Origin of the sequence: Candidatus Spongiihabitans sp. (assembly GCF_965237845.1) — a bacterium.
Lineage (GTDB): Bacteria > Pseudomonadota > Gammaproteobacteria > Arenicellales > Poriferihabitantaceae > Spongiihabitans.
Genome location: NZ_OZ250154.1, coordinates 1094127 through 1151797, shown reverse-complemented (window position 1 = coordinate 1151797; position 57671 = coordinate 1094127). Strand labels below are relative to the sequence as shown.

50 protein-coding genes and 2 pseudogenes (2 of these 52 cut by a window edge) are annotated in these 57671 nt (G+C 48.4%); 23 read left to right on the top strand and 29 right to left on the bottom strand.

The features are described from left to right. From ACPXXB_RS05605 to ACPXXB_RS05590, 4 genes are all read left to right on the top strand, one after another. Positions 1 to 2164: the 3' portion of an efflux RND transporter permease subunit gene (locus ACPXXB_RS05605; RefSeq protein WP_423910353.1), read on the top strand. It extends 179 nt beyond the left edge of the window; only the last 2164 of its 2343 coding nucleotides appear in the window; its start codon lies beyond the left edge, outside the window; the stop codon is at positions 2162 to 2164. Between the two features lie 29 nt (positions 2165 to 2193). Beyond that, positions 2194 to 3012: an outer membrane lipoprotein-sorting protein gene (locus ACPXXB_RS05600; RefSeq protein ID WP_423910351.1), complete on the top strand. Its 819-nt coding sequence runs from the start codon at positions 2194 to 2196 to the stop codon at positions 3010 to 3012. A gap of 14 nt (positions 3013 to 3026) precedes the next feature. Then, positions 3027 to 4232: a hypothetical protein gene (locus tag ACPXXB_RS05595; protein ID WP_423910348.1), complete on the top strand. Its 1206-nt coding sequence runs from the start codon at positions 3027 to 3029 to the stop codon at positions 4230 to 4232. Positions 4233 to 4452: 220 nt separating this feature from the next. Next, positions 4453 to 5244 carry a phytanoyl-CoA dioxygenase family protein gene (locus ACPXXB_RS05590; protein ID WP_423910345.1) on the top strand — a complete coding sequence of 264 codons (792 nt, stop codon included), beginning with the start codon at positions 4453 to 4455 and terminating at the stop codon, positions 5242 to 5244. A gap of 471 nt (positions 5245 to 5715) precedes the next feature. Here the strand turns inward: ACPXXB_RS05590 and recO are convergent, their stop codons facing one another. The 5 genes from recO to lepA are packed head-to-tail and all read right to left on the bottom strand — an operon-like array spanning position 5716 to position 10750. Further along, positions 5716 to 6444, bottom strand: a complete 729-nt coding sequence (gene recO, locus ACPXXB_RS05585; RefSeq protein WP_423910342.1) for a DNA repair protein RecO — start codon at positions 6442 to 6444, stop codon at positions 5716 to 5718. Positions 6445 to 6479: 35 nt separating this feature from the next. After that, positions 6480 to 7388 carry a GTPase Era gene (gene era, locus ACPXXB_RS05580; protein WP_423910339.1) on the bottom strand — a complete coding sequence of 303 codons (909 nt, stop codon included), beginning with the start codon at positions 7386 to 7388 and terminating at the stop codon, positions 6480 to 6482. 13 nt (positions 7389 to 7401) lie between these two features. Beyond that, positions 7402 to 8088 carry a ribonuclease III gene (gene rnc / locus ACPXXB_RS05575; RefSeq protein WP_423910336.1) on the bottom strand — a complete coding sequence of 229 codons (687 nt, stop codon included), beginning with the start codon at positions 8086 to 8088 and terminating at the stop codon, positions 7402 to 7404. A gap of 1 nt (position 8089) precedes the next feature. Beyond that, positions 8090 to 8899: a signal peptidase I gene (lepB, locus tag ACPXXB_RS05570; protein WP_423911001.1), complete on the bottom strand. Its 810-nt coding sequence runs from the start codon at positions 8897 to 8899 to the stop codon at positions 8090 to 8092. Between the two features lie 45 nt (positions 8900 to 8944). Beyond that, positions 8945 to 10750 carry a translation elongation factor 4 gene (gene lepA / locus ACPXXB_RS05565; RefSeq protein WP_423910998.1) on the bottom strand — a complete coding sequence of 602 codons (1806 nt, stop codon included), beginning with the start codon at positions 10748 to 10750 and terminating at the stop codon, positions 8945 to 8947. 250 nt (positions 10751 to 11000) lie between these two features. Between lepA and ACPXXB_RS05560 the strand changes: the two genes are divergently transcribed. The 3 genes from ACPXXB_RS05560 to ACPXXB_RS05550 all read left to right on the top strand — a co-directional run bounded on the left by ACPXXB_RS05560 (position 11001) and on the right by ACPXXB_RS05550 (position 14414). Then, on the top strand, positions 11001 to 11960 hold the full coding sequence (locus ACPXXB_RS05560; protein ID WP_423910333.1) for an NAD(P)-dependent oxidoreductase: 960 nt from the start codon (positions 11001 to 11003) through the stop codon (positions 11958 to 11960). A gap of 86 nt (positions 11961 to 12046) precedes the next feature. Further along, complete coding sequence (serC, locus tag ACPXXB_RS05555) at positions 12047 to 13147, top strand: 3-phosphoserine/phosphohydroxythreonine transaminase (RefSeq protein ID WP_423910331.1); 1101 nt, start codon at positions 12047 to 12049, stop codon at positions 13145 to 13147. Positions 13148 to 13160: 13 nt separating this feature from the next. Next, positions 13161 to 14414, top strand: coding sequence for a DUF1015 domain-containing protein (locus tag ACPXXB_RS05550; RefSeq protein ID WP_423910328.1), 1254 nt, complete (start codon positions 13161 to 13163; stop codon positions 14412 to 14414). A gap of 85 nt (positions 14415 to 14499) precedes the next feature. Here ACPXXB_RS05550 and prmC read toward each other — a convergent pair whose 3' ends face one another. The 3 genes from prmC to hemA form a co-directional block, all read right to left on the bottom strand. Beyond that, the gene (gene prmC, locus ACPXXB_RS05545; protein ID WP_423910326.1) at positions 14500 to 15333 is read right to left on the bottom strand and encodes a peptide chain release factor N(5)-glutamine methyltransferase; all 834 of its coding nucleotides are present in this window, start codon (positions 15331 to 15333) and stop codon (positions 14500 to 14502) included. Positions 15334 to 15424: 91 nt separating this feature from the next. Further along, positions 15425 to 16510 carry a peptide chain release factor 1 gene (gene prfA / locus ACPXXB_RS05540; RefSeq protein ID WP_423910323.1) on the bottom strand — a complete coding sequence of 362 codons (1086 nt, stop codon included), beginning with the start codon at positions 16508 to 16510 and terminating at the stop codon, positions 15425 to 15427. Positions 16511 to 16651: 141 nt separating this feature from the next. Next, on the bottom strand, positions 16652 to 17911 hold the full coding sequence (gene hemA, locus ACPXXB_RS05535) for a glutamyl-tRNA reductase (RefSeq protein ID WP_423910995.1): 1260 nt from the start codon (positions 17909 to 17911) through the stop codon (positions 16652 to 16654). A 213-nt stretch (positions 17912 to 18124) separates the two neighbouring features. Between hemA and ACPXXB_RS05530 the strand changes: the two genes are divergently transcribed. From ACPXXB_RS05530 to ispE, 3 genes are all read left to right on the top strand, one after another. After that, positions 18125 to 19975 carry a tetratricopeptide repeat protein gene (locus ACPXXB_RS05530; RefSeq protein WP_423910320.1) on the top strand — a complete coding sequence of 617 codons (1851 nt, stop codon included), beginning with the start codon at positions 18125 to 18127 and terminating at the stop codon, positions 19973 to 19975. A 70-nt stretch (positions 19976 to 20045) separates the two neighbouring features. Next, positions 20046 to 20720: a lipoprotein insertase outer membrane protein LolB gene (lolB, locus tag ACPXXB_RS05525; RefSeq protein ID WP_423910317.1), complete on the top strand. Its 675-nt coding sequence runs from the start codon at positions 20046 to 20048 to the stop codon at positions 20718 to 20720. A 14-nt stretch (positions 20721 to 20734) separates the two neighbouring features. After that, complete coding sequence (gene ispE, locus ACPXXB_RS05520) at positions 20735 to 21598, top strand: 4-(cytidine 5'-diphospho)-2-C-methyl-D-erythritol kinase (RefSeq protein WP_423910314.1); 864 nt, start codon at positions 20735 to 20737, stop codon at positions 21596 to 21598. A gap of 60 nt (positions 21599 to 21658) precedes the next feature. Here ispE and speB read toward each other — a convergent pair whose 3' ends face one another. Together speB and ACPXXB_RS05510 are read right to left on the bottom strand one after the other, a co-directional pair. Next, positions 21659 to 22621 (bottom strand): agmatinase, encoded by a 963-nt coding sequence (speB, locus tag ACPXXB_RS05515; RefSeq protein WP_423910311.1) that lies wholly within the window; start codon positions 22619 to 22621, stop codon positions 21659 to 21661. A gap of 71 nt (positions 22622 to 22692) precedes the next feature. Continuing rightward, entirely contained in the window at positions 22693 to 23853 is a 1161-nt protein-coding gene (locus tag ACPXXB_RS05510) for a dimethylsulfoniopropionate demethylase (RefSeq protein WP_423910309.1), read from the bottom strand. Positions 23854 to 24041: 188 nt separating this feature from the next. On the opposite strand from ACPXXB_RS05510, the gene ACPXXB_RS05505 reads away from it, so the two are divergent. Together ACPXXB_RS05505 and ACPXXB_RS05500 are read left to right on the top strand one after the other, a co-directional pair. Next, positions 24042 to 25679, top strand: coding sequence for an AMP-binding protein (locus tag ACPXXB_RS05505; protein WP_423910306.1), 1638 nt, complete (start codon positions 24042 to 24044; stop codon positions 25677 to 25679). A 53-nt stretch (positions 25680 to 25732) separates the two neighbouring features. Next, positions 25733 to 27088, top strand: coding sequence for a 3-hydroxyacyl-CoA dehydrogenase NAD-binding domain-containing protein (locus ACPXXB_RS05500; protein ID WP_423910304.1), 1356 nt, complete (start codon positions 25733 to 25735; stop codon positions 27086 to 27088). A gap of 142 nt (positions 27089 to 27230) precedes the next feature. Here ACPXXB_RS05500 and ACPXXB_RS05495 read toward each other — a convergent pair whose 3' ends face one another. Continuing rightward, positions 27231 to 27473 carry a hypothetical protein gene (locus tag ACPXXB_RS05495; RefSeq protein WP_423911234.1) on the bottom strand — a complete coding sequence of 81 codons (243 nt, stop codon included), beginning with the start codon at positions 27471 to 27473 and terminating at the stop codon, positions 27231 to 27233. Here ACPXXB_RS05495 and cysQ point away from each other — a divergent pair. The 3 genes from cysQ (at position 27387) to ACPXXB_RS05480 (ending at position 29540) form a co-directional block, all read left to right on the top strand. Next, positions 27387 to 28130 (top strand): 3'(2'),5'-bisphosphate nucleotidase CysQ, encoded by a 744-nt coding sequence (cysQ, locus tag ACPXXB_RS05490; RefSeq protein WP_423910992.1) that lies wholly within the window; start codon positions 27387 to 27389, stop codon positions 28128 to 28130. The two genes, ACPXXB_RS05495 and cysQ, sit on opposite strands and share 87 nt — an antisense overlap. Before the next feature lie 259 nt (positions 28131 to 28389). Further along, entirely contained in the window at positions 28390 to 28806 is a 417-nt protein-coding gene (locus ACPXXB_RS05485; RefSeq protein ID WP_423910302.1) for a DoxX family protein, read from the top strand. Positions 28807 to 29081: 275 nt separating this feature from the next. Continuing rightward, complete coding sequence (locus ACPXXB_RS05480; protein ID WP_423910299.1) at positions 29082 to 29540, top strand: CBS domain-containing protein; 459 nt, start codon at positions 29082 to 29084, stop codon at positions 29538 to 29540. 227 nt (positions 29541 to 29767) lie between these two features. Here ACPXXB_RS05480 and ACPXXB_RS05475 read toward each other — a convergent pair whose 3' ends face one another. The 3 genes from ACPXXB_RS05475 to ACPXXB_RS05465 all read right to left on the bottom strand — a co-directional run bounded on the left by ACPXXB_RS05475 (position 29768) and on the right by ACPXXB_RS05465 (position 31741). Then, positions 29768 to 30640, bottom strand: coding sequence for an HNH endonuclease (locus ACPXXB_RS05475; RefSeq protein ID WP_423910296.1), 873 nt, complete (start codon positions 30638 to 30640; stop codon positions 29768 to 29770). 44 nt (positions 30641 to 30684) lie between these two features. After that, positions 30685 to 30948, bottom strand: a complete 264-nt coding sequence (locus ACPXXB_RS05470) for a hypothetical protein (protein WP_423910293.1) — start codon at positions 30946 to 30948, stop codon at positions 30685 to 30687. 94 nt (positions 30949 to 31042) lie between these two features. Beyond that, positions 31043 to 31741 carry an OmpA family protein gene (locus tag ACPXXB_RS05465; RefSeq protein ID WP_423910290.1) on the bottom strand — a complete coding sequence of 233 codons (699 nt, stop codon included), beginning with the start codon at positions 31739 to 31741 and terminating at the stop codon, positions 31043 to 31045. Between the two features lie 269 nt (positions 31742 to 32010). On the opposite strand from ACPXXB_RS05465, the gene pncB reads away from it, so the two are divergent. After that, complete coding sequence (gene pncB, locus ACPXXB_RS05460) at positions 32011 to 33315, top strand: nicotinate phosphoribosyltransferase (RefSeq protein WP_423910288.1); 1305 nt, start codon at positions 32011 to 32013, stop codon at positions 33313 to 33315. 100 nt (positions 33316 to 33415) lie between these two features. On the opposite strand, the gene ACPXXB_RS05455 is transcribed toward pncB, so the two are convergent. The 8 genes from ACPXXB_RS05455 to ACPXXB_RS05420 form a co-directional block, all read right to left on the bottom strand. Beyond that, on the bottom strand, positions 33416 to 33991 hold the full coding sequence (locus ACPXXB_RS05455; protein ID WP_423910285.1) for an NADPH-dependent FMN reductase: 576 nt from the start codon (positions 33989 to 33991) through the stop codon (positions 33416 to 33418). A 216-nt stretch (positions 33992 to 34207) separates the two neighbouring features. Further along, positions 34208 to 34591 (bottom strand): DUF3461 family protein, encoded by a 384-nt coding sequence (locus ACPXXB_RS05450; protein ID WP_423910283.1) that lies wholly within the window; start codon positions 34589 to 34591, stop codon positions 34208 to 34210. Between the two features lie 27 nt (positions 34592 to 34618). Continuing rightward, positions 34619 to 36511: an ABC transporter ATP-binding protein gene (locus tag ACPXXB_RS05445; RefSeq protein WP_423910280.1), complete on the bottom strand. Its 1893-nt coding sequence runs from the start codon at positions 36509 to 36511 to the stop codon at positions 34619 to 34621. Between the two features lie 4 nt (positions 36512 to 36515). Further along, positions 36516 to 37436 (bottom strand): ABC transporter permease, encoded by a 921-nt coding sequence (locus ACPXXB_RS05440; RefSeq protein ID WP_423910275.1) that lies wholly within the window; start codon positions 37434 to 37436, stop codon positions 36516 to 36518. A gap of 21 nt (positions 37437 to 37457) precedes the next feature. Next, positions 37458 to 38417: an ABC transporter permease gene (locus ACPXXB_RS05435; protein ID WP_423910990.1), complete on the bottom strand. Its 960-nt coding sequence runs from the start codon at positions 38415 to 38417 to the stop codon at positions 37458 to 37460. 103 nt (positions 38418 to 38520) lie between these two features. Then, complete coding sequence (locus ACPXXB_RS05430; protein WP_423910272.1) at positions 38521 to 40155, bottom strand: ABC transporter substrate-binding protein; 1635 nt, start codon at positions 40153 to 40155, stop codon at positions 38521 to 38523. A 318-nt stretch (positions 40156 to 40473) separates the two neighbouring features. Then, positions 40474 to 41523, bottom strand: coding sequence for an alcohol dehydrogenase family protein (locus ACPXXB_RS05425; protein ID WP_423910269.1), 1050 nt, complete (start codon positions 41521 to 41523; stop codon positions 40474 to 40476). Continuing rightward, the gene (locus tag ACPXXB_RS05420) at positions 41520 to 41882 is read right to left on the bottom strand and encodes a hypothetical protein (RefSeq protein WP_423910266.1); all 363 of its coding nucleotides are present in this window, start codon (positions 41880 to 41882) and stop codon (positions 41520 to 41522) included. Before ACPXXB_RS05420 ends, ACPXXB_RS05425 begins: the two co-directional genes overlap by 4 nt. A 266-nt stretch (positions 41883 to 42148) precedes the next feature. Here ACPXXB_RS05420 and ACPXXB_RS05415 point away from each other — a divergent pair, with 266 nt between their 5' ends. From ACPXXB_RS05415 to ACPXXB_RS05400, 4 genes are all read left to right on the top strand, one after another. Then, on the top strand, positions 42149 to 42628 hold the full coding sequence (locus ACPXXB_RS05415; protein ID WP_423910264.1) for a hypothetical protein: 480 nt from the start codon (positions 42149 to 42151) through the stop codon (positions 42626 to 42628). Next, positions 42628 to 43170, top strand: coding sequence for a hypothetical protein (locus ACPXXB_RS05410; protein ID WP_423910261.1), 543 nt, complete (start codon positions 42628 to 42630; stop codon positions 43168 to 43170). The genes ACPXXB_RS05415 and ACPXXB_RS05410 overlap by 1 nt, the downstream gene beginning before the upstream one ends. Beyond that, a complete protein-coding gene (locus tag ACPXXB_RS05405; protein WP_423910259.1) occupies positions 43118 to 43909 on the top strand; it encodes an SCO family protein in 792 nt (263 codons plus the stop codon). Before ACPXXB_RS05410 ends, ACPXXB_RS05405 begins: the two co-directional genes overlap by 53 nt. A gap of 288 nt (positions 43910 to 44197) precedes the next feature. Further along, the gene (locus ACPXXB_RS05400) at positions 44198 to 44518 is read left to right on the top strand and encodes a c-type cytochrome (protein ID WP_423910256.1); all 321 of its coding nucleotides are present in this window, start codon (positions 44198 to 44200) and stop codon (positions 44516 to 44518) included. 17 nt (positions 44519 to 44535) lie between these two features. Here the strand turns inward: ACPXXB_RS05400 and ACPXXB_RS05395 are convergent, their stop codons facing one another. The 5 genes from ACPXXB_RS05395 to ACPXXB_RS05375 all read right to left on the bottom strand — a co-directional run bounded on the left by ACPXXB_RS05395 (position 44536) and on the right by ACPXXB_RS05375 (position 52739). Then, the gene (locus ACPXXB_RS05395; RefSeq protein WP_423910254.1) at positions 44536 to 45396 is read right to left on the bottom strand and encodes a substrate-binding domain-containing protein; all 861 of its coding nucleotides are present in this window, start codon (positions 45394 to 45396) and stop codon (positions 44536 to 44538) included. Between the two features lie 141 nt (positions 45397 to 45537). Continuing rightward, the gene (locus ACPXXB_RS05390; protein WP_423910251.1) at positions 45538 to 49212 is read right to left on the bottom strand and encodes a hydantoinase B/oxoprolinase family protein; all 3675 of its coding nucleotides are present in this window, start codon (positions 49210 to 49212) and stop codon (positions 45538 to 45540) included. A 27-nt stretch (positions 49213 to 49239) separates the two neighbouring features. After that, on the bottom strand, positions 49240 to 49833 hold the full coding sequence (locus ACPXXB_RS05385) for an SIS domain-containing protein (RefSeq protein WP_423910248.1): 594 nt from the start codon (positions 49831 to 49833) through the stop codon (positions 49240 to 49242). A gap of 13 nt (positions 49834 to 49846) precedes the next feature. Next, the gene (gene gshB / locus ACPXXB_RS05380) at positions 49847 to 50764 is read right to left on the bottom strand and encodes a glutathione synthase (protein WP_423910245.1); all 918 of its coding nucleotides are present in this window, start codon (positions 50762 to 50764) and stop codon (positions 49847 to 49849) included. An 82-nt stretch (positions 50765 to 50846) separates the two neighbouring features. Then, a complete protein-coding gene (locus ACPXXB_RS05375) occupies positions 50847 to 52739 on the bottom strand; it encodes a propionyl-CoA synthetase (protein ID WP_423910242.1) in 1893 nt (630 codons plus the stop codon). 156 nt (positions 52740 to 52895) lie between these two features. Between ACPXXB_RS05375 and ACPXXB_RS05370 the strand changes: the two genes are divergently transcribed. Both ACPXXB_RS05370 and ACPXXB_RS05365 read left to right on the top strand, forming a co-directional pair. Next, positions 52896 to 53672 carry an enoyl-CoA hydratase gene (locus ACPXXB_RS05370; RefSeq protein ID WP_423910987.1) on the top strand — a complete coding sequence of 259 codons (777 nt, stop codon included), beginning with the start codon at positions 52896 to 52898 and terminating at the stop codon, positions 53670 to 53672. 87 nt (positions 53673 to 53759) lie between these two features. Then, complete coding sequence (locus tag ACPXXB_RS05365; RefSeq protein WP_423910240.1) at positions 53760 to 55016, top strand: MFS transporter; 1257 nt, start codon at positions 53760 to 53762, stop codon at positions 55014 to 55016. A 47-nt stretch (positions 55017 to 55063) separates the two neighbouring features. On the opposite strand, the pseudogene phnE reads toward ACPXXB_RS05365, so the two are convergent. Together phnE and ACPXXB_RS05355 are read right to left on the bottom strand one after the other, a co-directional pair. Next, positions 55064 to 55808 (bottom strand): annotated as a pseudogene (gene phnE / locus ACPXXB_RS05360) (phosphonate ABC transporter, permease protein PhnE). A gap of 310 nt (positions 55809 to 56118) precedes the next feature. After that, positions 56119 to 56497, bottom strand: a pseudogene (locus tag ACPXXB_RS05355) (ATP-binding cassette domain-containing protein); the annotation flags it as partial. A 491-nt stretch (positions 56498 to 56988) separates the two neighbouring features. Here ACPXXB_RS05355 and ACPXXB_RS05350 point away from each other — a divergent pair. Continuing rightward, a protein-coding gene (locus tag ACPXXB_RS05350; RefSeq protein WP_423910985.1) for an ABC transporter substrate-binding protein crosses the window boundary here: on the top strand, positions 56989 to 57671 show its 5' portion. 511 nt of this gene lie beyond the right edge of the window; only the first 683 of its 1194 coding nucleotides appear in the window; its start codon is at positions 56989 to 56991; the stop codon falls past the right edge of the window.

Below are 57671 nucleotides of genomic sequence, written 5' to 3'. Positions count from 1 at the left end.
GCAAAGCACCTATACAAAAAACGATAATGTTTTATTTGTTATCGCGCCCGAGGACGGCAAGGTGTTCACCCAGGACACTCTGGCGGCGATTTCGGATCTGACCGATCGCGCTTGGGAAACGCCGTTTTCGATCAGGGTGGATTCGCTGTCAAACTATCAGCACACAGAGGCTCAAGGCGATAACCTGATAGTGGCCGATTTGTATGAGGATGCGGATTCCCTAAGCGATGCCGACTTGGCCAGAATTCAGGATATCGCGGTCAATGAGCCTTTCTTGGTGCACCGGTTAATCTCTGCGGATGCCCGGGTTGCCGCCATTAACATTACGGTCGAGACCCCAGGAATTGATGAAGCCACCGAAGGCCCCCAGGTTGCTGAGCATGTTCGGGAGATGCGAAGTTATGTCGAACAAACTTACCCAAACCTGAAGGTTTACCTGACTGGCATCATGATGATGAACCAGGCATTTCCAGAAGCATCGTTGTTCGATATGACCCATCTGCTGCCGGCCGCTTTCGCAATCATACTGTTTCTTGTATTCCTGCAGTTAAGGGGATTGAGCGGTACGGTGACGACCTTCATCGCCATCGCGCTTTCTATAGTCTCGGCAATGGGTATGGCCGGATGGATGGGCATTAAATTGACCCCTCCGTCGATGTCCGCACCCACAATTATTCTGACCTTGGCAGTTGCGGACTGTGTACATGTCCTCGCCAACTGGCTGCAGAAATACCGCAGTGGGATGGATAAGACAGCGTCTATGACAGAAAGCCTGAGAATCAATTTCAGCCCGGTCTTACTGACTTCATTGACAACCGCAATCGGGTTTCTTTCCCTCAATTTTAGTGATGCGCCGCCGTTTGGTGATCTTGGCAACATCGCCGCAATGGGGGTTTTGTTTGCCTGGTTCTACGCTATGACGCTATTGCCCGCTCTGGTTACGTTACTGCCTGCAAGTAATAAGAAGGGCCGGGCTTACGGCGGTGAAATAATGAACACGTTTTCAGGCTGGGTGATTCGCCGACGCGGTATGCTGATGCCAGTGGTCAGTTTAATGATCGTTGGCCTGGTATTGAGTATTCCAAAAAACCAGTTAAATGATGTTTTCGTCAACTACTTCGATGAGCGCATCGAGTTTCGTACCGACACCGATTTCGTTGTGGACAACCTGACTGGCATGTATTTCATCGATTATTCACTGAATGCCGGGGAGTCCGGCGCAATTTCTGAACCGCGCTACCTAGGACAAGTGCAACAATTTACCGACTGGCTTCGGCAACAGCCAGAGGTCATCCATGTCAACACTGTGACCGATGTATTCAAACGCATAAACAAAAGTATGCATGGCGGTGATCCCTCCTGGTACGCATTGCCGGAACAACGTGAAATGGCGGCTCAATACCTGTTGCTCTACGAAATGTCCCTGCCATATGGCCTTGACTTGAACAATCAAATCGATATCGATAAACAACGAACACGGCTCAGCGCGACGCTTAAAACCTTGTCCACAACGAATACCCTGGCATTCGAGGATCGGGCCTCCACTTGGCTGCAACAGAATACACCGGAAATTCACACCACCGGCGCCAGTCCGACCATCATGTTTTCCCATATCGGCATGCGCAACATTATCAGTATGCTGGGCGGCACCGCTTTTGCGCTGGTGGCAATATCGTTGTTGCTGATTCTGGCTTTCAGTTCAGTACGTTATGGTCTGCTGACATTGATCCCCAATATTGCCCCGGCGGCGATGGCATTCGGACTGTGGGGAATCGTGGATGCTGAAATAGGTCTGGGTTTGTCGGTGGTCACGGCAATGACGCTGGGCATCGTGGTCGACGATACCATCCACTTTATGAGCAAATACTTGCGCGCGCGCCGCGCTCAGGGTCTGGAGGCAATCAAAGCGGTTGGTTACGCATTTTCGACCGTGGGCATTGCGTTATGGATTACATCGGTGGCGTTGGCCGCCGGCTTCCTGGTGTTGTCAACTTCGTCGTTTGCGTTGAATGCGGAGATGGGCTTGTTGGTCGCTATCGTAATCATGTTTGCCCTCATCGTTGATTTCCTCTTGCTGCCGGTCTTGCTGATTCGATTCGATCAATGGTTGATTGGTGCCGCGCGGAAAAATTCAGAAATCGAGACCACTACACAGTCGGTATAAATTAATTCAGCATTTCCAAAGGAGGAAAAATGCCTTTCGTAAAAGTTATCGTAAAAACTATCATTGTTGCTCAGCTGTGTTTTCTAACGCTGTTTGGCCTGGCGTTTAATCTGGCGTTTGCCCAGACTGCCGAGCAACGCGGGACCGAAATTGCCATTGCTGCAGACCAACGCGATAGCGGTTGGAAACATATAACCGCCGATATGGAAATGATTCTGCGAAATCGCGCCGGCCGGGAGAGCCGCCGCGAGATTACCAATCGCCAGCTTGAAGTTGACGGTGATGGCGATAAATCGCTGTCTCTGTTCAAACAGCCAAAGGACGTGGCTGGAACCGCTATGCTGACCTTCTCCCACGGTCTGGTCGCTGATGATCAGTGGTTGTTCCTGCCCTCGATTAAGCGGGTTAAACGCATTTCGTCGAAAAACAAATCCGGACCCTTCATGGGCAGCGAATTCGCTTTTGAGGACCTCGCTTCCCAGGAAATAGAAAAATACACCTATAAACTGTTGCGCGAAGAAGCGTGTGGCGAAGGGTACCAGTGTTATGTTATCGAGCGAATTCCCCAATATGAAAATTCCGCGTACAAGCGCCAAATTACCTGGATCGATAAGGTGCAGTATCGAAACATTAAGGTCGAGTTTTATGACCGCAAGGATTCGCTGTTAAAAACACTCGAAATCACCGGATTCAAGGAATACACCGGCGGTTACTGGCGTGCCGACCAGTTCGAGATGACCAACCACCAGACCGGGAAGAGTACCCGCTTGAACTGGACAAATTATGATTTTGAGAGTCCGATGGATGACCAGGATTTCAGTCAAAATGCACTAAAACGATTGCTGTAAGCGATAACCACTTTATGAAAATATTAATCGGGCTGGCATTGCCAGTTGCAGGGTTTGTGTTATTTTTGGGTGCGCCAATCGTACACGGTATTGAATTCGGTTATATCCTGGAGGTCGAGGCGCGTGGCTATACAGAGAACGCTCACAACCCGGCGCGGTTCGACAGCAATTTTGCAGTCAGTATCGAGCCAGAATTCAAGCACAGTTTCAACGGCGGAGATACCCTGTTCACGTTCACGTCTTTTGGTCGATGGGACAATAAAGATCATGCACGGCGGCATATCGATATCCGCGAACTCAATGTGGTTCATGTGGCCGGTAATTGGGAAACCCTGGCGGGATTGGGCAAGGTATTCTGGGGAGTCGCGGAATCCAGTCATCTGGTGGATGTGATTAACCAAACCGATTTTCTTGAGGGCATCGATGGCGAGGACAAGTTGGGCCAGCCAATGTTGCGACTCAGCCGCTCCTTCGACCAAAGTGCATTGACATTATTTGCCCTGCCGGGTTTCAGGGAAAGGAAATTCCTGTCAATTGAAAATCCCATTGCCCTGCCCTGTGAAGTGAATAACAAGCCTGAATACGAATCCGATGACGGCGATGATCATGTTGACTATGCGCTCCGTTTTAGTGGCTATCGGGGTATTGTTGACTATGGACTTTCCTGGTTTCACGGCACTTCCCGCGACCCGATCTTCAATTGCGGTAGTCGGCGGATTCCCTTTTATGCGCTGATTGATCAATATGGACTCGATGTCCAGGCTACAAGCGGTGCCTGGTTGTGGAAACTCGAAGCCATTAGGCGGGAATTTGGCAACAGTATTGCCGCGAATGATTTTACCGCTGTGGTCGGCGGGCTCGAGTACAGTTTCTACGGCATGTCGGATGGGCTGTTCGACCTTGGGGTGCTGGCCGAATACCACCATGACAGTCGGGGTGATCGCGCTACGGTTGTTTTTCAGAATGACCTGTTCATGGGACTGCGTTTAGGGTTTAATGATGCGGAGAGTTCCGAGGTTCTGGCTGGCGCATTTATTGACCGTGACGATCAAACATCCAGCTTCAGGATTGAGGCCAATCGTCGTGCCGGTAAATTTTTTTGGGCGGATTCTCGTATTAGTTTAGAAGCCCAGGCATTTTCAAATGTCGATCCCGACAACATCAGTTTCAGCCTGCGTGATAGCGATTTTGTCCTTTTGTCCTTGGCGCTGTTTTTTTAATGTCGCGCCTTTCTCGCAAACCGGCCGGTCCACGAGGAAAAATCAACCTACAAATGACGAGCGGGGTAGAGGTAGAGACACGGCATGCCTCGTCTCTACGGATTTATAAATATCATGATCTCGACCGGCAATTTTCTGTACAATTCCTATACTCTATCAACCTAGAGTACCAAATGTGGTGGACTTATATACTATTGACTAATCGTTCGAGGATTCGCCCATGCCCGCTACCTTGAAAAGCGACTATGACAAACTGGGGTTTTTGTCCCCGATTGATGTACTCAGCAAGAAACAAGCCCTGCGACACCGGCGATGCGTACAGGATGCGGAGCATCAGATCGGGCCGCTGCATTACCAGGCAAAGGTGCATACCATTTTGCGCTCTCCTTACCAGTTGGCTACTCACTCCAACATCCTCGATCTGGTGGAGCAAATTCTGGGTGCGGACATCCTGTTGTACAACACCACTTATATCATCAAGGAAGCCAACACGCCCGCCCATGTAAGTTGGCATCAGGATCTCACCTACTGGGGGCTGGATGGCGATGGGCAGGTATCGGTATGGTTGGCGTTATCGCCCGCCGATGAACAAAGCGGCTGCATGCGCATGATCCCTGGCAGTCATGCCGCCGGACCGAGGAAGCACGACATTTCGGTCGAGGACGAAAACAACGTGCTGTTCCAAAGCCAAAAGGTGCACGGCGTGAATGAGCGGGACGCGGTGTATTGCCCACTTAACCCGGGCCAGGCTTCATTTCATCACGGCTGGACCCTGCATTCATCCCTGCCCAACCGCAGCGACGACCGGCGCATCGGACTCAACATCCAATACATCGCTCCCCATGTGCGGCAGACCAAACTGCCGGGCTTCAGCGCGTTGCTGGTGCGGGGGCAGGATCGGTTTCATCACTATGAAGAGGAGTCGCCGACAACCCGGGACCTTGACCCCGCGGCGCTGGTCTGGCGCGAGCAAAAGGACCGACTGCACAAACGCATCGCCGCCACCGCCTGACCCTGCGGCGGCGGACGACGACAACGGGCAACGGCAGTGCGCCGCCTCCAGGCGCCGGCGCACCAAGCGGCGCAGTTCGGGCGGGGCGAGGTGACACGGCCTGTCGGCGAAGATGCCGTAGGAGCCGCCCACCAGCGCATCCAGTTGCCGGTCGCTCATTTCGCGCACCGTGCTCGCGAGAGTCGCGTATACGCGTATGCGGTCACTGGAGCGCGCGTGATAGGTGACGCGCAACTGGCGGCGAAGGAACAGCGCCGATGACACCGCGCGAAACACCTCGTTGTCCACCCGACGCGCGTGGATGACCTGGCATAATCGGTATATGCGGTCGAATTGTCGCATCCGCCAAGTATATACTTCGGCGAAGCATGGAATACACAGACCTCTTTTTTTAACTAAATCCAGAGCCGCCGGCGATTCAGAAATTTCTGTCTATTCACTACAGTTTAGGCAATTAGACATCGGCTTGGTTTAGTATTCATTTGAAATCTGCTCTCTATAGTGTTTCATTTCCCGCATCACCCTTCTCGAACGCAACTCTTTTCCATTTAACTGGATATCAATAAGCAAACGGGTAAGCCGTCGCGCCTGGGACCGATCCTGAGCTGAGTTAAATTCTTCATTTTGTAGCGCTATTAGCGTGGAACCGGAAATAATATCGCCTTGTTCCTTATTGGTCGCTATCGGACCCTTCTGCGGGACATATTGATAACTATGCTCTTCTGCAATGGTTTCTCCGCTTTCAGCGTCATGGTCGAGTACCAGTCCAAAGCCAATTTCCTGGAGCAAATATTTTTCGAATACACGCAACACCGAATTTGGATTTTTTTTATCTGTTAATTGAAAAATTGATTTATCATACTTGTCATACAGCAATTCATGGGGATCATGACGGTGCAGAAGTTTTAAAATAAGTTCGTTTATGTAGTAGCCACAAGCGACTCTCGAAGCATCCAGTTGCGGACAGAAGCCGATTTGTTCGATTGAAGTCAAAATAGGCAAATCCCCTTTTCCGGTCCAACTTAGCAGCAATGGTTTAAAGGGTAGAAACAACCCCTGAACCTGATATTTTTTTGTTCGGCAACCCTTTGCAATTAACGTTAATCTGCCAAAATTCCGAGTGAATATTTGAACCAACAAACTGCTTTCTCGATAAGACTGGCGATGTAATATATAGCCGGATTGTTGATTGACCTTCACTGGGCGGATTTACTTCAGGTTGCTTCGGGATGCCGCTAGTTTTCGGTGTACCCAAGAGAGTGTAACAGCGCGGCTCTGTCGGCCCATCCTTTCTTCACTTTGACCCAAAGGTTGAGATAAACTTTTTTATCAAATGACCTTTCCATCTGCTTTCGTGCGTTCATGCCAATGGTTTTAAGTTGTTGCCCCTGTTTACCAATTACGATGGATTTTTGCCCGATTTTTTCTACCCAGATAACAATATCAATACACAGAACGCCCTTCTCATTGGTTTCAAATTTATCAACTTCAGCCGCGATTGCATAAGGCAACTCCTGACCGAGAGTCATAAATATTTGCTCCCTAACCAATTCCGCGGCCAGGAACTGTTCAGAACGATCGGTAATCTGATCCTCTGGAAACCCGGCCGGGCCTGCCGGGAGATGCCGGGATACCGTTTTTAGGAAGTCATTTATTGGTTCCAGCTTGAGGGCCGAAATGGGCAGAATTTCAACAAAATCGTGTCTATTTTTCGACTCCTGAATCAGGGGTAATAATCTGGATTTGTCTTTAAGCCGATCAATTTTATTGATTAACAAAATGACAGGTGTATTTTTTGATTTGGCATGCCTGAAAACCTCGGACAGGGATTTCGACCATCCTTTATAGTCAATCATAAATAATATTACATCCACGTCGGACATACTGCGGATAGCCGTTTTATTAATCACTTTGTCTAAGCTATTTCGTCGGTTTTTTCGCTGGTCATTGTGCAATCCCGGCGTATCAACAAATACAATCTGGAATTCGGGTAGCGTTTTAACACCTAAAATTCTATGCCGTGTAGTCTGCGGTCGCCTGGAAATAATAGATATTTTTTGGCCAATAATTCGGTTTATCAGTGTAGATTTACCGACGTTTGGTGGGCCAGCCAATGTTGCGAATCCAAAACGATGATGAGCCATGATGCTTGACCGGTTATTTGTTTAAGGCTTCGACTGCAAGTGCTGCCGCGCTCTTCTCTGCTTTTTTGCGGCTATTACCCGTCGCAATGAATACCGATTCAATCCCTGGAACTTTGCACGACACCGTGAAAGTTAAACTATGGGCTTTGCCAGACTGAGCGATGACCTGATAGACTGGCAGTGATAATTCTTGCTTTTGCAGGGTTTCCTGTAAAAGTGTTTTACTATCTTCCAGTTCAGCAGGTTTGATGGTTTTGAGTAGGTCTTTGTATAATTTTCCTAAAACATTTTTTACTGCCGACATCCCGCCATCCAGATAAAGTGCGCCCACCACCGCCTCAAATGCATCGGACAAAATAGAATCCCGATTGTAACCACCGCTTTTTACTTCCCCGCTCCCCATGATCAAATGGGCCGGAAAATTCAAATCTCTTGCAAGAATTGACAATGTTTTTTGACGCACCAGAGCAGCACGCATTTTGGTTAAATCCCCTTCGGGTAGTTTTGGGAACTGGTGATAGAGAAATTCCGCGATGACACACCCAAGAACACTGTCTCCCAAGTACTCCAAGCGTTCATTGTTCGGGCTTCCCACACTCCGATGTGAGAGCGCTTGGACCAATATCCTTGGATCCTTGAATTTATGCCCTAATTTTTTTTCCAGAGCCAGGCACTCTATAGCGGCTGAATCACTAGACATGCTACTCAATAAAATTCCCAATTCGACTCCATTCCACACCGCCGCCACTCAGACTTTTCCAACTGAACCAGATGAAAAATGCACGGCCTACCACATTATCTTCGGGCACAAATCGCCAGTATCTACTATCATTGCTGTGGTCGCGGTTGTCGCCCATTACAAAATAATGACCTTGAGGGACAATTACCCGATCTAGATCTCTTGATTTACGGGAGCCATCCAGCAGAATCTTATGTGTAGAGTCGTCTATGGTTTCGATTAATTGATCGGCTGATTTCCCCTTTAGTTTCACTTGTTTGTATGCGTACCTGCCGTCATCTTCGGTCTCAATCGGCTGCCCATTGATTGAAAGTTGCTTGTCTTTATAAGTGAGAGTGTCGCCCGGCAGTCCGATCACGCGCTTGATAAAATTCAATTTTGGATCAATGGGATATCTGAATACCATCACATCTCCCCGTTCCGGGCTGCTTACTGATAATACTTTTTTATTGATAACCGGCAACCGAATGCCGTAGGAAAATTTGTTGACTAAAATAAAATCGCCGATATGCAAACTCGGCAACATTGAGCCGGACGGGATCCTGAATGGTTCAACGACAAAAGATCGAAGTAAAAATACGACCAGTATCACGGGGAATAAAGCCCAGGCGTATTCAACAATAATCGGTTCTGATCTTATTGCATTTCCTGCTGTATCCAGCCTGGGTAAATCACGGCTTTTCCCTTTAGAGAAAATTTTATGCGACAGGATAATGACACCGGTCGCCAACAATGCAATAAACAAAATAAAAGAAAAATCCACAGATAACACCTGCAAGTTAAATAGTTAACCTGAATAGTAATTGTTTCATTGCAGTTAGTCTCGCTCTACCTGTAAAATAGATAAAAAAGCTTCTTGAGGTATTGCAACTGAGCCAATTTGTTTCATTCTTTTCTTACCGGCTTTTTGTTTTTCCAGCAATTTACGTTTTCTGGTGATATCGCCGCCGTAACATTTTGCTGTTACATTTTTCCGTAATGCTTTAACCGTTTCTCGAGAGATGATTTTAGCGCCAATGGCAGCCTGGATGGCGACATCAAACATTTGCCTGGGAATTAGCTTTCTCATTCGTGCAACCAATTCCCTAGCACGATGTTGGCTTTGCTCTTTATGTACTAATACCGCCAGGGGTCCTACTTTTTCACCATTAATGAGTATATCCACCTTGACCATATTAGCGGGTCGGCTTTCAATAAACTCATAATCCAGCGACCCATAACCTCGACTAACGGATTTTAGATGATCAAAGAAATCTACCACCACCTCATTCAACGGCATTTCAAATTCCAGCATCACCTGACGACCATGGTAATGGATATTTTTCTGAATACCGCGTCTTTCAACGCACAGCGAAATTACCGCGCCGACATAGTCATGCGGCACCAGAATCCGTGCGATCAAATAAGGCTCTTTAATCAACTCAATTTTTGACCGATCCGGTAAATCCGCCGGATTATCAATAAACAGCACTTCACCATTGTTCTGAAGTATCTCATAAACGACTGTGGGTGAGGTTGTAATTAGTTCAAGTTGGTACTCCCGCTCCAGGCGTTCCTGCACTATTTCCATATGCAGCATACCTAAAAATCCGCACCTGAACCCAAACCCCAGAGCCTGGGATGATTCAGGTGCAAATACCAATGATGCGTCGTTCAAACTCAGTTTATCCAACGCAATTCTGAATGATGCAAAATCAGCATTGTTAATAGGATACAGCCCTGCAAATACAGTGGGTTTAACTTTTTTAAAGCCCGGCAATGGTTGATCAGCGGGCTGATTTGTTAAGGTTATGGTATCCCCAACTCGTGCTGATTTAATCTCTTTCAACCCAGCAATCAAATAACCCACATTCCCGGCCGACAGTTTTTCAACATTGATCGGCTTAGGCGTGAATACGCCAATATTTTCGACCTGATAATCCCTCATCGTTGACATCATTCTGATACGGGTGCGCCCGGTGTTCAAGACCCCCTCCATAATACGAATCAAAGAAACCACACCAAGATAATTGTCGAACCAGGTATCAATTATCAGCGCGCGCAACGGGGCATTTTCGCTGCCGCGGGGCGGTGGCAACAAGGTCACTATTTGTTCGAGCACACCCTCTACGCCCTGCCCGGTTTTTGCGCTTACTGATAAGGCAGCATTACTGTCAAGTCCAATGACCTCTTCGATTTCCTGAAGCACCCGAGCGGGCTCGGCTGCGGGCAAGTCAATTTTGTTAAGCACCGGGATTACGGTTAATCCAAGATCCACAGCGGTATAACAATTAGCCACAGTCTGAGCTTCAACGCCTTGCGCGGCATCAACCACCAACAAAGCGCCTTCACAAGCAGTTAATGATCGGGACACCTCATATGAAAAATCCACATGACCGGGGGTATCGATCAGGTTGAGTTGATAGATTTGTCCATCGTTTGCCTGGTATTGCAGGGTAACGCTTTGTGCTTTTATCGTTATGCCGCGCTCCCGCTCCAGATCCATTGAATCAAGAACCTGTTCTTTCATTTCCCGCTGGTCCAAGCCGCCACAAAGCTGAATGAATCGATCGGCCAAGGTGGATTTGCCATGATCGACATGTGCAATGATAGAAAAATTTCTAATCCTGGAGGGATGGGGAATGTAGGGGGACCCAGACATAGTTGACAAAGCTTACAAAGCGGCTAAAAATAAATAGAACATAGCGGAATGTTGGAATCAGGCGCGGATAACGGGCTAATGCAACCACGGCGTGCACAGATTAAAGTGCACGGATTTTACCCTAATCCGCACAAGTGTTACGACAACTTTGGTAATATCCAACTCCCCAAAGCCACACAAATAATTTAGACTCTCAGGAACTTTAACCTATAGCGACATATGCAATATAAACATGAAAATACTTATCGCCGACAGTTTTCCAGAATCTTATCAATCGGAATTAGTCAAAAACGGCCACCAGATAACCTCGAATCCTTCGCTGCAAGGAGACACACTAACAGAAGCAGTCGGCAGCCACGAAATCCTGATTGTTCGCAGCACCAAAGTTGATGCCAATACTTTAGACGCAGGGAAGTCGCTTAAACTGGTTATACGCGCCGGTGCCGGCACCAATACCATAGACAAAGCACATGCAGCTGAAAACGGCATTCGTGTTTGTAATGTGCCTGGAGCCAATGCAATGGCGGTTGCAGAACTGGCTATCGGTCTGATTATTTGCATCGACCGCAACATTCCAAATAATGTCAGCGACCTTAAAAATAAGGTGTGGGCCAAGAAAAAATACTCAAGCGCCCGGGGTTTATATGGTCAAAAACTGGGACTCCTCGGGCTCGGCGCAATTGGATTAGCGGTTGCTGAACGCGCTGATGCATTTGGTATCCAGACACACGCCGTAGCAAAACCCGGTCGTTCAGAAGACACCGAAAAACGCATCAGCGATATCGGCATTAGACAACTTGAGTCTGTGAACGAGCTGCTGTCAACCTGCGATATTGTTAGTTTGCACCTGCCCGTTACCCCCGAGACCAATAAGATGGTTGACAAAACATTTTTAGCCACAATGAAGGACGGTGCGACGCTAATCAATACTTCCCGGGGCGATTTGGTTGATGAAGCAGCCCTTATCGAGGCAATCGAGACTAAAGGAATTCGAGCGGGGCTGGATGTCTACGACAATGAACCGGGGGCGGGAGACAACCGTTTCGACTCGGCAATCGCTTCTCATCCCGGGGTATGCGGCACCCACCATATCGGTGCCTCGACCGAGCAGGCGCAAATGGCTGTGGCCGAGGGCGTACTTCAGGTTGTGCAGTCATACCAACAAGGTAATTTACGAGATTGCGTAAATTGATCGATCCATGATCGATTCAGGTAATAAACCAGCATAATCAATCCGCAAGTTAATCCACTACAAATCAATCTACTTAGGGCGAGTCAATGAGTTCAAATTTAAACAGTCACAGAAAACATAATTTCAGCGCAGGCCCCTGCACGCTGCCCTTGGCAGTTCTGCAACAGGCTCAGCAGGAATTCGTCGATTATCAGGGCGCCGGAATGTCTCTGATCGAAATGAGCCATCGCGGCAAGCACTTTGATGCGGTTGCCAACGAAGCGATGGCGTTATCCATGGAAGTATTTCAGGTTCCCGATGATTTCAGCGTGCTGTTTTTGCAGGGCGGGGCAATGCTGCAATTTTCCATGATACCGATGAATTTGCTGGCCAATGGACAAAAGGGCGCCTATGTCAATTCCGGGGCTTGGGCCGACGGCGCCATCACCGATGCCAAAGAGTATGGGGATATTTACACCGCCTGGGACGGCGCGGAAAATAACTATACCCGAATGCCGGCCACCTCTGAACTGGAAATGCAGGACAACACTCGTTATCTGCATATCACTACCAATGAAACGATTGGCGGTATTCGATTTCCCGAATGGCCGGAGGTTGATGTTCCCCTGATAGGCGATATGTCGTCCGAATATATGGCGCGTCCTCTGCCCTGGGGAAAATTTGATTTGGTTTATGGCGGCGCTCAGAAAAACCTTGGGCCAGCCGGTATGGCCGTGGTTTTCATTCGCAAATCCATTCTTGAGAATACCAATAAAAATATCGGGCGATATCTTAGATATGACATTCAGGAATCAAATGGATCAATGTTTAATACCCCGCCGGTATTTCCAATTTATATGTTCGGCAAAGTTTTGACATGGATGAAAAAGCAAGGCGGTCTGGCGGCGATGGAAACTCTGGCGACAGAAAAATCCGGGGCATTGTATCGCGCCATTGATGATAGCGACGGTTATTACAACTGCCCGGTAGATGTTGCCTGCCGCTCTCATATGAATGTTGTTTTTCGACTACCCAGCGAAGATTTGGAGAAAAAATTTCTATCCGAAAGCGCACAAGCCAACTTCATGAACTTAAAGGGTCATAGAAGCGTCGGCGGCTGTCGGGCAAGCATCTACAATGCGCTACCAAAAAGCAGCGTCGATGCCCTCGCTGAATTTATGGCTGCCTTTAGAAACAACAACGGCTGACTGTTTTTCGGATATGCCAAGAATCAAAGCGTTTAAGGGTTATCTGGTCAATGCTACGCGGGCCAAACAAGTGGTTTCACCTGCGTATGATTCAGTTTCGCCGGAACAACGCCGACAATTCGCAGAGTCAAATCCGCAAAATTTTTTAAATACCATGCGTTTGCTGGAAGATTTTCCCGCCGATGCGCGACCTACTCAAGCACAACTTCTGCTGACCAATAAAGCGAACCTGGCGAAACTACTGGATGACGGCTCTTACGAAAAACTTGGGCAGCCCTGTTTGTTTGTGTATCAGTTAGGCAACGGCAGGCATGTGCAAACTGGCGTGGTCTGCGAAGTGAGTATTGAAGAGTACGAAAAAGGCTTAGTGCGAAAACACGAAAACACCCGCAGCGACAAAGAAGATTTGTTGACCCACTACCAAAAAGTTGTCGGTGTCTCGTCCAGCCCGATTTGCCTGGCTTATTTGCAAAGTGATGCTATAGACGATCATGTCGCTCAACTCATTCAAAAACCGGCTGATCTTGAGTTTATCTCCGAAGATGCCTTCCAACAGCAAGTTGTCAAACAGAAGGTATGGTGTATCAAGGACTTGGTCGAACAGCGGAAATTGCTCGACCTGTTCAGTAAAATTGAGATAACCTACCTGACCGACGGACACCACCGTGCTGCGTCTGGACATCGTTATGCTAAAATTATGCGGGAACAATATAGTAACAATGGAGACGAACCCTATAACCAACTGCTGGTCGCACTATTCCCGGACAACCAACTCAACTTACTGCCTTTTCATCGCTGCGTCAAAGACCTGAATGGCTTGAATGAAACGCAGATAGTCGAAGCGTTGGGGAAATGTTTTGCAGTCAAAAAACTGAGCGGTCAAACCACATTCGATGCATCCAAACATGGTGAATTTGGAATGTACATCAATAATAGTTGGTATCTGCTCAATGTTGCACCTGAATATATTGATCAAACAGACCCGGTTAGTTCATTGGACGTAACCCTATTGCAAAATTTGATTTTAGACCCGATTTTCGGCATTAAGGACATGCGCGGGGATGCTCGGCTCGATTATATTGCCGGGGTAAGCGGTAATGAAGGCATTAAACAAAAATGCAGCGAGGGCTGGAAAGTTGTTTTCGCATGCTACGCCACTTCAATCGCGCAGTTAATGGATGTCGCAGATGCGGATTTGCTAATGCCGCCAAAATCAACCTATTTCGATCCGAAACCGAGGTCCGGTATATTTGTCCAATTGAAGTGACCCGTGGTTGCCATCCGCATCTGTCACCCATTTGTCATCCTCACAAGAGTCAAGCAACCATGAATTTCCTGAACACTGCGCTGCTTTAATTCAATCGCGCCGCCGTGACCCGGTCGTTGCCGCTCAAATCCTGAGCCGTGGTTACGTCGCCATAGCCATCATCAGATAATCGCTCTCGAACGCCCTGACCTTGCTGGAATCCATGTTCAAGCACAATCCATCCGCCTGAGCGAAGATAGGTTTTAGCATGCCTAGCGATATGATTGATTGCCGCATAGCCGCATCCATCAGCAACCAGGGCGTCTCTGGGCTCGAAACGCACATCACCAATCTGCAAGTGCTTATCATCGGCGGATAGATAAGGTGGATTCGAGCAAATCAGATGGTATTTTTCACCGCCCAGATTTTTAAACCAATCGCCCTGCAAAAATTCAATATTGTTAAATCCTAATGCGCTCTGATTGCCACGCGCAACCGCAAGTGCCTGCATTGAATTATCCGTAGCGGATATACGCGCATGGGGCAATTCTGATGCCAACGCCAAGGCGATGGCTCCGCTGCCCGTGCCCAGCTCCAAAATGCCGGCATTGGGACATCCATCAATCAGTGCCAACACACGCTCAACCAGTGTTTCGGTTTCATGGCGGGGAATTAAAACCCGATCATTTACCCTGATCGGAAGCGACCAGAACTCTCTGACCCCGGTTAAGTAGGCAACCGGTATGCCCTTTTGCCGCTTGACGACTATTTTTTTATAACTGTCTATCTGCGTGGCTGACAATTTCCTGTCTCCATGTGCAATCAACTCGGCGGCATCCTGGCCTAATACATAACCCAACAGAATCCTGGATTCCATATACCAATTCTCCATCCCGAAGAACTGCTTTTTAGACCAGGTCAGCAACTCGCTTATAGTCAAACGCTTGGTCAAATGCTTGGTCAAATGCTTGTAAAAGCGGATTTGTAGTGCGGTTTGTACCAGGGTCGCATATCAATATTTATGCCAAATTTTAAGCGTTATTTAACTCGGCAAGCAACTGCGCCTGATGCTCTGATATTAATGGATCAATAATTTGATCGACATTACCCGCCAGGACTTCATCCAATTTGTACAGCGTTAAACTGACCCGATGATCTGTAACTCTGCCTTGTGGATAATTATAAGTACGAATCCGTTCAGAACGATCGCCGCTGCCAACCAACGATTTGCGAGTACTTGCCTGTTCTTGCTGCTGCTGTTGAATTTGTGCTTCGAGCAATCTCGATTTTAGCGCCGACATCGCTCGCGCCCGATTCTTATGTTGCGATCTTTGATCCTGACATTCCACGACTGCCCCGGTGGGTAGATGGGTGATGCGGATGGCTGAATCGGTTTTGTTTACGTGCTGCCCGCCCGCACCTGAAGCGCGAAATGTATCTATTCGTAAATCGGCTGGGTTGATTTCAATCTCATCCATTTTATCCGCTTCGGGCATAACCGCGACAGTACACGCGGAAGTGTGTATGCGCCCCTGAGATTCCGTTTCCGGGACACGTTGCACCCGGTGAGCGCCCGATTCAAATTTTAATCGGGAATACGCGCCGTCCCCGACTATCTTGCTGATAATTTCTTTATAACCGCCATGTTCGCCTTCGCTGCTACTCATCACTTCTACCTCCCAGCGACGGCTTTCGGCATACGCATGGTACATCTTGAATAAATCCATGGAGAACAGCGCGGCCTCATCACCCCCGGTTCCAGCACGGATTTCAAGATAGATATTACGACCATCATTGGGATCTTTTGGCAACAGCAGTGTTTGCAGATTGCTGTCGCATTCCTCCATATACTGCTCCAGGACCGGCAATTCATCCTTCGCCATTGCTCGAATTGAACTATCAGAATCCTCCAGCATGGCGCGTGTTTCGGCAAACTCCTGAGCCAGCGCCTGATGTTGATTAAAAGTCTCGACGATGGAAATTATTTCTGATAACTCAATGGACAGTTTTCGAAAATTTTCCTGATCGGAAATTATCTCAGGCGACGACAACAGCATATTGAGCTCTTCGTGTCGGTCAACGACCTGCAGCAATTTTTGTTTAATAGATGGGTTCATCTTCGCTTCGCCTGACAAAACCACATGAGAAAACTGACAAAAGTTACACCCTCTTCATTTTATTTTTTTGGATAAGGCGCAAGCGATAGTGTGTTTAAGTTATGTGACTTCGTTTAGGCTCGTGCCGTTTCCTTTAAAATATTAATGCAAAAGGTGTAAATTAAATAACTTTCGCGCGGCCGAGATAACACTGGCATTGCCGTCGATATCCGCTTGTTTAAGCACCTGACTAGGTTGATGCGCAAATTTGTTGGTCAAGTCTCTGGCAAATTGCTCAAGAACTTTTTCGGCATCCCCCCCGTTTTCCAGTTTTTTAAGCGCACGCTCCAATTCCGCTTGTTTTAAATCGTTCAATCCTTCCCTAAAAGCTTTTATTGCGGGCACCGATTCCAATGAGCGCATCCAGCGCATAAACTTTACCACCTGAAAGTCGATTATGTTTTCCGCCTGTTCAGTCGCGCGCAAGCGAACTTCCCGATTCTCATCAATCACAGATTTCAAATCGTCAACAGTATATAAATAGACATCTTTGAGTTGACTTACTTCGGGTTCGACATCCCGCGGCACCGCCAGATCGAGAATAAACATTGGGCTGCGTTTTCTTTTTTTCAGTGCGGCCTCAATGGCGCCTTTTCCTAAAATAGGTAATGTGCTGGCGGTTGAGGTAACCACAATATCAGCGTGCTGCAATCGCTCAGGAATTTGGGCCAGGGTAATGGCTTCGCAGCCGGCTTCTTTTGCCAAAGTTTGCGCCTTGTCTATAGAGCGATTAGCGATGATGATATGCTTCACTTGATTTTGTTGCAGGTGTCTGGCCACTAACTCAATGGTTTCTCCTGCGCCAATCAACAATACCGTCTGCTCCGAAAGCCGGGTGAATATTCGCTTGGCCAGGTTTACTCCGGAATAAGCCACCGATACCGCATTGACACCAATAGCCGTATCGGTTCGTACCTGCTTGGCGACATTAAAAGTATGCTGAAACAATCGGTTCAACACTTTTCCGGTAGCACCGATACTCGATGCCGTTAGAAAGGCATTTTTCATTTGACCCAGAATTTGAGGTTCGCCCAACACCAGTGAATCCAACCCCGAAGCAACGCGAAACGCATGTTTCACTGCGGCCTCATTTGGGTAGTGATAGATGCTTTTGTTCAAATCGCTCTGATTGAGGCCGCTGTATTCAGACAACCATGCCAGAATACGTGTTTTATCATCGTTTTCCTGGCCACAATAGATTTCCGTTCTATTGCAGGTGGATAATATGGTTGCTTCCGCCGCTCCCGCAGATTGGGTCAGATCTGCTAAAGCCTGGTGGATGGAATCCGGGCCAAACGCTGCCTTTTCACGCACTTCTATCGAGGCGGTCTGGTGATTCAAGCCTAGCGTTAAAATATGCATATTGCGAATTTGCCTTAGCAAAAAGGAAGCGAAGCACCCAAAACATCCGATACATTGTCCGCCTTGTGATGCCGGCATCAGGTTTTGGACAGGTTTCAGAAATCTATCATTGGGCTTTGTATTATAGTGATAATCACAATAAAATCCCTGCAATCCGACTGGAAACATTGGTAGACTTTGATTATGTTTTTTATCGATTAATCGGCGTATAACTTGTTCGTTACCCTTAAATTTTTATCGCGGAGTCCGGCAAAACTGATACTTTGTGCCGGCGTTTTACTGTTCATTGGCGCCTGTCAATCGCCTTCACCGACCGCCGCAATCTTTGCACATAGCTCAATCCAGGCACATGGGCAGGCACCTGAGCAGGCAACTGAAACAAAACCTCAATCTCAACTCACCGCTGAACTGCTGTACGACTTGCTTGTCGCATCAATCGCTTCCCAAAGAAACAGGCCGATTGTCGCACAGGAAGCGCTTTCAAGCGCAGCCTATCAATCCAGAGATCACCGAATTATTTCCGGAGCAATACAACTTGCGATGGATCTTGAAGAATATCAGCAGGCTATGGCACTCGCTCAATTTTTTAATCGTCTGCAACCCGATAATTACCGGATAATCCTTTCTCTGGCAAAAGCGCAGTTTAAATTAGGCGAACATCAGAATGCTTTAGCCCTGCTAATTGATTTGGTAAAAAATCAAACCGCTCATAATATTTTGCCTGATATTTTAGTGCTGCAGGATATTGCGGCGTTGCTGTCCGCACAGAACCAGAAAACCGTATTACCCGAATTCATAAAATACGTCGAAAAAAATTCTGCCAATGAACAACTTACATTGACCGCCGCCCTACTCGCTTCAAGGCTGGGTAATGCGGATGAATTTATCAGGTTGCTGGACAAAACCCTTGAACTCAAATCGGATTGGGAATTTCCAGGCACACTCAAGTTATCAGAATTATCCAATCGTGACCTCAATAGCATGACAAGTTTCGCTGAGAATTATCTAAAAGCCAACCCGGAACACGAAAAATTCAAATTCCAGTACGCACGATTATTAATTCAACAGGATAATATTGATAGCGCGCTCGATCACCTTAAAGAAATATTGGTATTCAATCCTGATTCCGCCGACACCCTGTTCACAATAGGCATCATTTATTTGGACAAAGACTTGTTGGCAGAATCCAAAAAAGCACTGGAGCGATACCTTGAACTTAATCTAAAAAATGATCGAAACCGGCAAAAAACTGATCAAAGCCGGATTTATCTGGCTGATATTGAGTTTGAACTAAAGAATTACTCTGCCGCTGCGTTGCATCTGCACGGCGTTTCGTCGCAAAGATATTACCTGGACGCTCAGGTAAAAATGGCATGGGTAATAGCGCAACGAGATGATATCGATTCCGCTTTAAACCATTTACAGCAAATTTATACGGCCAACGATGATCAGAGAACCCGAATTATTCTCGAACAAGACGTATTGTTAAGAGAGCATAATCAGTTGGACCGATCAAGATTAGTGCTCAATGAGGGATTGGAAGAATTTCCTGAACATCCAGATTTATTGTACAATCGGGGATTGCTTGCAGCTCAGATGGAATTGTTGGAACTGCATGAGCAAGACATGCGTAAATTAATTGGGCTACAACCCGACAATGCTCATGCCTATAATGCGTTGGGTTATACCCTGGCGGATCAGACTGACAGACTGGACGAAGCCATGGATTTAATCGCCAAAGCGAATGAGTTGCTACCTGACAATGGTTTTATTCTCGATAGTATGGGCTGGGTTCATTTCAGATTGGGTCATAATGAACAAGCGATAAAATTTTTGCGGCAAGCGCTGGAGGTAAGGCAAGATGCTGAAATTGCTGCGCATTTAGGCGAGGTGCTTTGGGTTACTGGTCATAAAGATGAAGCCCTAAAAATTTGGCAACAGGGAACCGAGTGGGGACCGGAAAATTCAATTTTAAAAAATACGATTGATAGATTTTCTCAACAACAATCGACCTATTTTGCTCCCAGATATTATCCGGCACAGATCGCCCAACAGTCAAATTGATCCATTTTTGCTATCTGTCCAGGTAATTTTCACATATTCAAAGCACACCCTTGTTGTTCGTCCGTAGATAATGGATTTTTATTACCGATTTTTTATCGCCTTCACGATTGTTGTTATGTCCGGCTGTGCAATCGGTATCCCAAAACAATCTGCTACAAAATCTGATCAGCTTGCACTTTGGCAGCAGCAGAAATTAAATAACTCAAATATTTCCAGTTGGGCGCTCAAGGGAAAAATCGGCGTTAAAACGGGCAACAAAGGCGGATCGGCCACATTGAAATGGTCTTACGTAAATGACCATCAGGAAATTGAACTTTATGGCCCGTTCGGCGGGGGTCGCATAAAAATTTCGGTAACAAGCGATTCTGCAATCCTGAAAGACACTAAAGGCTCGGTGATTAAAGGCGAGACGGCGGATCAGGTGTTATATCAACGATTAGGCTGGCAGGTTCCTTTTACAGAACTGATTATGTGGTGCAGAGGATTGCCCGATGGCGATGCCACGGACGTGGTAATTGACCAATATGGACGACTGAAAAGCTTCAATCAGGGCGTGTGGCAGGTCGAATATCAGGAATATCGGTCTGTTAATGATTTAATCTTGCCACGCAAGCTCACGGTCACGTCATTGCCTGGAGGCATGGCGCTTTATGATGACCATGGAAAGTATATTGGCGATCAATTGAGCGTCAAGGTGATTTTGAAACGTTGGTCGGCTATCAACCAACCCGACAACCTGAATTAGCGTCATTAGTGAACATGGCAGTATCAGGCTCAAACCTCAACGCTCTGGTAATGCGCTCGCCAGCAAAAATTAACCTGTTTCTTCATATAACCGGACAGAGAAGCGATGGCTATCACTTATTGGAAACTGTTTTTCAGTTTCTTGATTTTGCCGATATACTGAAATTTGAAATCCTGAAAGACAGCCACATTGTTCGGCACGATGAGCATGAATTTTTGCTTCCAAAAAATGATTTAATCATCCAGGCTGCCGAACTGCTTCGCAAAGAATTTCAGTCAGGCAATACGCCGGGCGTAAGCATAACCTTAACCAAAAAAATACCGCCAGGATCTGGGATGGGCGGCGGTAGTTCAAACGCCGCCACGACCTTGCTGGCTTTAAACCGACTATGGAATTTAGGCTTGACCCGCAATGACTTGCTGCCGCTTGCCGTTCAACTCGGTGCTGATGTGCCGGTATTCATCTATGGAAAATCGTGCTGGGCCACGGGTATCGGCGATACGTTTGAAAGCTTTGAGCCACCCCAACATTGGTATTGTATTTGTGTTCCATCAGTGGCCGTTTCAACCTCGGCGGTATTCTCCCACCCTGATCTTCAGCGCAATCGCCCATCGACAACTAAAAAAGCCATGACGAAAAAAGATGTGCAAAGCGAAAATACCACCAATGATCTTGAGCCGATTACCCGATTACTCTACCCCGAAGTCGATCAAGCATTCAAAACCCTGGGCAGTTATGGGGAGGCGAAAATGAACGGCAGCGGATCCTCTGTTTATCTACGCTGTGACTCCAAAGACAAAGCCAGCGAAATTTGCCGCAAGCTACCTTCACATTTAAACTGTGTAGTAACCCAGGCTTTGAACGATATTACCGAGTAAGTGAAACACAGGCGGCGCAAGCCGCAATTAGACCACATTGATAATGACGAGAGGGCGTGTTTAGAATTTTTCACCCAGCTTATGCCTGGCGGCATACAACGCAATGAAATCATAGGCAATAAACGCCGCTAACAGCGAGGTGATTTCCGCGTGATCATAGGGCGGTGAAACTTCGACCAGGTCCATGCCAATCAGGTTCATTCCACGCAAACCTCTTAGTATTTGCAAGACCTGGGCAGAACTCAGCCCGCCGCATACCGGGGTGCCTGTGCCCGGGGCGAAAGCAGGGTCGACGCAATCGATATCAAAGGTTAAATAGGTTTTATGGTCTTCGAGAATGTTTTTTATGTTATCAATTAACTTTTCCACCCCATGTTTATGAATCCAGTCAGCATGGAAAATATTGAATCCCAGAGGCTCATCATTGGTTGTACGAATGCCCACTTGAACGGATTCTTCCGGAATAACCAATCCTTCTTTAACCGCATGAAAAAACATTGTGCCATGATCGATTCTTCCTGCTTCGTCTTTCCATGTATCGGTATGCGCGTCGAAATGAAGCAATGAAACCGGGCCATATTTTTTTACGTGGGCGCGCAGTATCGGCAACGTTAAAAAGTGGTCTCCGCCCAATGACAATACTGCTGTATCCGTATTCAGGATGGTTTCAATGTGTGCCTGTATTTGATTCGGAACCTCCTCGGGTCGCCCTTGATCAAAACTGCAATCACCATAATCCGCTATTTTCAGCAATTCAAGCGCGTCAAATTCCCACGGCCAATTGCGCTGCCAAGCAACTTCGGTGGAGGCTGCGCGAATTCCCCTCGGTCCAAATCGAGCGCCGGGACGATTGGTGGTCGCCGTGTCGAAGGGAATCCCGGTAACCGCCAAATCCGCTGCGGCTAAATCCTTGCTATATTTCCGGCGGGCAAAACTCAATGCGCCGGAATAATTGTGTTCTGGATTGACACCACTTAGGGACTTTGCGGTAAAGGCATGGTCGCTGTTATCCTCGGTGCTCATGGTCGCCTTATATTGGTTTTGAACAGCGGTTAGCCGATTCTAAATTCATCCGGAAATATTTCAGACGGTATTCATTCTGAATTCATCGGAATTTCCATATCCAGTTTTTTTCCGCGTTTTACCACTATAGTTGCTTCTCTGGCAGATTCTCCCGGCTCGGCTGCCCCAATGTCGGCCCGAAACTTTCTGCCTTTCTGATTAACCTCGGCATCAATAATTGCGAATGCAACATTTGACTGATAGTTTCTGGAATAGACCGAACTGGTCACGATACCCACAACCTTGTTATTTTCATCGACCACATCCCAGGTTGACCTCGGTGAAGCCATTGGGCTGCCACTGACCGCCAGATATACGTGGTTTTTACGCACTCCATTCTTTGCAAACTTGGCCATCGCGCCTTTGGACATGCACTCGGCGTCTTTGCTGGCCTCAAAAAATCTATCCAAGCCACATTCATATGGATTGTTCTCCATTGTCATATCGCTGCCGTAGGACAGTAATCCACGTTCAATTCGATCAACAATATTAGGGCATCCTGCGCGAATATTATATTTCCGCCCGGCTTCCCAGATAATGTCCCATAACGCCAAGCCCTTGGATCCATCCTGAAGATAAATCTCGAAACCGCCCTGCCCGCTCCATCCCGAGCGGGCGATAATCACCTCCGTTTCCGCCAGCATGGCTTCAATAAACCAAAACCGCTTTATATCTCTAATATGCTCGCCGACCACATCGGCCAGCAAATCATCGGATTTCGGACCTTGAACGGCTAACGGGCTGACATCGGGCTCAAACACAGAGACGTTATATCCACGACCATAGGCAATGCCTTTTAACCACAACAATACTCCTGAATCTGAGATAGAAACCCACAATCGATCTTCCGCCAGCCTGAGAATAATTGGATCATTGACAATCCCGCCGTGCTCATCCACTAACGGCGCATACATGCACTGCCCTATTGCACACTTGGATATATCCCTGGGCGTCGCCAGTTCAACCAAGCGCATGGCATCAGCGCCGACCACTTCAACCTGGCGCTCGCACGAGACATCCCAAATCTGAACATACCGGCAAAGATGCTCGTAGTCCTCTTGCGGCGAACAAAAGTAAGACGCCAAAGGTCTATGGTTGTAGATGGTCAACCCCTTGACGCCATGTTCAAATACCCGCTGCTCGAATGGGGTTTTTGTTAGGCGTCGTGATAATACAAGTTCCGGTGATTGCATCTTCTTTTGCTTTATAATTGGTTGTTTACCATTGCGGATTATGCGCCCTCTGCCCTGATTTTGAAATTACTAAATTGTATTGCACGTTGATTGATTGGCGCCTGATTGCGTCCCTCATTTATTTGTTTCCAATAACGCGGCATTGCAATACTGATTGGATTCCAGACCAAGCAACTAAAACAGATTCTATGAAAGAAAACTATGACCTGCTCAATCGGGTTGACGGCCTCAACTACGTCGAACTAACGCCAGTTTCATTTCTGCACAGAGCCCGGGATACCTACCCCGAACACCCTGGAATTGTGTATGGCAATCGCTCATACAACTGGAAGCAAGTCGCAAATCGGTGCCAACAGTTAGCTTCCGGCTTGAAAAAACTGGAAGTTGAAAAAGGCGCCACGATATCGATAATGGCCGCCAATACCCCGGAGCTGGCAGAAGGTCATTTTGGCGTGCCCATGTCAGGGGGCGTGTTGAATGCGATCAATACCCGTCTCGATTCCGACACGGTGGCATACATACTCGAACACAGCGACGCCAAGGTATTGATAACCGATACCCATTTTTCCGAGACCATTTCCGCGGCGTTAAAAACCCTGTCGAAAACCATGAACAATCCGCCTGTTATCATTGATATCGTTGATGAGCAGGCCGATGCACCGCCGGGATGCGGGCAGCGGCTGGGGATAATGACATATGAAGAATTACTGGCCAGCGGGGACAACAGCGATGATTGGGGCAGGCCTGAATCGGAGTGGGACGCGCTGTCGCTAAACTATACCTCGGGAACCAGCGGCAAACCCAAAGGCGTGGTTTACCATCACCGTGGCGCCTATTTAATGTCGATGGGCACCGTTGCGGCCTGGCAGATTCCTAAACATTCCCGTTATCTGACTATCGTCCCGATGTTCCATTGCAATGGATGGGGACATGTCTGGACCATGGCGTTGATGGGCGGCACGCTGTTTTGCAACCGCGTGGTCAGCGCCGAAAATATTTTCTCGGCCATTAAAAATCACCGAATTACTCATTTCGGCGCCGCGCCGATTGTTCTTGCCATGCTCGCCAATGCCCCGCCAGAAATCCAATATACCCCGGATTACACGGTGCAAGTGATGACCGCCGGCGCGCCTCCACCGAGCAAGATTCTGGAAAAGACCGCCCAACTTGGATTTAATGTCCTCCATTCCTATGGCCTCACGGAAACTTATGGCCATATATTGTATTGCGATTGGCGTGCAGAATGGGCCAATCTGCCCATTGGCGAGCAAGCCGAAATTAAATCTCGCCAGGGTGTGCGATTTCAAATGATGGAATCGGCTAAAGTGATTAACGTGGGCACCGGGCAACTGGTCCTAGCAGATGGCGAAACCATCGGCGAAATTGTTCTGCAAGGCAATCCCATTATGAAAGGCTATTATAAAAGCTCAGAAGCGACTGACGCTGCATTTAAAGATGGCTGGTTTCATACCGGCGACCTTGCAGTTGTTCATCCAGACGGCTATATCGAAATCAAGGACCGCTTAAAAGATATTATTATTTCCGGCGGCGAAAATATTTCGTCAATCGAAATCGAGTCGGTGCTATACAAGTTTCCCAAGGTTGCTGCTGCTGCGGTGGTGGCAAAGCCCGATGAAAAATGGGGCGAAACTCCGTGTGCATTTGTAGAACTAAAAGAAGCGGAGCAAGCCACTGAAGAAGAAATAATTGCATTTTGCAAAGCGCATCTGGCAAACTTTAAACGACCCAAGAAAATAGTGTTTATTGAATTGCCAAAAACATCAACCGGGAAAATTCAAACTCAGGGAGATGGTTGCTTCCGGTAAGGTGTAATCAAACTAAACGAACAATTCACAAACATTTTTTATTCGGACCAACAATGACTAATATAAACCTGATTGATATAGAACGAGTTGCCGTGCTGGGCTCTGGCACGATGGGAACGGGCATTGCCGGGATCTGCGCCAACGCGGGTTTTGAGGTATTGCTACTGGATTTGGAGAAAGCCTCCTGCGATACCGCCGTCTCTAAGATAAAAGCGGCCCGACTAACGGCGGGTAGATCATCGATGATCGAGAATCATGCGTTGTTAGACAAAATTACCACGGGTTCATTTGAGCATGACCTGGACAAGATTGCCGATTGCCAATGGATCTGCGAAGCCATCATTGAAGACGTGAATATCAAGCGCGAAATTTTCATGCGCATTGAAGCACTCAGAAGCGACCGCTCCATTATATCAACCAACACATCCGGCATCCCGTTACGCGACATTTATGCGGGCATGCCGATGCGATTACAAAAAGATATCGCGGTCACCCACTTTTTCAACCCGGTGCATATTATGAAATTGGTGGAGTTGGTGGCGGGAGAAAATACTCAACCCGAGGTCATTGCAACGCTGGCTGATTTCCTCGGCAAGTCCCACGGCAAGTCCTTGGGTAAAGGCGTGGTTTACGCTAAAGATACTGTCAATTTTATTGGCAACCGAATTGGCTGTATGTGGATGTTGGCCGGCCTCCAATTGGCCGAGAAGGCGATAACCGAACAAGGTCTAAGCATAGAAACCGTGGACGCTTTGATGTCGGACCCGATGGGATTTCCAGCCACCGGGCTGTATGGCTTAATTGATTTAGTCGGTTTGGATGTCATACTCAATGTCGCTAAAAACCTTGAAGTTAATTTACCAGCAAATGATTTTGGCAGAAAATTTATTCACTTTACCGACAACATCCGGGCGATGGTTGAGCGCGGGCAACTGGGACGAAAAACCGGTGGTGGATTTTACCAACTTATACGCCATAATGATGGCAGTAAAACCATGCAAGTATTTGATATTCAAAAACAACAATGGCGGGTTGCCGAGGAAGTTGAATTGCCTGAACACGAGCGGACATTATCCGGTTTATTCGAATCTGACAGCGCAAACGCCAGGTTTGTGAAAGATGTAATGGCAACTACGCTTTGTTATAGCGCGGATTTGGTGCCGGAGATCGCAGACGACATTATTAATGTGGATCGCGCAATGCGTTGGGGATTCGCATGGCAACGCGGGCCGTTTGAACTGATCGATGAACTGGGAGCGCAATGCTTGATCAAGCGGGTAAATGCCCATGGCCTGGCAATGCCAAAAATGCTGCAGGTTCTGATTGATGCCGGTCAATCAACGTTTTACAGAAACCATGGCAGTGAATTTTTAACCACCGCCGGAAACTGGGAACGTGTGCCGGATTAGCAAACAACAGCGTCGTCGAGCGGGCCAACGGCACCTGCCGCTATGAATACTATGCCTGCTACAAGAGGCCGCTCACCGTGGCCACGGTTGTTGGCGCTAGACTATCGTATCGCCAGACCCTGAAACCGCAATAGCCAATGAGTCAAAACCGGAAGTTTTTCTCGCGCTCGGCGATTACCCGAAACCATTTGCCCGCGCTCGAAAATGAAGTGATGGCATCGATGAAAAACAAGCCATGAAAAACCACCTGCAATAGGTGGTCGATATTGCGATTGATGCCGGGCGGGAAATTCTCGAGGTGTATGCGAGCAAGTTCGAGGTCGAGACCAAAGCGGACGGCTCGCCGTTGACCCAAGCCGACCGCCGCGCCGATGAACTCATCCACAAACGGTTGCGGCGACTCGACCAGGGCCTTCCGGTATTGTCTGAGGAATCCGGCGCAAAGGCGTTTGCGCGGCGGCGCGAGTGGAGCCGTTTCTGGCTGGTTGATCCGCTGGATGGCACCAATGGATTCGTCAAGCGTAATGATGAATTCACGGTCAATATCGCGTTGATCGAGGGTAGCGATTCGGTATTGGGGGTGGTATATGCGCCAGTTAGCGGAATCAGCTACTACGCCGCCGCTGGAACGAGGGCGTTCAAGGCTGGCGCGGCGCGGAAGCCGGTCCCCATCCAAGTGAAAAAATTCAATCGTGAAAATGCGATCATGGTGGCCAGCCGCTCCCACGCAAGCGCGGCGGTCGAAACCTACCGCGCGCGGCTTGCCGGCGAGGCCGAACAAGTGGAAATCACCCGCCTGGGGAGTGCCTTGAAAATTTGTCTAGTGGCGGAAGGGCTGGCGGACATCTATCCCCGCCTGGGGCCAACCTCGGAATGGGATACTGCGGCGGCGCATTGTGTCCTGGAGTCCGCCGGAGGCAGCGTCACGACCCTTTCCGGGGCGCCTCTCCAATACAACAAAGAGAGCCTCCTGAATCCCTGGTTCCTGGCCAGCGGCGACCCCGAATTCGACTGGAGCGCACTCGCCCACGGCCTGGAATAGTTCTTCTCGTCAATTAAGAAGCGGCTGCCGCCACCGTGTTTCACTCGATTTTGCCCCCCCCTATCCGTCCTGTCCTTGTGATGTCCTTCTGGCATCCAGGCTGCCTCTTCACCGTCATTCTGCCAAGCCATCGCCAAACAAATACCCGATTTGTCCAGTATGCGGTGGCCGTGAACACGTGCGTGAACACGTGACTGCACCGCACGCCATTATATGCCATACTTGGCAATGTCGATAACCAAAACACGGGAGGATAACGATGAACACGATATGCAAATTCATTGGGGCGGCATGCCCGTACGGCGAGTTGGCGGGGCGCATCGGCCTTGCCGTTGTTTTTTTGATAAGCGGCGTTGGCAAGATCGCCGGCTACGCCGGCACACAGGGCTACATGGAGTCGTATGGCGTGCCGGGCCTGTTGTTGCCACTGGTGATCGTGCTTGAGATTGGCGGCGCTGTGGGGTTGATCGTCGGTTGGAAGACGAGGTGGCTCGCGCTGGCGTTGGCGGCGTTCACCGTGCTCGCCGCGCTGTTGTTCCATTTTGACTTCGGCGACGGCTTGCAAAAGATTTTGTTCCTGAAGAACATCGCCATCGCCGGCGGCCTGCTGGTGTTGTGCTGTGCTGGCGCCGGGCATTTCAGCATCGACCGACTCAGCAAGCGCGACAACGCCTGAACCACCCCGGGTTCACTTCCGCTCGTCCTTGAGACTGACCCCTGCGGGGCTTGCGTGAAATAATTGATCCGGCAATTTTTTCTTGAGCGTAGCGAACCTGCAGAGTGTGCATCAGGCTGGAACGTTGGGACATGATCAACAACTCACCCTTGGCTGCCTGATTTTGCCTCATCGGTATTGAGTCAGGACATTCACATGACAACGGACCGGTTTCGGCGTAGTATTGTCTATCATTCAGATCGAAATGCAATTTAACTGAAATATAGAGGTGTAATATGCAGATAATAGAAATACTTAACACCAAGCAGGGGTCGGCACCAGATAAGGTGGTTTCATGTGAGCAGTCTAATCTGGTAAGCGATGCGCTGAAATTAATGATCGATAATAATATCGGCGCTCTGCCTGTTGTTTCCGGAGAGAAAGTTGTTGGCGTTTATTCTGAACGTGATGTCGTTAAGAGCTGTCAGCAGCAAGGCGTGGATTTTCTCGGCTGCAATTTGCGGGACATGATGAGCGCCAATGTGATTACGGTTCGTCCTGATCAGTCGGTCGACGATGCATTAGTGCTCATGCGCGACAACAACATTCGGCACCTGCCCGTTATCGATAATGATAGGATGGTTGGATTTTTGAGCCTAAGGGATCTCATGAATGCCAAATTGGATTATGCCAACAAAACGGCTGAATTTCTAAAAGATCAAGTGCATATTATGGATAAGCCATTGCCGATGTAATGCGAAGTCCACAAACGATCACGCAAAAATTTCTGCGGTCAATGGGATGGAGAGTACCCGATAGTGGATATTGCCTTGTTTATGCCTGAGTACCAAATAACGCTGATTGCGAGATTTAATTATTAAATTTTATGCTTTCTCCATCTATCAGCCTCAACCCAATCATCACGCCCGGCAAGTTTTAGTTCCCAGTCAAGCCATCCATTTCTACTCGTGCCAGTTATGTCTCATGATGCCATAGAAAACGAACCATAGTCGCCATGTGCGTCAATTACTAACCTCTTTTTCTCAATTTTTCCATAATAGGTCTTGTCTTGATACTTAAAACGACACTCGGTTCCTTCTGATGGAGGAAATTTTAAATTTTCTTTCTGTTCATCCATGTTTTCATTCTTTCCACTCTCCCACCAACAACAAAACTTATCCACATTTTCTTTGCTTCTGGGGTGACAACCTTTATGAACCAATGCTCCGTTACTTAAAACCGATTTTCCGCCCTGATGATGCTCTTGCACATGGTGAAATTCTGCGTCATTCCAAGGAACCACCACCGAATCGTCCCGCATTTTACACACTTGACACATTCGTTTGTCCTTGTAGTAAATGTATTCTTTCTCCGTATCTGTGAAGTTTCTTTTTGGATCTTTTGACGTTGGATTGAGCAAACGCAACATTTCTTTAACGAAAAACTGATGACGTCTTTGAATAGTATCTGCGACATCAATTTTGGTGCTAGTCGATTGAACATAAGAGTTATAATACTCTTTATTCTCATCAGTTTGATGATCGCCTTTCATCGCTTTGGCAGCAGCGAGATATTTTTTGTTAAAGTCCATAAAAGCATTGTGTAATTTTTCTTCCCATCCAGGGACATAATCTCTCAACAGCCCGTCAACTAGTAGAACTAAGCTGATTGCGTAGTGTGCTTTAAGCGGTTTGTGATCACTAAATATTTTCCCCAACATATCCAAAATTTTTTCGAACCGCTGAGCCGCTTCGGATGAATACTCAAAACCGATATTTTGAAAATAAAACTGGTCTATATTTACTGACTTAATGTCACAAAAAGATCTGGTTTCGCGCTTATTAAAATAGAGCATTGCAATTTGGGCGGCCAGCTTTCTTTTATTGCTCTCTCCACCTGCTAGCTTTGCGATATTATTGATTCTCTGTTACCCATCGATAATGTGCAGTCTGTTGGAAACAAATTCTCCAGCACCTCTTTTTTCCTTGTGAAAATAAAACGCGGGAATAGAATAGCCTCTGAAACAGAATCTATAAACATCTGCTCTTGATTCGGTTTCCATACAGGAGCTCTTTGATATTCGTAGTCAACTTGCAGAATATCGTCTTTCTTCCAGTCAATCAACCATTCAATAGTCTCATCAGTCTGAACTTCTATTTCCATTTTCTTACTTCAACTGGATTAAATGACAAGGCATATTTCGCGCCGAGGTGACCGGTGCCCGAGCCCGACAAACCAGCATCCATACCCATAAAAATTACTGCGTAACACGAATGCGCGGCTTGGGCGAAAATCGAATTTCCAGTCGGCGGTTTTGGGCGCGGCCTTGCTCGCTGTCGTTGTCGGCGATGGGGCGGCTCAAGCCGTAGCCGACCACTTTCAGCCGTAGCGGATCGATGCCCTGACTTATCAGGAATCGGGCCGCCGCCGAGGCCCTGGCGGCCGACAATTCCCAGTTGGACGGAAACGTCTCCCGGCGCTCCGCCTTGATGGAGATATTGTCGGTATGCCCTTCCAGGCTGACCGAGTATCCCGGATAATTTTTAATCAACTCGGTCACCTTCAACAACACCGCCTTGCCCGTGGCAGACAGACTCGTCGAGCCCAGATTGAAGACCACATCGCTACCTAATTGAATCGTGGTGGTGGCATCGCGCAGTTCCTGGATTTCGCCATCCTTGCGGCTTAACTTAGCACTCATATCCTGTTTAAGCGCTTCCTGTTTAAGCACTTCCTGTTTAAGCGCTTCGATATCCTCGCGCAGTTGCTCCGCATGACGACTTTCCGCCGACACGATCTCGGCGGACAATTCCGCATTTTTCGCCTCCAACTCGGATATTTGCTCGGACAACACCGCCAACTCGTCCGCTGTAATCTCCGGCACCAGTACGCGATTCTGGTAAGTCATGTAACCGGCAACCGCTACCGCCGCCGCCAGCAACACGCTTAATAGCACCGTTAATTTATTTATAATGGAACCCCCTGATTTGTTCTAATGGACAATATTTTGCCTAGGAATTATAATGGCACAAAATGGCCATTGCAAGACCCGCACCATAGCGCATCCATGGTTATATGGTCAACCTTGGATATCCCATGTCAATCAAAAAAATCATCGTCATCGTGGTAATTTTGTTGCTGATGCCCGACTTCATCCTCGACTTGATATTCGGTCACGAAATTTAATTCAAACAAGATTTCCAGCCTGCGGGCACTGAAAATACAATGACTACATCCGATCTGGCCAAGCGCGTATACGACCATACCTTCAAGTTGGACCCTATCGTCAGGAGCTTGCTGGATACGGATGTCTATAAGCTGTTGATGCTGCAAACCATCTGGAAAGAATTCGCCCGCATACCGGTAACCTTTTCGGTCATCAATCGCACCCATTCGGTTCGTCTCGCCGAGGAAATAAACAGTGTTGAGTTGCGCCAGCAATTGGATCATGCGCGCACCATCGGCATTACCAAAAAGGAAAGGATTTGGTTGGCCGGCAACACCTTCTACGGCCGAGAACGATTGTTTTCCACTGAGTTCATCGACTGGTTGGCCGACTATCGTCTGCCCGAATATCAACTCCGAAAACAGGACGGTCAGTTTCTGATCGACTTTCATGGCCACTGGTGCGAGGTGACGCTGTGGGAACTCCCGGTTTTAACCATTATCAGTGAACTCCGATCGCGGGCCGCGCTAAAAGAGGTGGGGCGGTTTGAACTTGATGTTATCTATGCCCGGGCAAAAGCGAAACTTTGGGAAAAGGTTATGCGCTTGAATCGACTCCCGGATTTACGCCTGGCTGATTTTGGCAGCCGTCGTCGCCACAGTTTCTTATGGCAAAACTGGTGTGTCGAAGCATTGAAAGATGGGCTGGGGGATAAATTTATCGGCACCAGCAATGTTCGATTAGCCATGGAACACGATCTCGAAGCGATTGGCACCAATGCCCATGAGCTGCCAATGGTGGTGGCCGCATTAGCGGATAGTGAGAATGAATTGCGTGATGCCCCTTACAAAATCCTGCAAAGTTGGCAACTTAATTATGACGGCAACCTGCTCATCGTTCTACCCGATACCTATGGCACCACTACATTTTTGGAAAATGCGCCCGATTGGGTGGCAAACTGGAGTGGCTTCCGGGTCGATTCCAAAGAGCCGGTCGCCGGCGGCGAAGAATTAATACAATGGTGGAAAACCATGGGACAGGACCCACAAGAAAAATTGATTATTTTTTCCGATGGACTGGACATCGATGAGATTGAGACCATTACTCATCATTTTGCACAAAAAGTGAACGTGGGTTTTGGATGGGGAACTAATTTAACCAATGATTTCAAGGATTGCGCGCCCACTCCGAATGATCGACTCAACGCATTCTCATTAGTTTGCAAGGTCACTGAAGCCGCTGGCAAGCCGACGGTAAAACTTTCAGATAATCTGGAAAAAGCATCAGGACCCAAGACGGAAATCGAGCGTTATCTGAAGGTTTTCGGAAAAAATCAAATAACAAAAATGAAAGTGGTCGTATAAGGATAAATGATTTTTTGGGACATTATTACGATGTGATGGTCGCACTTTCCCGTTAATCCGCGAGATTCCTTTCGCAAAGCGGCTAATTCCAATCAACCATTCAGCCGTTCAGTTTGTTCAAGGTTGCTACCAGGTTAATTCCCAGGTTTATGATGGCCTGCTGCTGTTTTTGATCGACTAATTGCCCTTCCTGGTTGAACGCTTTCATTGCATTTGACACTGTCACTTGATCGGGCAATACCGTCATGCCCAAATTACCTAATAACATTCTCAAAGACACCAACCCCCTGAGCCCGCCGAACCCGCCCGGCGATGCGGACATCAGCGAGACGCATTTACCGCTAAACGCGACTAATGATTTTTCGTCCGGCGCCTCTGATCTTGAAGCCCAGTCGATACAGTTTTTCAAAAGCCCGCTATAACCACTGTTATATTCCGGCGAGGAAATTAAAACGCCATCGCTATGCATTAAATGGTGTTTAAATTGTCGCGCCTTCTCTGGCATGCCTTGGTGCGTCTCATAGTCCTGATCGAATATCGGCATCGGGTAGTCTCTCAAGTCAATCAACGTTACCTCAGCATCCGCTTGCTGAGCACCCTGTGCAGCGATGGCAATTAACTTTCTATTAAACGAATCGGTGCGCGAGCTACCTGCAAATGCAAGAATTTTAGTCATGGCTATTTTTGGGAGTTATACCTTTAACTTTGCAAACACGAATAAATCAGCATTTTGTCATTTATTATGATGGTTTTGTGGGATGCTTCTGATGTTGGGAAAGACGGGGATGCACAGAGCCCGCCCTGGCCTGAATGGGCGCGCATAGGGCGGTGGTTGCGACCGCAACAACGCGCTGAAACTCTGGCGATAGTCCAAAGTTAAAGATATAACTCCCTAAATTTTCTCCACCAGCGATTTAATGTAGTCAATTCGAGAAGCGACATCTTCTTCCAGGGCGCGTACCTCTTCGGCAATCAGCTGGCTCACATTATGGGAATCCGCGCGCTCATCCATGAGTTGCTCCAATTCGGAAACCGCATTCCTGAATTCATTTGAGCTTTCGTACAGCACTTCCGTTCGACGTGTTCCGCTATCCACCATAGTCGATTTTTTAATTTGCGGAAACTTAAATTTTTTACTGACCGGCAGAATCGAGCCTTTTTTGCGATCGTAAATAATTCGAAGAATGTCAGTATTATCCACCATATAAGTCGCGAATCGTGCAATTTGTTCGGGGTTTTGCACACCCATTGCGATTAAAGCTAAATTTTTTCTCATAATTTTTTATCTCTAGTAAGCTAAATTTTATCTTGTTTCCAAGGGTTTATCTTTACCAATCTTCTCATATCCATGCAGAATTTGTTGCGTGTGCACTTCGGATTCGTTCAGTTGATCGATATCCAGATGACAGGCAATCTGGTGACCATCCTTAAGCTCACGGATGGGCACGTCTTTGACATCGCATGTGCCCTCAATGGCCATTGGGCAGCGATTGAAAAATGGACAACCGATTTTAGTGATCTCAACGCCGCGCGCAATACCCGCTGCCATTTCGCGTTTTTGCATGGTGTCTTCAAGCCAGCCAATACGAAGCTCGGGCACTGAACTGATCAGCAATCTCGTGTACGGATGATACGGTGGTGACAGCACTTCGTCTGTCGGGCCCTGTTCAACCACGCGACCGGCATAAAGCACCACAATTTCATCTGCGAACGAACCAACCGTGGATAAATCGTGGCTGATAAACACGAATGAAACGCCGGTTTTGTCACGCAATGCAGTCAGTAGTTTAATCACATTGGCGCCAACAATACTATCCAGCGCCGAGGTTACCTCGTCACACAACATCACTTCAGGATTTGCCGCCAGCGAACGAGCCATATTAATACGTTGCTTTTGTCCGCCGGATAATTCCATGGGATAGCGGCTGGCAAATTCTGCGGGCAGTTCAACCATTTCAAGAATTTCGGCAACCTTGGCGTGTTTTTTCTTGCCTTTGATGCCATGATAAAATTCCAATGGCCGGCCGATAATATCGCCAATGACCTGTTTGGGATTGAGAGCGGTATCTGCCATCTGGAAAACAAACTGAACTTTTTGAAGCTGGTCAAGTTTGCGGTCATTCAGACTGCCTTCCAGCTCTTTTCCTTCGAGTCTTACATGCCCTTTGGCCTGAGGCAATAAACCAGCCATGACCCTGGCCATTGTTGATTTACCGCAACCTGATTCGCCGATGACGCCGACAACATGGCCATTTTCAACTTTTACGGAGACATCGCGCAAGATAGTCGCTACCGGCTCTCCATCGACAATCCCGCCATACCCGGCAGTCATGTGATCAACTTCAATGGCAGGAACGTCACGATCATGTTCATCGCCTACCTGAACGCCCATACCCGCCGTGGGGGTTGGGCGAACCGCATCCATCAAGCGTTTGGTATAGGCATGGGACGGATTGTTGATAATCTGATCCACCGGCCCCTGCTCCATTATCTCGCCGCTGTATAAAACGACAATGTAATCGGCCACCTGGGCAACTACCGCCAGATCATGGGTCACATAAATAGCGGCCGCATTTTCCTCCTTGATAACCTTCTTGAAGGCTTTCAAGACTTCAATCTGGGTAGTAACGTCCAGTGCTGTAGTGGGCTCGTCCAAGACCATCAAATCCGGTTTACCGCACAACGCCATGGCCGCCATCAAACGCTGCAACTGACCGCCGGACACCTGGTGCGGATAACGATAGCCAATCCTGTTTGGATCGGGTAGTTCAAGCGCATGATATAATACCTCTGCGCGTTTGGTTGCTTCTGCCTGGTTTAACACGCCATGCAACACCGCGGATTCGGTGACTTGTTCGCCAATGGTAATTGCCGGATTAAATGTTGCCGCTGCGCTTTGTGCCAGATAGGCCACGTTTGCGCCGCGAAGCGCCCGCTGTTCCAGAGGCGCCATGGTCAATACATCCTTGCCTCTCAGTAGAACTTCGCCGCCGGTAAAGTGCAACCCTGGTTTTGTATAAGCCAACGCCGCCAGTGAGATTGTAGTTTTACCGGAACCGGATTCTCCGATCAAAGCAACCACTTCACCTTCGTGAATATCAAACGTAACGCCCTTGACAATGGGTATTTCCACCTTTTCATCGTTATAGGCACTAATTCTAAGATCTTTTACTTCAAATAATTTTTCTTTTTTCATCGTTCTACACCATTTTCTTCGCTAGGCTGCCACCCGACTTGGCGGAAATATCATCCACGATCAAGTTGACCGCGATGGTAAAGGTCGCAATCGCAAGTGCGGGCCATATTGCGGCGTAGGATCCATAGACCAGGCCTTGCAGGTTTTCGCGTACCATACTGCCCCAGTCAGAGGCCGGCGGCTGCACCCCCAGTCCGAGAAAACTCAGGCTGGAGATGAACAGCACCACAAACACCAGTCGCAGACCAAAATCAGTGGCCAGCGGCATGGCCGCATTGGGCAACACTTCTGATTTAATAATCCACCACAAACCTTCGCCGCGCGCCTGCGCCGCCTCGACAAAATCCTGCACCATAATATCCTGGCCCAGTGCGCGCGCTATCCGAAACACACTGGTCGCATAAATAATCGCGGCGATGCTAATCAGTATCGGTATGGAAGAACCCAGTGCCGCGATGGCAATCAAACCCATCATAATCGACGGCAATGCCAGTATCGAATCATTTATCCGACTGATGATCATATCGGTCCAACCGCCTTTCACCGCCGCGGCAATACCCAGCGTTATACCAATACAATAAGCCAATAGCGTAGCAATAATTGAAATTCCAATGGTATTTCTTGCGCCAAAGGCAACCCTTGAAAATGTATCCCTGCCCAAGTAATCGGTGCCCAAATAAAAGGTGCCGTATTCGTTGCTATGAGCATCCAAAAAGCTGTCATCGCCGTCCATATCCATTTCATGGAAGGGAGCAATATAAGGACCAATAACAACAATGACCATCCAGAATACAACGATTCCGACAGCGATTTTACCGGTCCAGGAAAGTTTTAATCTTCGCTTTGGCGGTGCATCGGGTAACTCAGCAAACGCGTCGAGTTTCGCGATTACCTCTTGTTCTTTTGTTTTATTATCTTCATTCATAATTCATAATCTGCTGGATGCCTATTTCGGTTGCCTTAGACGGGGATTGGAAAGAATGGATGCCACGTCTGCCACTAAAATCAGCAGTACGTAAGTAGCGCAAAATATCATCGCGCAAGCCTGTACCAGGGGCAAGTCCCGGGTCTGCACGCCATCTATCATCAGTTTAGCGAGTCCCGGATACGCAAAGATGGTTTCAACGATAACCACACCGCTGACAAGGTATGCTAGGTTCAAAGCGATTACATTTACGATCGGTCCGATAGCGTTGAACAAGGCATGACGAAGAATAATTCGTCCTCTTGGCACGCCTTTTAAAATCGCCATCTCGATATAAGGCGAGCTCATTACATTCAGTATCCCGGCCCTGGTCATTCGTATCATCTGTGCGGATACCACAATAACCAGGGTAATCAAAGGCATTGCCAGGGCGCGCAGCAACTGTAGGAACGTTTCGTCTCCCGACAAATAGGCCGTTGACGGCAACCAGTGCAATTCAACCGCTAGAATCAATACCAATATAGTCGCGATGAAAAATTCGGGTACCGAAATCGTGCTTAAAGTGCAAAACGTGATGGTGCGATCAAGCCAGGTGCCGGGATGCATCGCCGCCCACAATCCCAAAACGATGGATATGGGAATAGCAATTCCTGAAACGAATCCCGCCATCATCATGGTATTACCCAAACGACCATCAATCAAACTGGAAATGGTTGCGCCGCCTGCTTTGGAAATACCCAAATCACCTGTCATCATATTGCCGAGCCAGGAAAAGTACTGGATATACAGGGGTTGATCCATGCCCAATTGAGCACGCAGTGCTGCCAGCGTTTCTGGTGTTGCGCTTTGTCCCAGGATTATTTGCGCGACATCACCGGGCAGGATGCTGGTGCCGATAAATACGATAATCGATACGACTATCAGTGTGGCAAAACCGATTCCCAGTCTTCGAAGAACCATTTGAGTCATCATAAGCGATATCCTCCAATCATTGGTGTACTAACTTTATTTATCCTTATTTTTAAAAAAGTCCCGCATTATTTAGAATGCGGGACTTTCGACGGCCAGTTATCAAGACCGTCTATCAGGCAAGCCAGGCAAATTCAGGCCACTCAAACGCGCCTAATTGACCCAGAGGCACTTTGGGTACACCCATGACATTATTCGCAATACCATCATTGATATTGGAAAATGCCGGGATAACCATTCCACTGCCCTCGTGAATCAAGGTTTGCATCTCACAATACATCGCATGGCGTTTATCAGGATCTGTTTCTGCCAATGAGGTAACTAACAGCTCGCCCATACGCTCATTATTCCAGTAAGTATCGTTCCAGGCGGCACCCGGACCGAACTGGATCGCCATTTGGACATTGGCCGTTGGCCGCATGTTCCAGGTCACCACGTTCAGCGGTTCGTTCATCCACACCGCGCCCCAGTAACCGTCGGTAGGCACTTTCTTGATCTTCAGATCGAAGCCAATCTTCGCGCAATTGGCCTGGGCCAGCAAGGTGACTTCTTCAATCCCCGGTGCGACTGGCGCAACAAACACTTCGGCAGTACTGACACCGGCTTTTTTGAAATAGGATTTCGCCCGGTCCGGGTCGAATTCCCGTTGTGGCAGCTCGGAACACCAGTCTGCACCGTGTGCCGCCATGATTGGCGTGTCATTGCCCAGAGAGCCCTTGCCTTTTAGTATTCGCTTGACGATGCGCTCGCGGTCCTGGATGTATTGCATGCCTTTGACAAAATCATCATTACTGCCAGGCTCGGTATTTTTAAGAACGCAGATGGCTACCTGCAATGCAGCAGGCGTGGACAGCAGGGTCACATTATCTGATTCTTCAATTTGCCTGAATGCCTTCGGTTCCACCGTAGATATCAGTTGAACATCACCGGCAAGCAGTGCATTAACCCGTGCCACTGCATCAGTTATCGCGGTAACTTCGATGACATCCAGGTTGGCGCCTTTACGCCAGTAGTTTTCGTTGCGTTTATGAACCGATTTCACGCCGGGCTCGAAAGATTCCATAGTGAAAGGGCCGGTGCCATTGCCTTCTCCGGTAGTTCCGTTCTTGACGATCTTGTTTTGGAAAATACCCAGTACTACGGGTAAGTCAGCATTTGGCGAATTCATGATTGCCTTACATTCATGGCTACCGGTCTTTTTCCACTCTTTAACCGAAGACAGAACAGACTTGATAACCGAGGTGGAGTCTTCACCAAGGTGGCGATTCATCGACCAGACAACGTCATCGGCGCTAAACGGCGAACCGTCATGGAAAGTAACATCTTTTCGAAGTTTGAAGGTCCATTCGGTGGCATTGCCATTGGACTCAAAGGAAGTAGCAAGTTCCGGTTGCGGCGTCAGGTCATCGGCATGCTGAATCAGGCTGTTATAGATCGTTCGGCCACGCATATAGTCGATTGATGACGTGAACAGAGAGGGGTCCAGCGTATCATCCGGGCCATGCAGGTTAGAAGCAAATCTCACCGACCCGCCTTTTTTCGGGGTTTGGGCCATGGCTTGCCCACCCGTAGCGAACAAATTGCTCGCCGTTACCGCAGTCACACCGGTCGCCATCATTAATTTCAAGGCATCGCGACGAGAATAATCACCCCCCCCTGTTTTACGAAGGATTTTCTCTACCAGGGCCTGGTGATGGCTATCGAGATCGGAAAATCCGAGCTCGCCTGATACTGGTTTTTTGTCTTTCATTTAAGTTCTCCAGTGGTTACAAGTTAAATTTTTATTTAGCCCTCAAGCAGTCATTATGCTTGGCAGGCTTATTTGTAGTGTTTCATAACAAAACGAGCAACACATCAACCATTTACATAAATGCAATCTAAATGAACGGTAATCCGGCGGCAAAATTAAGAGGCGGTTGATGACCCGAAGCCGCCGCTCCGAAAGTTATGATGGCGTGAATATAACACGATTGATTGAAGAATTACAACAACCGTTCAGTACCATTTCATATTGGAAGAGACTGGTATTGCATAAGTTCAGATATAGTCGGCTTAATATTGCATATCCTTAGGTCAGCGTAAGCACAATTTTCCCGGTATGATTTTTCGCCATAAAGCGCCTCTGCGCTTCAGCAATTTGGCCGATCGGAAAGGTCATTGCTATAACGGGAGCAATATCATTTCGCTCTATACACTTAATCAGATTGGAAAAAATCTCTTTTTCAAGCACGGTGCAGCCGAACAGGCTTAGATCCTTTAAGTAGAGCGTCCGAACATCAAGCTCTACCAGCGGCCCCCCAATTGCACCTGCGGTTGCATAATTTCCTGAAGGCTTGAGCACATCAAGCAGTGCCGACCACTGTTCACCCGCAACCAGGTCAATGACCGCGTCGACACTGCTGCTTCCGAGAGCCTGAACGACACTGTCTTCTCTAAACAATACGCTGTCCGCGCCAAGACTTTTCACGTTATCTGACTTGGCAGGGCTGGTGATGGCGATGACCTTTGCTCGACGAACCTTTGCAAGCTGTACCACAGCCGAACCCACGCCGCCGGATGCGCCCGTGACCAGAATCGTATCATTCGCACCAACCCCAGCCCGGGTTAACAGATTCTCAGCCGTTGAGTAGGAGCAGGGAAAAGAGGCGAGTTCAACGTCACTGAGACTGCTTTCGACCTGATAGGCATGAGCGGAAGCAACGACCGTGTACTCCGAAAATCCGCCATTGCAGTCTGAACCGAAATACCAGGGGTACGCCAGTATTTTTCCTTTCGCTTTTGTGAGACACGGCTCAATCAGAACCCTTTCATCCAAGCGGTTTTTACTGATTTTATCGCCGACAGCCACAATACGACCGCATACATCAGCGCCTTGAATCAGGGGAAAGCGAACCGCCTTACCGCTCCAGCTTGCATCTCCACTGGCACCATCGTCTTTCGAGTACCATCCGGTACGGGTGTTGATATCTGTATTATTGACGGCGGCAGCGCCAACACGAATAAGGACATCGTCTGCTCCGAGCTCAGGAACAGGAATATCATCCCGTATTTCCAACTTATCGAGGCCACCGTGTCCGGTCAACAACACCCCTTGCATCGTTTTTGGCAATTCATTCATGGTTTAATCGTCCTCAGGCGCAACATTGGAACGGACTTGCGGCGCCTTAACTCGCGGTCAAAATAAGTGATTCCCTCAAGGAATACGCCGCAGTCGCTGGTTTTGACAAATGCCATGCCGCAAATATCTGTACCAACAAGTTCCCACCATTCCCAGTCAGTAATGATACCGTTGTTATCCGCTCGCACCTCATGCTCCAATATCCATTGATTGGTGGCGCCGTCAACACGAGTCCACTTGTCCCATTGAAGCATATAGTCAACCATGCCCTCCCGGTTTACCGGTTCAGGTTCCGCATGAATCATCGAAAACCAAATCTTCAGTTGTTGTTGCAAGCAATTTGTCTCCATCCATTTCATGCCATCCCTCAATGTAACACGCTCTCAATTCAAACCTGTCTGACATTCATCGCCTCAGAACTTCATAAAATAAATAAAAAACTCAAAGCCACTTTTGCTTTTTCATTGGATAAAGGGCATCAGGATAAAGCATGGGGGCAAAATGGGTTATGGGTCGAACTATTGTAAACCACCATAGTCTGAAATCATGGTATTATCCATTTTTGTAACACAAAATCGCCGATATAAAATTGTCGGCGAGTGAAAACTAAAACTGAGAAACTAAAATGACGGGGGAGAATAATATGCACGCTGTGACTTGTAGAAATGCAGTGCGTGCCAGTGTGATGGCGCTGTTGCTGTTTTTTAATGTCGCTTTTGCTGCACAATCTGAGCGAAAAACCATTACCGGGGAGGTAATGGATACTTGGTGTTATGTTTCGCAAATCATGGGAGGGTCGGATTTTGTGGTCGGCACTACCCATCATGTTTGTGCGGTATGGTGTGCCGCCGGGGGCATCCCGGTCGGATTGCTGGACAAAAGCGATGGACAGATTTATATGATTATGAGCAACGGAGACGACACCACCAACGTAGCCAATCAATCACTGCTGGATATTCAGAGCCATGAAATCACGGTGCAAGGTTCGGTCTATGAATTGGACGGTATCAAATATTTGATGATAGACAATGTCATAGACGACAAAGGCGTTATCAATCTTACTCATCAGATTGTGGGCATCCTGCCTGCGGAGGCGTCTCCATAATGAAAAATATGAAAATTATTCTTAGTGGATTATCAATTGCGGTTTTACTCGGCTTCTCTATCAACACATATGCGGCAAAAAGTTGGGGTGTCACTAATGAAGTCAAAGCCAAATTTACCGGCACCGTGGTCGATATCGCCTGCCAGCTTACTGGCAACTGCCCCGATAATTGTGGCGCCGGGTCCAGGCAGCTTGGATTACAAACTAACGATCAAGGATTGATTCTGGTCGCCAAGAATCTAACCTTGTACACTGGTGCGGCTGAGGAACTCTATGGCTTTTGTGGTCAGGAAATTGAGGTTGATGGCTTGTTTACCGAAAATCGCAATGTGCGCTTTTTTCAGGTTCAAAACATGAGAGCCATCGGCGGCAAATGGGCGAAAGCCACCCGTTTTCATAAAGCCTGGGCGGAAAAAAATGATACCAAACCGCGTAAGGCGAAGCGTTGGTATCGAAAGGATGTGCGGATAAAAACCATTATAGAGCGTGATGGTTATCTGGGGTTGGGGCTGGATAAAGACGCTGAATATTTTGGCAATTAACCGACCAAATGGCCAAATCGGAAATACCAGGGCGGCGCGCGATTTATGCTTCGAATGCGACCTCGTTTCTTGCAAACTTGCCGATAAGCGTCTGCCGGCGCCTGGCGCCTTTTTGCGGGCAATTTTTTTGGGGGCGGCTTTTTTAGCACCTGCTTTGGTGTGGTCTTATGATAATCACAGTGTTGATGACCAAAGTCCTGGCCTTGGCATCTCTGTTGAAATCGGTCAATCCGAATCGGTTGGAGCATTTCCCCTGAAAGTCGGTGGTGACTTCGAGTTAATTGATCATCACGGGAAATTGGTAACCAACGAAACCTATAAAGGCCGGCACATGCTGGTGTTTTTTGGCTATGTCAACTGCAAAAACATGTGTTCCATATCATTAGCTCGAATTGGAAAGGCGCTGGAGCTGTTAGGGGATTCAGTCAATAAGCTGACACCTCTGGTCATAACCGTGGATCCTGATCGGGATACCCCCGAAGTTATGAAATTGGCATTGAATAAATTTCATCCGAATTTTATTGGCTTGACTGGAAAACCCGATAAGTTGCAGGCGGTATATAAAAATTACAAACAGAAACCAACCGAGATAGATAATGACGGGAATAACGATCCAATCATTTCACATTCATCTTATATTTACCTTATGGATAAGAACGGTGAATTTGCAACATTATTTCCACCGGCATTGAATCCTGGACGCATGGCCGATATTATGCGGAAATACACATCGTTTTAATATTCTTTCACCTCGTTTATAAATTCTTAGAACGTGGCATCGAGTATTAGTTTTGTTTAAGTTTGATCTTGAATTCAGGCTCGTGCTCGTTCCTTTAAAATCCAAAGGGTGCGAAGTAGAACGTGGCATCGAGTATTAGTTTTGTTTAAGAACGGTCTTGAATTCATGCTCGTGCTCGTTCCTCAAAAATATAAGGGGTGCGAAGTACATTGACGGTGCGGCCTAGCGCTCGACAGCCGCAAATTGTATTTATTACATTTGTTTAATCAACAGGAACGAATATATAAAATGAAACACACTCGTAACATTCTCGGCGTAGCGATACTGGCATCAATAATGTTGGTCGGGATGACGGCTCAGGCACAAGACGGCGCGGCGTTGTTCATGTCCAAAGCCTGTATTGCCTGCCATGGTGTTGAAGGCAAACAGCCTATAAACGACAACACGCCCAAATTGGCCGGGCAAAACAAGGGTTATTTAATGACACAGCTACAAGATATTAAAAGTGGCGCACGCAACAACGGTCAAACTGCACAGATGAAACCAATTGTTGCTAATCTGAGCGACCACGACATCGAGGCGATTGCCGAATATTTATCACTATTGTAATGACGCTAACGAGTCGATCAATTTGCATTGGCATAGAAAAGGGGTTGTCCATTAATACGATAGGAATGGATTAGTTGCTGCCCTTTTTTGGAGGTTATCCAATCACTAAACGCCATTGCCCCCTGATAATTAATGTTATGCCGTTCAGGGTTTATTGTGATCACACTGTACTGGTTTCGCAGTCGCTGGCCATCCTCAAAGACGATGGTCATCGATAATCTTTCCTCTAAAAAAATCCAGGTTCCACGATCAGTTAATGTATAGGCTTCCAGTTCATTCGCAATTTGTAAAGTTTTACTCATGCCTTGACCCACTTCCCGATACCAGTTCCCATATTCGTTCTCATATTCGTTCTTATTGGGTTGTTTGCCAATAGAGCGCCAAATTTCAAGTTCCTTTTTGTGGGTTCCCGAATCGTCCCCTCTGGAAACAAATAAAGCCGAGTTGGATGCCATCCGATCAAATGCCTCATCTAAATTTGATGAATAACGAATGGAGGCAGAATCATCCGCCGGGCCGACAACCACAAAATCATTAAACATCACTCGCCGACGATTGATGCCATGTCCGGCTTGTACAAACGCTAACTCGCTTTGTTTAGCGTGAACCAACATTACATCGACATCCCCGGCCTGTCCCATTGTAAGCGCCTTTCCGGTTCCTGCTGAAATTGTGCGAATAATATATCCGGTATCCGCTTCCACATATGGCAAAATGTAATCCAAAAGACCAGAATTTTCCGTGCTCGTGGTTGTGGCAAGCAACACGATTTTGTTGCGTTCGTCTGCAAAAGCAGAATGGGGCAATAAGTGCTGCGACAGTAAAACGATTACCCATACCAAATGGTGACGTTTTTTTGCGAGCCAATTATGTGACATGTGTCCGGTCCGGATTGCGCCCGGTATGGATTATCGACAAAATTTAGGAATACGACCAGAATTAGAACGAATTATACTCAGAATTATACGCAATGGATGAGGATTACGCCTAACGGTTATTGTGGCGGCTATTGCGGCGATTTAATTGTACCCCCCGCCGCCCGGCGTTTTAATCACCACCACGTCGCCTTCTTTTAGCTCAATTTGATCAGTGCCTGATAATTGAGTGACAGTGCCATTGGCATGCTCCACATAGTTACGCCCGGTCTTGCCGGCGCCGCCGCCATTCAAACCGTAAGGCGGCACTTTTCTATGCCCTGAAATTATATTTGCCGTCATCGGCTCAAGGAATTTCACTTTCCGCACCACACCATCACCCCCGCAATGCACGCCTTGCCCGCCTGAATGCTTACGAATCTCGAATGAGTTCAAAATTACCGGAAATCGCCACTCCAATACTTCCGGGTCGGTCAGGCGTGAGTTGGTCATATGTGAATGCACCGCATCGGTACCGCGGTGTTTGCTGGTCGCGCCGGTGCCGCCGCATATCGTTTCGTAATATTGATGCTGGTCGTTGCCCCAAATAAAATTGTTCATGGTGCCCTGGGAAGCGGCTGCGGCTTTCAGTGCGCCAAACAAGGTATCCACCAGATATTGAGAAGTTTCAACGTTACCGGCGATGACCGCCGCCGGATATTGCGGGCTGATCATGGAATTTTCTGGAATGATAATCTCCATCGGTTTCAAACAGCCTTCGTTCAACGGAATATTGTCATCCACCAGGCACCGAAAAACATACAGTACGGCAGCCCGCACCACCGCAGTAGGCGCGTTAAAATTTCCAGGGTGTTGCGCGCTGGTGCCGGTGAAATCCACGATGGTTTTGCGATTCTTCCGATCGACTTTTATGGACACCGAAATCTGGCAGCCATCGTCCATCTTGTAGGTGAACTCACCGTCATCCAATACGCCCAAAACCCGGCGCACCGATTCTTCAGCATTGTCCTGGACGTGTTTCATATAAGCGTGCACCGTTGCGATGCCATAATGATTAGTCAATTTAATCAATTCCCTGGTGCCTTTTTCACACGCCGCCAGTTGCGCTTTGAAGTCGGCAATGTTCATCTCCGGGTTGCGCGCCGGCCAGGCGCCACCGGTCAACAGTGCATAGATTTCCTGTTCAAGAAAACGATCATTTTCAACCAACTTGACGTTATCAATGACCACCCCTTCCTGTTCTATGCTGGTCGAATCAGCCGGGGCCGAGCCCGGAGTCTTGCCGCCAATATCGGCGTGGTGTCCGCGGGAGGCGACATAAAACAACAATTTTTCGGGCGCGCCGTCGGCGACGACTTCACCGCCAGCCGTGAACACCGGTTTAATGATGGTCACATCGGGCAAGTGGGTGCCGCCGTTGTAGGGCGCATTCAAGATATACGCATCGCCTGGCGAAATATCGCCGCCGCGTTCTCGTATCACCGTTTTAATGCTCTCGCCCATGGAGCCGAGATGTACCGGCATGTGCGGGGCATTGGCGACCAGAGCGCCGCAGGAATCAAAAATCGCGCAGGAAAAATCCAGTCTTTCCTTGATGTTCACGGATGCTGCTGTGTTCTCCAGCACCGAACCCATCTGCTCGGCGATGGACATAAATAAATTATTGAATATTTCCAGCATCACCGGATCGACTTCGGCGCCAATCGCCTTAACTTCTTTTCGTTGCTGATATCTCACTAACACCAGATTATTATCTTCAGTCAAGGTGGCGCACCAGCCCGGCTCAACCACGATGGTGCCGGTCGGGTCCAGCACCACCGCCGGGCCGTTGATCGCTTGATTGACGCATAACGATTGTCGATGGAAAAATGGCGTGTCCCGCCACTGATCTTCCATATAACACTGATCAATCGCATCGGGCTTGACGATTTGACCCTCCCCTGATGTTTGACCTACCAAATCATTGGCTATGCCATTGCCGCCTTTCGATGACATGATTGTTGATGGCCGGGCCGCAGAAATTACCTCAACCTGAATGGATTCGACAATCATTGCCTTGTCAGCGGAAATAAATCCAAAGCGCATTTGATGCACTTGTTCAAATCGGGTTATTACTTCATTGAGTTCGTCGTGGGCGACGATTAGTGCCGTGTCCGAGCCCTGATAACGTATATGCAGCAAGCGTCTGAATGACAAATCAGCGCCATCATCGCCTTGCTGCTTTAATTCTTCGATGCCCTGCGCCTGTAATTCATCCAGTTTTTTTGCCAAATCAGCAGCCATCTGTTGGGTTAATATCGATTCAATCGCCTGTTGCCGATCGACCACGGTATCCGCCAACCCCATGCCATAAGCGGATAATACCCCCGCGAATGGATGCACAATAATTCGTTTCATTGCCAACGCATCGGCCACCAAACAGGCGTGCTGGCCGCCGGCGCCACCGAAGCAGCACAACGTATATTCGGACACATCGTAGCCACGCTGCACCGAAATTTTCTTGATGGCATTGGCCATATTTTCCACGGCAATCGTCAAAAAGCCTGCTGCCACCGCTTGCGGCTTGCGTCGATCGCCGATAGCACGCTCAATTTGTTCGGCCAGCTCACTGAACTTTGTCAAAACCGTGCCTTTGTCCAGTGCTTGATCTGCGTTTTCTCCGAACACCTTGGGGAACAATTCCGGTTGCAATTTCCCGAGTATGACATTGCAATCGGTGATCGTCAGCGGCCCGCCGTTGCGATAACAACATGGACCCGGGTTTGCGCCGGCGGAATCCGGACCGACGCGAAACCGGGCGCCATCGAAATGCAATATCGAACCGCCGCCGGCGGCCACGGTATGAATCAACATCATCGGCGCGCGCAGCCGCACGCTGGCGACCTGGGTCTCAAACGCCTTCTCAAATTCGCCGTTGTAATGGCTGACGTCGGTGGAGGTGCCGCCCATATCAAAGCCAATGACGTGGTTAAATCCAGCCGCTTCCGAGACCCGCGCCATGCCGACCACGCCGCCGGCCGGGCCGGACAAAATAGCATCCTTGCCCTGAAAGAATTTGGCGTCGGTCAATCCGCCATTGGAGCGCATGAACATCAACTTGCCGCCGCATTCGTCCAGGCCGCTGAGTTCTGATGCAACCTGAGTGACATAGCGGCGCAAGATTGGCGAAAGGTAGGCATCGACAACGGTGGTGTCGCCGCGGGAAACCAGTTTCATCAGTGGGCTGACTTGATGACTTACCGAAATTTGGGTGAAGCCAATTTGTTGGGCGAGCCGTTGCAGTCGCGCCTCATGCTGGTGATAGCGATAGCCGTGCATTAAGACGATGGCGACGCCGCGCAGTCCGTTATCAAAATGGTTCTGCAAGCCGCGCCGCGCCGCGGCCTCATCCAATGGCAGCATTATTTCGCCATGCGCGCCGATGCGCTCATCAATTTCCAATACATCGCAATACAGCATTTCTGGAAGCTGAACATGCAATGCGAACAGGGCGGGGCGGGTTTGGTAACCGATTCGCAATTGATCCTTGAACCCTTTGGTGGTGACCAACAAGGTCGGCTCGCCCTGCCTTTCAAGCAGCGCGTTGGTAGCAATGGTGGTGCCCATTTTTACCGCTGCGATTTTCTCCGCAGGCAGGTTTTCATTGTGGTTCAGGCCCAAAATATCCTTGATGCCCTGAATCGCCGCATCGCGGTATTGCTCGGGATTTTCCGAAAGCAGCTTGTGGGTGATGACTTCACCATTGGGTCGGCGGGCGACCACATCGGTGAAGGTGCCGCCGCGATCAATCCAGAATTCCCATTTGCCCCTGTCGTTCATGTCCGATTTTCCATGTCGGATAGCGCCTTAATTATCAGGATAGTTTTGCGGGAAAAAAGATCTTTCAATCAGCTCAATCAGAATGTGCAGAATTTTTATATGCAGCTCTTGAATTTTATCTGCGAATTCATAGTCAACAGTATGAATATCGACGCTCGCAATTTTACCCAGCGGTGAATTTTCCGAACCCGTCAGACTGATCACCGACAGGTCATTTTCCAGGGCATATTCGGCAGCTTTAATGACATTGGCGCTCTTGCCGCTGGTGCTTATGGCGACCAATGCGTCTCCTTTTTTTGCGCGTGCTTCAAGGTAACGCGAGAACACAAATTCGTAACCGTAATCGTTGGCAACGCAAGACAAATGCCCCGCATCGCTGATTGCGGCAGCAGATAACCCTGCTCTGTCCTTTCTATATCGCCCGGTTAGTTCTTCGGCGAAATGCATGGCATCGCTCATTGAACCGCCATTGCCACAGCTATAAATGGCGTTTCCATTTTGCAGCGTCTTGATTAACACCGCGGCGGCCTGTTCAATGGATTCAATTTTGGCATGATCGCTGATAAAGCGCTCCAATGCCGATCTGGATTCGGATAAAGAAGATAGGATTAATGATTTCACGACAGGAAGGATATTATTCTAATGTAGCGATTATTTGATGATGGTAAGCAGTCTGATTAAACTGAGATAACTCCTGCAATCCAGTCGGGCTGGTGACATTAACTTCGATAAGCATACCACCGATGATATCAATTCCCGCAAAAAATACCCCTTGGTCGATAAATCCTGCTTTCATCGCCGCACAGATTTCCAAATCGCGCTGATCCAGTTCGACGGGATTCGCTGAGCCCCCCATATCCAGATTATTTAATTCTACGCCCTCAGCGTGCAATCGTAATATCCCGCCCAAAGGCTCGCCGTTTAGCAACAAGATTCTTTTATCCCCTTCCGCTGCGGTCTGCAAATACGCCTGCGCGATGACCCAATGGCTACCCTGGTGGGTTGCGTCCACAATCACTTGCTCCCGCTCTCCCGCATTATAAAAAACAATGCCTTTGCCGCCGTACCCGTCAATGGGTTTTATGATTATTCGTTGATGGCGCCAGGCCATAGCCTTGATTTCATCGACATCGTTGGTAACCACGGTTTTCGGCGTGAATTCAGGGTAAAGAAGGGCTGCCAATTTTTCATTCCAATTGCGAATGCCGGAGGGTCGATTAAGCACTCGAGTACGCTCAGGCAGATAGTCCAGCAACAGCGTGGTATAAAAATATCTGCGGTCGAAAGGCGGATCAGTGCGAATCCAGACAACATCGACTTCGCCCAGATTTAGTGCGCTCGATTCGAGTATCGTGAATGGCTGATCATGGTCGTCATGCACATTCACCCAGGTTATATTGGCGTGTAATTGATTGTGATTCAACCACAAGGAACGTTGATCCAGATAACCCACCCGGTGTCCACGCTCAACACAGGCGCGCATCAGAAAATAGGTTGTATCTTTCCACGCCTTGACGGTTTCCAGTGCGTTCATAATGAAGGCATGCCTCATAATTCTGCCTCATGTTTTAACCACAGAGCGTATTTCCCAATCGCCTTTTGTATCAATCCCGCTAGTATTAATTTTGTGTGCATCAATTTTGTGCATACCCTAAAGATTGTAATGCTACGGTGATCTCGTCAAGAATCGCGGGGTCATCGATGGTCGCCGGCATTTTCCACGAATCATTGTCAGCAATTTTTTTCATGGTGCCTCGAAGAATTTTCCCGGAGCGTGTTTTTGGAAGTCGCTTTACAACAACGGCCAACTTAAACGCAGCCACCGGGCCAATTTTTTCTCTGACCAGTTGAATTGATTCCTTGATTATTTCTTCCGGAGCACGCTCAATGCCAGAATTCAATACCAGACAACCCACAGGCAACTCGCCTTTCAAATCATCGTTGACCCCCATCACCGCACATTCCGCCACCTCAGGATGCGATGCTAAAACTTCTTCTATCGCCCCGGTAGATAACCGATGTCCGGCAACATTGATAACATCGTCGGTGCGGGACATGACAAAGACATATCCATCTTCGTCTATATAACCGGCATCGCCGGTTTCGTAATAACCCGGAAACGATTTTAGATAAGAATCAAAATGACGCTGCCGCGCGTTCCATAAGCCAGGAAATGTGCCTGGCGGTAACGGCAACTTTGCGACCAACGCGCCGATATCGCCAGTTTTGACCTCGTTCCCGAAATCATCCAAGGCGCGCAACTGCCACCCCGGAAGCGGACGTGTAGGCGACCCATCTTTTATCAGTAATTGTTCTATACCCAGGCAGTTTGCACAAATTGCCCAACCAGTTTCCGTTTGCCACCAATGGTCGATAACCAAAACGCCGAGTTTGTCTTTAGCCCAGTTCAAGGTATCCGGATCGGTGCGTTCGCCGGCCAGGAAAAGTGATTGCAAACAGGATAGATCATATTTTTTTATATATTCACCGTTAGGATCTTCCTTTTTAATCGCACGGAATGCGGTAGGAGCGGTGAAAAGCACTTTTACGTTATGCTCGGAAATTACACGCCAGAATACCCCCGGGTCTGGCGTGCCAACGGGTTTGCCTTCAAATAATATAGTCGTACAGCCATTGAATAGCGGTGCATAAACGATATACGAATGACCCACCACCCAACCCACATCCGAGGCCGCCCAATACACCTCTCCAGGCTCGACGTTGTAGATGTTTTTCATGCTCCATTTCAACGATACAATGCCCCCGGCGGTATCCCGGACTACGCCTTTGGGCTCGCCTGTGGTGCCTGAGGTATAAAGAATATAGAGGGGGTCGGTGGCAGCGACTGACACGCAGTCTGCATCAGATGCCTTGGCAACGGCTGCTTGCCAATCCAAGTCACGGCCGTTGATCAGGTCAGCGCGAGTTTGTGGCCTTTGATAAACAATACAATAATCGGGTTTGTGGTTGGCTATCTCAATGGCTTTATCAAGCAACGGCTTGTATTCGACCACACGACCGGGTTCGATGCCACAGGATGCACAAACAATCACTTTGGGATTGCAGTCATCAATACGCACTGCCAGCTCGTTAGCTGCAAACCCGCCAAACACGACACAATGCACTGCCCCTATTCGGGCGCAAGCCAACATGCCGATGACGGCTTCGGGAATCATCGGCATATAGAGAATGACACGATCGCCCTTTTCCACCCCTTGCTGCACAAGCACGCCGGCAAATCGCGCCACTCGGGCTTTTAACTGGTTAAAGGTAATCTTCTGCTGGCTATCGGTAACCGGGCTATCATGGATGATTGCCGTTTGCTCTCCCCGCCCTTGCTCAACGTGCAAATCAACCGCGTTGTAACACACGTTGGTTTCTCCGCCGGTGAACCACTTATAAAACGGCGCATCGGAGTCATCAAGAACCTTGCCCCATTTTTTATACCAAAAAATGTTCTCGGCGACTTCCCCCCAAAACGCCTGCGGGTTTTCGCATGATCGATTATAAATTTCGTTAAAAGTCATTGTTGCCTTTATTGCTCTCGGATTTAGTTTGGCGCGCCGTTCACAATCTTTCAAAGCGCAGTATTATAACTAACGCCCGTGCATGAATCGCAGGAATTTGTTAAATTAGCATGCTCACACAACCTTACGACATGACCTATAACAATGACACACGACATAACCTATAAAACGATTATCGCCGAAATAGACGAGACTATCGGACTGATAACGCTTAACCGACCGCAAGTGCTGAACGCATTATCAAACCAACTCGGGGGCGAGTTGACCCAGGCGTTATCCGATTTTGAAAACAATCACGCATTAGGCGCCATCGTGATTACCGGTAACGAAAAGGCGTTTGCAGCGGGGGCCGATATCGCGGAAATGAAAGACCAGTCTTATATCGATGCTTACCAGGGTGGTGCGACCTGCAACCTGGAAGATGCACTTAGCAAATGCAGGAAACCGGTGATTGCCGCCGTGAGCGGTTACGCGCTGGGCGGCGGTTGTGAACTTGCCATGATGTGCGACTTTATCATTGCCTCAGAAAGCGCAAAATTTGGGCAACCGGAAATCAACTTAGGCATTCTTCCCGGTTGGGGCGGCACCCAACGACTCACTCGCCTGATTGGAAAGTCAAAGGCGATGGATATGTGCTTGACCGGCAGGATGATGGATGCGGCTGAAGCGGAGCGATGCGGGTTGGTCTCTCGTGTCGTGGAAAAAGACAAGTTTATGGACCAGGTTATCAGCATCGCTAAATTGGTTGCTTCAAAATCACTGCCCGCATTAATGATGAACAAGGAATGTATCAACCAGGCGATGGAAACCAGCCTCCACGACGGCTTGCTTTTCGAGCGCCGCCAATTTCAGGCGGCTTTTGCGACCGCGGATCAAAAAGAGGGCATGGCGGCATTCGTAGAAAAAAGAAAACCGCATTGGATGCATAGATGATTGCAACATAGCTCATCGGAGTCATAGATCAAGCAAGGCGGCAAGTAACAATCGGAAATTATTGCCCGCAAGGAGATACTTGAAATAATGTCGTTGAATTTAAAAAGCTGGCGCACACCACTGGTCGTGATTATCGCAGGCTGTTTGATTTCCACTATAGGTTTCGGAATACGCTCGGTATTCGGGTTGTTTTTGGAGCCGATGACGGTACAGATGAACTGGTCCAGGGAAACCTTCGCCCTGGCCATGGCATTACAAAACCTGATGTGGGGCATCGGCTTGCCTTTCGCCGGTGCCCTGGCCGACAAATTTGGGTCGGTCAAAGTGATTATCATCGGCGCCATTGTTTACGGCCTCGGCGTCTGGGGAATGTCAAATGCTGAAACCGGGTTTGCCTTGCATATGACCGGCGGCATTCTAGCCGGACTCGGTATTGCATTTTCCGCATTTACCCTTGCTTTAGCTGTCATGGTGCGGGTTGTGGGCGCGCAAAAAAGATCCTTCGTTTTGGGATTAGGCACTGCGGCGGGTTCCTTCGGCCAGGTATTATTTTCACCGCTTAGCCAGGGATTTATTTCTGCATTCGGCTGGCATACCGCGCTTGTCATCCTCGCCTCAATGACGCTGTTGATGATACCCCTGGCCTTATGTCTGCCTAATTCCCCGGCCAATTCGTTGTCCAATTCGATGGCGGATGTGCACGCAAAGAAAATCAGCGACCAATCGTTATCGGCTGCCGTTTATGAAGCGGTTCATCATCGGGGGTATGCTCTGCTAACTATTGGCTTCTTTGTATGCGGCTTCCATGTCGCGTTTATAACGGTTCATTTCCCCGCGTATATTAAAGACCTCGGGCTCAACCCTGAAATTGGAGCCTATTCCATCGCCCTCATTGGCTTGATGAATATCATCGGTTCGCTTTTATCCGGGTGGGCTGGCCAGAAGTGGAGTAAAAAATGCGGTTTGAGTGTCATCTATTTCAGCCGGGCGATAATTATCATGGCCCTGTTGTTGCTGCCCAAAACGCCGTTAGTGATGCTGTTATTTGCCGGCACTATGGGACTGCTCTGGCTATCAACCGTTCCGCTCACCACAGGTATCGTGGCGCAGATATTTGGGGTTAGATATATGGGAACACTATTCGGAATCGTTTTTCTGAGTCACCAGATCGGCAGCTTTATGGGCGTCTGGCTGGGCGGTCGTATTTATGATCAAACCGGATCCTACGATGGCATGTGGTGGGCTGGGGCAATGGTCGGAATTCTGGCAGCGGTGATTCACCTGCCGATTAACGAGAAACCGTTGCAACGGCTAGCGGCAGACACACAAGCAGCTAAAGCATAGCTGCAAAAATCTGTTGTCATCTCAACCGCTCCGGATTTTCGAAAATATTAAATTATGGCATGCCGAACCTTGGCTGAAACCCATTCACTAACGATCACTGTGGCAAGAATCACCAGCAAAATTAAAGAAACCTGAGTCTAAGCCAGCGTATTGATTGAGGAATTGAGTTGCAATCCAAGCCCTCCGGCACCAACCAGTCCGAGCATGGTTGATTCACGGATATTAATGCCCCAACGAAACACACTAATTCCGGCAAAAGTAAGTAAAATCTGGTGCACAATCCCATAAACCAATTTCTGCGCGCCACTGAAACCAGTCGCTTCTATAGCATCCACTTGAGTGTGACCGATTTCTTCGATTGCTTCGTACAATAATTTGGAACAAAATCCCACAGACCTCAGTCCAATGGCAATCACTCCAGCGAAAACACCTGGACCAATGATGGTCACTAACATCAATGCCCAGATTAATGAATTGATAGAACGGGAAGAAACAATGATAAATAGGGCAATAGGACGAATGAAAACTGTGCTTAGAGTGGTATTTCGTGCGGCACAAAAAGCAATCGGCACTGCAATAACAATCGCAAGAACGGTGCCCAATGTGGCAATATTGAGCGTATCCCCAACAGACTCCCAAAGTTTTTCCATGTTAGGCCCATTTTGGGGGAACCATTCGTTCAGCCATGTCAGCAGCTTGTCTGGGGGCATCTTCCACAAACAACCAAATGGTCTTTTCAGAAACCAGTTGCCAGCAATACACAAAAATAGTACACGGACCTATAGGATAAATTCCGAGCTGCTCCCAGTCCTACCGGAATCGAGATTAAAATTCCTGCAACCGTTGCAGTCACAGTCATCCATAGACTTTCAAAGATTCCATCTACGATAGAATCCCAGCGGCTAATGAAATCTGGCGGGAAAAAGGAAACTACAAATCAGTTGTCCACGGGTCATTCCCTCAGCCACTCGCCCCCAATTGACCTCCATCGTACCAAAGGCTAAAGCGAGATATATTACAATTGACAGCCAAAGCCCCCAACGCAACAAGGGGTTTTTAACAAACGGCGGGCGTTTCCAAGTGCGGTGTGGTGCCGTGGTTATTATGAATGAGCCCTCGTGGTCTGTATCAACAAGTCATTTTCATCTTCGTCTTCCACGGTGCCAATTGTTGCTTCCCAGTCTTCTTCACCATAAATTTTAGTTAGTTGATTCGGCGTGACCCCTTTGGGGAGGGCCATCATAAACAATTTCGCCCAATTGCAGACCAACAATACGTTTAGCAAACATCTGTGCTAGGTGCATATCATGAATATTGATGATAGCAGCCAGCTGGCGTTCTTGGCAAAGTTCACAAATCAAACACATAATCTGTCGTGAGGTTTTAGGGTCAAGGCTGGCGGTGGGTCCATCAACCAATAACAAACCGGGGTTTTGAATCAAGGCTCGACAAATGCCGATACGTTGCCTCTGACCACCCGATTTTTTTATCCTCTCACAGTCTCATAGGTGTCTGATCCCACACAACAATCGGAAATGGCACGGCTTGCGCCGCCTGTGTTTAACTGGATTATCGGGCCAAGCCCGATAATGACGAACAGGCTAGGGGATTACCGACATTACATCACGCAGGCAGAAATCCACCCTACAAGAGCCGCCGATAAGCAGATTAAATCCTGGCGGCGAAGCCGCACCATTCAATTAGCTTCTGCTTTTTTACTTGCATACCCTGCCTTTTAGATGGTTGGACTTGGGCATTGAACCCAAAATTGATAATAGTAATTCCATATCGGGCAAATCCAAGTATAATCACGGGCACACGCGCCGAATCTAACGTGGCCAGGTCAGCTTCATTAAACCCGCTTTATTGTCGGTTTTATTGCCATTGGCATTTGCTTGGCGGTTCGATCCGGTTCAGTATAATTGTTTAATACATATCAAACTTGAGGAGATTCGCAAATATGTCCATCAAAATGAACAAAATCGTAATCGCCGCCGCAGCGGTGATTATTGTCGCCGCCGGGTCGGCGACGGCACTGGCCGAGGATATCAAAATCGGCGTGATTCTTGGTTTTACTGGCCCGATCGAATCGCTGACCCCCGGCATGGCGCAAAGCGCCGAACTGGCGATGAAGGAGGCCTCCGACTCCGGCCTATTGCTCGGCGGCAAGCAAGTCTTGCCGGTGCGCGCCGACTCCACTTGCGTGGATTCCGCCGCCGCCACCGCCGCCGCGGAACGGCTGATCACCGCCGACCGGGTTGCCGCCATCATGGGCGCCGATTGTTCCGGGGTAACCACCGCCATCGCCAACAACGTCGCGATTCCAAACGGGGTAGTCATGGTGTCGCCTTCGGCCACCTCGCCGGCGCTCTCGACCATCGAAGACAAGGGCTTATTCTACAGAACCGCCCCCTCGGACGCGCGCCAGGGGCAAGTGCTGGCCAATGTTCTAACCGATCGGGGCATTGCAAATGTCGCGGTCACCTACACCAACAATGACTATGGCAAAGGCTTGGCGGAATCGTTCGCCAGCGCGTTCAAAGCAGTGGGCGGCACGGTCGCCATCAGCGCGGCGCACGAAGATGGCAAAGCCGACTATGCCGCTGAAGTCGGCGCGCTGGCCGCGTCCGGCGCGGAACACCTCGCGGTGTTCGG

Bases quoted from the DNA above. Each gene is read 5' to 3' on its own strand.
- serC (WP_423910331.1), top strand. From the start codon at position 12,047: ATGAGTTCAAATTTAAACAGTCACAGAAAACATAATTTCAGCGCAGGC.
- gshB (WP_423910245.1), bottom strand. From the start codon at position 50,764: ATGAGGCATGCCTTCATTATGAACGCACTGGAAACCGTCAAGGCGTGG.
- ACPXXB_RS05550 (WP_423910328.1), top strand. From the start codon at position 13,161: ATGCCAAGAATCAAAGCGTTTAAGGGTTATCTGGTCAATGCTACGCGG.
- ACPXXB_RS05470 (WP_423910293.1), bottom strand. From the start codon at position 30,948: ATGGAAATAGAAGTTCAGACTGATGAGACTATTGAATGGTTGATTGAC.
- ACPXXB_RS05410 (WP_423910261.1), top strand. From the start codon at position 42,628: ATGAAAAATATGAAAATTATTCTTAGTGGATTATCAATTGCGGTTTTA.
- ACPXXB_RS05455 (WP_423910285.1), bottom strand. From the start codon at position 33,991: ATGACTAAAATTCTTGCATTTGCAGGTAGCTCGCGCACCGATTCGTTT.
- ACPXXB_RS05365 (WP_423910240.1), top strand. From the start codon at position 53,760: ATGTCGTTGAATTTAAAAAGCTGGCGCACACCACTGGTCGTGATTATC.
- ACPXXB_RS05510 (WP_423910309.1), bottom strand. From the start codon at position 23,853: ATGCAATCACCGGAACTTGTATTATCACGACGCCTAACAAAAACCCCA.
- ACPXXB_RS05445 (WP_423910280.1), bottom strand. From the start codon at position 36,511: ATGAAAAAAGAAAAATTATTTGAAGTAAAAGATCTTAGAATTAGTGCC.
- ACPXXB_RS05560 (WP_423910333.1), top strand. From the start codon at position 11,001: ATGAAAATACTTATCGCCGACAGTTTTCCAGAATCTTATCAATCGGAA.
- ACPXXB_RS05600 (WP_423910351.1), top strand. From the start codon at position 2,194: ATGCCTTTCGTAAAAGTTATCGTAAAAACTATCATTGTTGCTCAGCTG.
- ACPXXB_RS05450 (WP_423910283.1), bottom strand. From the start codon at position 34,591: ATGAGAAAAAATTTAGCTTTAATCGCAATGGGTGTGCAAAACCCCGAA.
- ACPXXB_RS05440 (WP_423910275.1), bottom strand. From the start codon at position 37,436: ATGAATGAAGATAATAAAACAAAAGAACAAGAGGTAATCGCGAAACTC.
- ACPXXB_RS05505 (WP_423910306.1), top strand. From the start codon at position 24,042: ATGAAAGAAAACTATGACCTGCTCAATCGGGTTGACGGCCTCAACTAC.
- era (WP_423910339.1), bottom strand. From the start codon at position 7,388: ATGGCTCATCATCGTTTTGGATTCGCAACATTGGCTGGCCCACCAAAC.
- lolB (WP_423910317.1), top strand. From the start codon at position 20,046: ATGGATTTTTATTACCGATTTTTTATCGCCTTCACGATTGTTGTTATG.
- ACPXXB_RS05500 (WP_423910304.1), top strand. From the start codon at position 25,733: ATGACTAATATAAACCTGATTGATATAGAACGAGTTGCCGTGCTGGGC.
- ACPXXB_RS05400 (WP_423910256.1), top strand. From the start codon at position 44,198: ATGAAACACACTCGTAACATTCTCGGCGTAGCGATACTGGCATCAATA.
- ACPXXB_RS05430 (WP_423910272.1), bottom strand. From the start codon at position 40,155: ATGAAAGACAAAAAACCAGTATCAGGCGAGCTCGGATTTTCCGATCTC.
- ACPXXB_RS05420 (WP_423910266.1), bottom strand. From the start codon at position 41,882: ATGAAATGGATGGAGACAAATTGCTTGCAACAACAACTGAAGATTTGG.
- speB (WP_423910311.1), bottom strand. From the start codon at position 22,621: ATGAGCACCGAGGATAACAGCGACCATGCCTTTACCGCAAAGTCCCTA.
- prfA (WP_423910323.1), bottom strand. From the start codon at position 16,510: ATGAACCCATCTATTAAACAAAAATTGCTGCAGGTCGTTGACCGACAC.
- ACPXXB_RS05485 (WP_423910302.1), top strand. From the start codon at position 28,390: ATGAACACGATATGCAAATTCATTGGGGCGGCATGCCCGTACGGCGAG.
- ACPXXB_RS05405 (WP_423910259.1), top strand. From the start codon at position 43,118: ATGGTTATCTGGGGTTGGGGCTGGATAAAGACGCTGAATATTTTGGCA.
- ACPXXB_RS05395 (WP_423910254.1), bottom strand. From the start codon at position 45,396: ATGTCACATAATTGGCTCGCAAAAAAACGTCACCATTTGGTATGGGTA.
- pncB (WP_423910288.1), top strand. From the start codon at position 32,011: ATGACTACATCCGATCTGGCCAAGCGCGTATACGACCATACCTTCAAG.
- ACPXXB_RS05390 (WP_423910251.1), bottom strand. From the start codon at position 49,212: ATGAACGACAGGGGCAAATGGGAATTCTGGATTGATCGCGGCGGCACC.
- ACPXXB_RS05415 (WP_423910264.1), top strand. From the start codon at position 42,149: ATGACGGGGGAGAATAATATGCACGCTGTGACTTGTAGAAATGCAGTG.
- ACPXXB_RS05595 (WP_423910348.1), top strand. From the start codon at position 3,027: ATGAAAATATTAATCGGGCTGGCATTGCCAGTTGCAGGGTTTGTGTTA.
- ACPXXB_RS05425 (WP_423910269.1), bottom strand. From the start codon at position 41,523: ATGAATGAATTGCCAAAAACGATGCAAGGGGTGTTGTTGACCGGACAC.
- rnc (WP_423910336.1), bottom strand. From the start codon at position 8,088: ATGTCTAGTGATTCAGCCGCTATAGAGTGCCTGGCTCTGGAAAAAAAA.
- ACPXXB_RS05475 (WP_423910296.1), bottom strand. From the start codon at position 30,640: ATGCTCTATTTTAATAAGCGCGAAACCAGATCTTTTTGTGACATTAAG.
- hemA (WP_423910995.1), bottom strand. From the start codon at position 17,911: ATGCATATTTTAACGCTAGGCTTGAATCACCAGACCGCCTCGATAGAA.
- ACPXXB_RS05590 (WP_423910345.1), top strand. From the start codon at position 4,453: ATGCCCGCTACCTTGAAAAGCGACTATGACAAACTGGGGTTTTTGTCC.
- ispE (WP_423910314.1), top strand. From the start codon at position 20,735: ATGGCAGTATCAGGCTCAAACCTCAACGCTCTGGTAATGCGCTCGCCA.
- ACPXXB_RS05375 (WP_423910242.1), bottom strand. From the start codon at position 52,739: ATGACTTTTAACGAAATTTATAATCGATCATGCGAAAACCCGCAGGCG.
- ACPXXB_RS05480 (WP_423910299.1), top strand. From the start codon at position 29,082: ATGCAGATAATAGAAATACTTAACACCAAGCAGGGGTCGGCACCAGAT.